Origin of the sequence: Mycobacterium paraffinicum (genome assembly GCF_025822865.1) — a bacterium.
Taxonomy (GTDB): domain Bacteria; phylum Actinomycetota; class Actinomycetes; order Mycobacteriales; family Mycobacteriaceae; genus Mycobacterium; species Mycobacterium paraffinicum.
In genome coordinates this window covers 457,681-515,351 of sequence record NZ_JACKUR010000021.1, presented here as the reverse complement: position 1 = coordinate 515,351, position 57,671 = coordinate 457,681, and the positions used below count along the sequence as shown (strand labels likewise).

At 68.5% G+C, this 57,671-nt stretch carries 31 protein-coding genes (2 of these 31 only partly in view); 13 read left to right on the top strand and 18 right to left on the bottom strand.

What is annotated here, in order from left to right:
* Positions 1-150 carry the beginning of a glycerol kinase GlpK gene (gene glpK / locus H7J89_RS10925; RefSeq protein WP_264043323.1) on the bottom strand. The gene continues 1,371 nt to the left of window position 1, outside the view, so the window shows 150 of its 1,521 coding nt (coding positions 1-150); the start codon lies at positions 148-150; its stop codon lies beyond the left edge, outside the window.
* 84 nt (positions 151-234) lie between these two features.
* On the opposite strand from glpK, the gene H7J89_RS10920 reads away from it, so the two are divergent.
* A complete protein-coding gene (locus tag H7J89_RS10920; RefSeq protein ID WP_264043321.1) occupies positions 235-1,707 on the top strand; it encodes a glutamate-cysteine ligase family protein in 1,473 nt (490 codons plus the stop codon).
* A 20-nt stretch (positions 1,708-1,727) separates the two neighbouring features.
* Positions 1,728-2,408: a class I SAM-dependent methyltransferase gene (locus H7J89_RS10915; protein WP_264043319.1), complete on the top strand. Its 681-nt coding sequence runs from the start codon at positions 1,728-1,730 to the stop codon at positions 2,406-2,408.
* Here H7J89_RS10915 and egtE read toward each other — a convergent pair.
* From egtE to H7J89_RS10870, 9 genes are all read right to left on the bottom strand, one after another.
* Positions 2,405-3,550 carry an ergothioneine biosynthesis PLP-dependent enzyme EgtE gene (egtE, locus tag H7J89_RS10910; protein WP_264043317.1) on the bottom strand — a complete coding sequence of 382 codons (1,146 nt, stop codon included), beginning with the start codon at positions 3,548-3,550 and terminating at the stop codon, positions 2,405-2,407. The two genes, H7J89_RS10915 and egtE, sit on opposite strands and share 4 nt — an antisense overlap.
* Entirely contained in the window at positions 3,547-4,512 is a 966-nt protein-coding gene (gene egtD, locus H7J89_RS10905) for an L-histidine N(alpha)-methyltransferase (RefSeq protein ID WP_264043316.1), read from the bottom strand. The genes egtE and egtD overlap by 4 nt, the downstream gene beginning before the upstream one ends.
* Positions 4,509-5,222: an ergothioneine biosynthesis protein EgtC gene (gene egtC, locus H7J89_RS10900; RefSeq protein ID WP_264043314.1), complete on the bottom strand. Its 714-nt coding sequence runs from the start codon at positions 5,220-5,222 to the stop codon at positions 4,509-4,511. The genes egtD and egtC overlap by 4 nt, the downstream gene beginning before the upstream one ends.
* Positions 5,222-6,529, bottom strand: a complete 1,308-nt coding sequence (egtB, locus tag H7J89_RS10895; RefSeq protein WP_264043312.1) for an ergothioneine biosynthesis protein EgtB — start codon at positions 6,527-6,529, stop codon at positions 5,222-5,224. Before egtB ends, egtC begins: the two co-directional genes overlap by 1 nt.
* Positions 6,508-7,791: an ergothioneine biosynthesis glutamate--cysteine ligase EgtA gene (gene egtA / locus H7J89_RS10890; RefSeq protein ID WP_264043310.1), complete on the bottom strand. Its 1,284-nt coding sequence runs from the start codon at positions 7,789-7,791 to the stop codon at positions 6,508-6,510. The genes egtB and egtA overlap by 22 nt, the downstream gene beginning before the upstream one ends.
* Positions 7,792-7,955: 164 nt before the next feature.
* The gene (locus H7J89_RS10885) at positions 7,956-8,600 is read right to left on the bottom strand and encodes a sensor domain-containing protein (RefSeq protein ID WP_264043818.1); all 645 of its coding nucleotides are present in this window, start codon (positions 8,598-8,600) and stop codon (positions 7,956-7,958) included.
* A 39-nt stretch (positions 8,601-8,639) separates the two neighbouring features.
* On the bottom strand, positions 8,640-10,088 hold the full coding sequence (locus tag H7J89_RS10880; RefSeq protein WP_264043308.1) for a catalase: 1,449 nt from the start codon (positions 10,086-10,088) through the stop codon (positions 8,640-8,642).
* Between the two features lie 120 nt (positions 10,089-10,208).
* On the bottom strand, positions 10,209-10,697 hold the full coding sequence (locus H7J89_RS10875; RefSeq protein ID WP_264043305.1) for a hypothetical protein: 489 nt from the start codon (positions 10,695-10,697) through the stop codon (positions 10,209-10,211).
* A 156-nt stretch (positions 10,698-10,853) separates the two neighbouring features.
* Positions 10,854-11,231: a hypothetical protein gene (locus tag H7J89_RS10870; protein WP_264043303.1), complete on the bottom strand. Its 378-nt coding sequence runs from the start codon at positions 11,229-11,231 to the stop codon at positions 10,854-10,856.
* Positions 11,232-11,489: 258 nt separating this feature from the next.
* Here H7J89_RS10870 and H7J89_RS10865 point away from each other — a divergent pair, with 258 nt between their 5' ends.
* Positions 11,490-12,995, top strand: a complete 1,506-nt coding sequence (locus H7J89_RS10865) for a sensor domain-containing protein (RefSeq protein ID WP_264043301.1) — start codon at positions 11,490-11,492, stop codon at positions 12,993-12,995.
* 15 nt (positions 12,996-13,010) lie between these two features.
* On the opposite strand, the gene H7J89_RS10860 is transcribed toward H7J89_RS10865, so the two are convergent.
* The 4 genes from H7J89_RS10860 to H7J89_RS10845 form a co-directional block, all read right to left on the bottom strand.
* Positions 13,011-14,711 carry an NAD-binding protein gene (locus H7J89_RS10860; RefSeq protein ID WP_264043299.1) on the bottom strand — a complete coding sequence of 567 codons (1,701 nt, stop codon included), beginning with the start codon at positions 14,709-14,711 and terminating at the stop codon, positions 13,011-13,013.
* A gap of 99 nt (positions 14,712-14,810) precedes the next feature.
* Positions 14,811-15,953 carry a DUF4185 domain-containing protein gene (locus H7J89_RS10855; protein ID WP_264043297.1) on the bottom strand — a complete coding sequence of 381 codons (1,143 nt, stop codon included), beginning with the start codon at positions 15,951-15,953 and terminating at the stop codon, positions 14,811-14,813.
* Positions 15,954-15,960: 7 nt separating this feature from the next.
* Positions 15,961-17,007 carry an aspartate-semialdehyde dehydrogenase gene (locus H7J89_RS10850; RefSeq protein ID WP_264043295.1) on the bottom strand — a complete coding sequence of 349 codons (1,047 nt, stop codon included), beginning with the start codon at positions 17,005-17,007 and terminating at the stop codon, positions 15,961-15,963.
* On the bottom strand, positions 17,008-18,273 hold the full coding sequence (locus tag H7J89_RS10845) for an aspartate kinase (protein WP_264043292.1): 1,266 nt from the start codon (positions 18,271-18,273) through the stop codon (positions 17,008-17,010).
* Positions 18,274-18,502: 229 nt separating this feature from the next.
* On the opposite strand from H7J89_RS10845, the gene leuA reads away from it, so the two are divergent.
* Entirely contained in the window at positions 18,503-20,344 is a 1,842-nt protein-coding gene (gene leuA, locus H7J89_RS10840; RefSeq protein ID WP_264043291.1) for a 2-isopropylmalate synthase, read from the top strand.
* Positions 20,345-20,619: 275 nt separating this feature from the next.
* Here the strand turns inward: leuA and H7J89_RS10835 are convergent, their stop codons facing one another.
* The gene (locus H7J89_RS10835) at positions 20,620-20,775 is read right to left on the bottom strand and encodes a DUF6131 family protein (protein ID WP_197503757.1); all 156 of its coding nucleotides are present in this window, start codon (positions 20,773-20,775) and stop codon (positions 20,620-20,622) included.
* Between the two features lie 119 nt (positions 20,776-20,894).
* Here H7J89_RS10835 and H7J89_RS10830 point away from each other — a divergent pair, with 119 nt between their 5' ends.
* Positions 20,895-21,569: a LuxR C-terminal-related transcriptional regulator gene (locus H7J89_RS10830; RefSeq protein WP_264043288.1), complete on the top strand. Its 675-nt coding sequence runs from the start codon at positions 20,895-20,897 to the stop codon at positions 21,567-21,569.
* Between the two features lie 6 nt (positions 21,570-21,575).
* On the opposite strand, the gene H7J89_RS10825 is transcribed toward H7J89_RS10830, so the two are convergent.
* Positions 21,576-22,568 carry a DEDDh family exonuclease gene (locus tag H7J89_RS10825; protein WP_264043286.1) on the bottom strand — a complete coding sequence of 331 codons (993 nt, stop codon included), beginning with the start codon at positions 22,566-22,568 and terminating at the stop codon, positions 21,576-21,578.
* A 189-nt stretch (positions 22,569-22,757) separates the two neighbouring features.
* Here H7J89_RS10825 and H7J89_RS10820 point away from each other — a divergent pair, with 189 nt between their 5' ends.
* From H7J89_RS10820 to H7J89_RS10810, 3 genes are read left to right on the top strand one after another with little or no spacing between them, the layout of a single operon-like run.
* Positions 22,758-23,987 (top strand): Mur ligase family protein, encoded by a 1,230-nt coding sequence (locus H7J89_RS10820; RefSeq protein WP_264043284.1) that lies wholly within the window; start codon positions 22,758-22,760, stop codon positions 23,985-23,987.
* The gene (locus tag H7J89_RS10815) at positions 23,980-24,687 is read left to right on the top strand and encodes a type 1 glutamine amidotransferase (protein ID WP_264043282.1); all 708 of its coding nucleotides are present in this window, start codon (positions 23,980-23,982) and stop codon (positions 24,685-24,687) included. The genes H7J89_RS10820 and H7J89_RS10815 overlap by 8 nt, the downstream gene beginning before the upstream one ends.
* 1 nt (position 24,688) lies before the next feature.
* Positions 24,689-25,126 carry a hypothetical protein gene (locus H7J89_RS10810; protein ID WP_264043280.1) on the top strand — a complete coding sequence of 146 codons (438 nt, stop codon included), beginning with the start codon at positions 24,689-24,691 and terminating at the stop codon, positions 25,124-25,126.
* A 6-nt stretch (positions 25,127-25,132) separates the two neighbouring features.
* Here H7J89_RS10810 and recR read toward each other — a convergent pair whose 3' ends face one another.
* Positions 25,133-25,744 (bottom strand): recombination mediator RecR, encoded by a 612-nt coding sequence (recR, locus tag H7J89_RS10805; protein ID WP_264043278.1) that lies wholly within the window; start codon positions 25,742-25,744, stop codon positions 25,133-25,135.
* 10 nt (positions 25,745-25,754) lie between these two features.
* Positions 25,755-26,093: a YbaB/EbfC family nucleoid-associated protein gene (locus H7J89_RS10800; protein WP_264043276.1), complete on the bottom strand. Its 339-nt coding sequence runs from the start codon at positions 26,091-26,093 to the stop codon at positions 25,755-25,757.
* Positions 26,094-26,191: 98 nt separating this feature from the next.
* Here H7J89_RS10800 and H7J89_RS10795 point away from each other — a divergent pair, with 98 nt between their 5' ends.
* From H7J89_RS10795 to H7J89_RS10775, 5 genes are all read left to right on the top strand, one after another.
* Positions 26,192-26,965: an Rv3717 family N-acetylmuramoyl-L-alanine amidase gene (locus tag H7J89_RS10795; protein WP_264043274.1), complete on the top strand. Its 774-nt coding sequence runs from the start codon at positions 26,192-26,194 to the stop codon at positions 26,963-26,965.
* 512 nt (positions 26,966-27,477) lie between these two features.
* Positions 27,478-27,810 (top strand): hypothetical protein, encoded by a 333-nt coding sequence (locus tag H7J89_RS10790; RefSeq protein ID WP_264043272.1) that lies wholly within the window; start codon positions 27,478-27,480, stop codon positions 27,808-27,810.
* 55 nt (positions 27,811-27,865) lie between these two features.
* A complete protein-coding gene (gene pks2 / locus H7J89_RS10785) occupies positions 27,866-34,072 on the top strand; it encodes a sulfolipid-1 biosynthesis phthioceranic/hydroxyphthioceranic acid synthase (protein WP_372513767.1) in 6,207 nt (2,068 codons plus the stop codon).
* Positions 34,073-34,088: 16 nt separating this feature from the next.
* Positions 34,089-50,645, top strand: coding sequence for a non-ribosomal peptide synthetase (locus H7J89_RS10780; RefSeq protein ID WP_264043268.1), 16,557 nt, complete (start codon positions 34,089-34,091; stop codon positions 50,643-50,645).
* Positions 50,642-57,671, top strand: partial view of a non-ribosomal peptide synthetase gene (locus tag H7J89_RS10775; protein WP_372513759.1) — the 5' end (the start) only. It continues 9,581 nt past the right edge of the window; the window shows 7,030 of its 16,611 coding nt (coding positions 1-7,030); its start codon is at positions 50,642-50,644; the stop codon falls past the right edge of the window. Before H7J89_RS10780 ends, H7J89_RS10775 begins: the two co-directional genes overlap by 4 nt.

The following is a 57,671-nucleotide window of genomic DNA, read 5'->3' as shown; positions in this document are numbered from 1 at the left end:
GACCGGGTCGTGTTCCACCCAGCCGGCGCGGGGCAGGATTTGTTCGTGCTCGAGTTGATGGCGGGCCACTTCGGCCCCGTCATGATCGAAGATCATGCAGCGAGTGCTGGTGGTTCCCTGATCGATGGCGGCGACGAACTCAGCGGACACGTCAGGAGTCCATCATGTCCGGGTGAACTCGACAAGCGGCCGCGTAGCTTGCGTTACCGCCGGTAACCCTGTTCCATCGGCGGTGTGGGCGAAGAGGTCAAGCGCACCACGTACACCAGCGCACATCGGCGGGAATACGGGCGCAAGCTCCAGGTGTGCCTGGACGTGTTCGCGGCGATGCTGGAACAGTCGCGCTTTGACTCGGCCAAGCCGCTGACGGGCATGGAGATCGAGTGCAACCTCGTCGACGCCGACTACCAGCCCGCGATGTCGAATCGCGACGTGCTAAACGCCATCGGGGATCCGGCGTTCCAGCCGGAATTGGGCGCCTACAACATCGAATTCAACGTGCCACCCCACGCCCTGCCCGGCCGCACCGCGCTCGACCTGGAAGGCGAGGTGCGGGCCAGTCTGAACGACGCCGAGATCAAGGCCGGCGTGGGCGGCGCGCACATCGTGATGATCGGCATCCTGCCCACGCTGATGCCCGAGCATCTGACCACCGGCTGGATGAGCGACTCGAGGCGGTACGCGGCGCTCAACGACTCGATCTTCACCGCCCGCGGCGAGGACATCCCGATCAACATCTCCGGCCCCGAGCCGCTGAGCTGGCAGGCCGTGTCGATTGCGCCCGAATCCGCTTGCACCAGCATCCAATTGCACCTGCAGGTGGCTCCGGAAACGTTCGCCGCCAACTGGAACGCGGCCCAGGTGGTGGCGGGCCCGCAGCTGGCGCTGGGCGCCAACTCGCCGTACTTCTTCGGCCACCAGTTGTGGGCCGAGACCCGCATCGAGCTGTTCACCCAGTCCACCGACACCCGGCCCGAGGAGCTCAAGTCCCAGGGCGTGCGGCCGCGGGTGTGGTTCGGCGAACGGTGGATCAGCTCGGTGCTCGACTTGTATCAAGAGAACATCCGCTACTTCCCGTCCCTGCTGCCCGAGGTGTCCGACGAGGATCCGACCGCCGAGCTGGCCGCCGGGCGCGCACCGAAACTGTCCGAGCTGCGGCTGCACAGCGGCACCGTGTACCGGTGGAACCGGCCGGTGTATGACGTCGTCGACGGGCGCCCACACCTGCGGCTGGAGAACCGGGTGCTGCCGGCCGGGCCGACCGTCGTGGACATGCTGGCCAATTCGGCCTTCTTCTACGGCGTGCTGCGGAGCCTGTCCGAGGACGACCATCCCGTGTGGTCCCGCATGGAATTCGCTGCGGCACAAGGGAATTTCCTGGCGGCGGCGCGACACGGCATCGACGCCCGGCTGCATTGGCCGGGTCTGGGTGACGTGGCCGCGACCGCGTTGGTGCTGGACAGGTTGCTGCCGATCGCCGACGAGGGACTGCGCCGGTGGGGGATGGACGCCGAGGTGCGGGACCGCTTTCTCGGCGTCATCGAGGGCCGCGCCAGGTCGGGACGCAACGGTGCCAGCTGGCAGGTATCCACCGTCCGCGCTCTGGAAGATGGCGGAATGACCAGGCCGGCCGCGCTGGCCGAGATGCTGCGCCGGTACTGCGAGCACATGCACGCCAATGAGCCGGTGCACACCTGGGAGTCCTGACCGCGGGTACGTTGAAAACCATGACGGGCGATCACGTTATGGACTGGGACAGCGCATACCGCGAACGAGCGCACTTCGCGGGTCCGCCGCCGTGGAACATCGGTGAGCCGCAACCCGAACTGGCCGCACTGGTCGCAGCCGGGAAATTCCGCAGCGACGTGCTCGACGCCGGCTGCGGGGTCGCCGAACTGTCGTTGGCGCTGGCAGCCCAGGGCTACACGGTTGTCGGTGTCGACCTCACGCCGACGGCCGTCGCGGCGGCCACCAAGGCGGCTGAGGATCGCGGCTTGACCACGGCCAGCTTCGTGCAGGCCGACATCACGTCGTTGAGTGGTTATGACGGGCGGTTCTCCACCGTCGTCGATTCCACGCTGTTTCACTCACTGCCGGTCGAGGGCCGCGACGGCTACCTGAGCTCCATCCACCGCGCGGCGGCGCCGGGGGCCACCCTGTTCGTGCTGGTGTTCGCCAAGGGCGCCTTCCCCGCCGCGATGGAACCGAAGCCCAACGAGGTCGACGAGGACGAACTGCGCGCCGCGGTGAGCAAGTACTGGGAGATCGACGAGATCCGGCCGGCGTTCATCCTGTCGAACGCCGTCGATGTTTCTAACGCGCCCTTCGAATTTCCGCCGCACGACCGCGATGAGAGGGGCCGGATGAAGATGCCGGCCTACCTGCTGACGGCGCACAAAGCGGGCTAGGACGTCGCCGCCGTCGCGGCGATCAGCGCCTCGGCGAGGGTCTGCAGATCCTCGGCCGTGGTGTCCACGTGCGGCGAGACGCGCAGCACCGGACCGGCCAGCCGCAGGGGAGCCCGCTGCACGCCGACGAAAGTGGTCAGGATCCGCCGCTCGGCGAGCAGCCACGCCCGCACCACTTGGGGATCGGCGCCGTCGACCGGGGCCAGGGTGGTGATGGCGCTGAGCTCGTCGACCTCCTCGACCACCGCCCAGCCGGCTACGTCGGCCAGCACCCGGCGGCTGGTGCCGCCCAACTCGACCAGCCGCGCGCGCACTGCCTGTGGCCCGTACGCCAAGTGCTCCCCCAGCGCCAGCGAAAATCCAACGCGCGCAGCGATATTGGCTTCACCGAATTCGAGCTGCTGGGCGACCGTGAACGAGCCCGCGAGCCAGTCCGGCGGCGCCAGTCGCGGACGCAAGCCCTCCATCAGCTCACGTCGCACCGCGAGCGCGCCGACACCGCGCGGCCCCGCGATCCACTTGCGCGACGACGCGTACGTCACGTCGGCGCCGACCGCGCAGTCCACCTGGCCCAGCGCCTGGGCGGCGTCGACGACGAGCGGCAGCCTCAACTCGCGGCAGAGCTGCGCGATCATCGACAGCGGTTGCACCACACCGCTGTGGCTGCCGACCGCGGTGAGGTGGACCAGATCGGGCGGGTCGGCCTCGAGCGCCAGCGCCGCGTCGTCGAGCGCGAGCCGGCCATCCTCGAGCGTCGGCAGCAGTTGACGGTCGAAACCGTGGGCGGCGAAGAGCGCCAAATTGGGGCCGTATTCACCGGGCAGGCACGCCACCATGCGGCGGTCGGCAGGCCAGCCGCCGAGCAGCAGATCCAGCGCGTTCAGGGAGCCGGTGGTGAACACCACCTCGGCGTCGGGCATGCCGGCCAGCGCGGCGAACGCGACCCGCCCGGCGTCCAGCGCGGGTGCGGCCGCCTCGGCCGCAACATAGCCGCCGATTTCGGACTCGTTGCGCGCGTGCAGGGCGGCGGCCTCGATCACCGCAAGGCTCTGCCGCGAACACGCCGCGCTGTCCAGGTGCAGCCCGGCCACGGGCGGGCGTGCCGCCCGCCAGCGGTCCGCAAGCGAAGCGCCGGCCGTCACTTCACGGCCAGCGACAATCCGAAATCACCCGCGGCGTCCGTCCAGAACCGGGTGCGGCGCAGCCCCACGCGGGCCAATTCGGCGCTCACCCCCTCCGGGCGGAACTTGCACGACACCTCGGTGAGCATCTCCTCGTCGGCCGCGAAATCGACGGTCAGGTCGAGCGCGTCGACGCGGACCCGCTGCGGACGGCTGGCGCGCAACCACATTTCGATCCGTTCCTCCTCGGCGTTCCAGCGCGCCACGTGCTGGAAGGCCTCGACGTCGAAATCGGCGTCGAGTTGCCGGTTGATCACCGCCAGCACATTGCGATTGAAGGCCGCCGTCACCCCGGCCGAATCGTCGTAGGCGCGCACCAGCCGGCCGGTGTCCTTGATCAGGTCCGTGCCCAGCAGCAGGCTGTCGCCCGGACGCATCTGGGCGGACAGGCTCGACAGGAACGCCGTGCGCGGTCCGGGTGTCAGGTTGCCGATAGTCGACCCCAGGAACACGAACAGGCGCCGCCCGCCGGTTGGGATCTCGGTCAGGTGTTCCTCGAAATCGCCGCAGACGGCGTTGATTTCGACGCCGGTGTACTCCTGCTGGATCGCCGCCGCGGCCGTCGACAGTATGCCGGCGTCGACGTCGAACGGGACGAATCTGCGCAGCGATCCGCGTTCACGCAGCGCGTCGAGCAGCAGCCGGGTCTTCTCCGACGTCCCGCTGCCCAACTCCACCAGGGTGTCGGCCTCGCTGGCCGCCGCCACCTCGGCCGACCGCGCGCGCAGGATCTCGGCCTCCGCGCGGGTCGGATAATACTCGGGCAACCGGGTGATCTGATCGAATAGGTGACTGCCCAGCGAATCGTAGAACCACTTGGGCGGCAATGACTTCGGCGTCTGCTGTAGGCCGTTGAAGACATCCCGGCGCAACGCCTGATCCGCAGAGTCGGCGGCCAGGTGATTGGACAAAGTCAGCGTCATCGATAGCCTTCCGAGTGATCCAGCGGGGTCAGTGCGACGCCCGTCGCGGTGACCTCGACGAGGTGGCGGTCCGGCACGTCCTCCCAGCCGGGGTCGTTGTCGTAGGGCTCGCTGGCCAGCACAACGCCGTCGGCGCGGCGCAGGATGGACAACGTGTCGCCCCAGGTGGTGGCGAGCAGACGAGAACCGTTGGCCGCCAATATGTTCAGCCGGGCGTCCGGGTCGGCCGCCGCGATCTCGGTGATGGTGTCGCCGAGCGCGTCGAGGCCCCGCTCAAAGATTGCAGACGCGAGTAAAGCACTGTCGCAGACGGATTCGGCCTGCGAGCTCATGGGCAACACGGCGCGGTCCACCACGCCGTTGTGCGACAACATCCATTGACCGTCGGTGAACGGCGCCGTCGCGCTGACATCGATCGGCATGCCGGCCGTGGCGGAGCGTACCGCGGCAACCACGCATCGGCTACGCAGCGCCGGTGCGACGGAGTCGAACGACGTGTCGCCCCACAGCGGCGCCTGGCTCCGCCAGCGGCGCGGCACTTGGCCTCCCGAAGAGTCGTCGAAAAACCCGACACCCCAACCGTCGGCGTTGAGCAGGCCGTGCTTCTGCCGGCGCGGGGCGTACGACTGCACCCGCAGGCCGTACAGCGGGTCCAGCACCAGGGAGGAGACTGTGACGCCGGCCCCGAGCCAGCCGAGGTGACGGCACATCAGCTGAAATCCTCGACGTCCCAAGCCAACCGGACGCCGGAGAAGATCTGGCGCCGGATCGGGTGGTCCCAGTTGCGGAAGCTCGGCCGCATGATGGCGGACTCCACGGCCCACGAGCCGCCACGCAGCACCCGGTAGTCGCCGTCAAAGAAGGGCTGCGAGTAGCGCTCGTAGATCATCGGAACGAATCCCGGCCAGGGCCGCAGCGGCGACGCGGTCCACTCCCACACGTCGCCGAGCATCTGTTCCGCCCCGTACGCCGAGGCGCCGGCGGGGTAGGCCCCGACGGGTGCCGGGCGCAACGACGTTCCGCCCAGGTTGGCGAGGACATCGGAGGGCGGCTGCGCTCCCCACGGGTAGCGGCGGCGGCTGTCGGTGGCCGGATCCCACGCGCAGGCCTTCTCCCATTCCACCTCGGTGGGCAGCCGCGCGCCGGCCCAGGCCGCGTAGGCCTCGGCCTCGAAGTAGCAAACGTGCTGCACCGGTTCGTCGGCGGGGATGTCTTCGATGTGGCCGAACCGGGTGCGCGTTCGTGCGTCGGGGCTCCAGAACTGTGGCGCGGTCAGGTCCGCGCGCTGGCGATGCTCCCAACCGCGCTCGGACCACCAGCGCGGCTGCAGGTAGCCGCCGTCTTCCAGGAACTGCCGCCATTCGCCGTTGGTGACCGGTACCCGGCCGATCCGGAACGCGGGCACCTCGACGACGTGGGCGGGACGCTCGTTGTCCAACGAATACGGTTCGCTCGCGGCGTCCACGCCCAGCACGAACGGGCCGGCGGGCACCAGCACGGAGGTGCCGGCCAGCCCGGGCCGACCGCCCGGCAACGCCGCCCGGTCCCGCAGCAGCGGAGCGCCGGTGCGCAGGTTCAGCGCCTGCAGCATGGTTTCGTCGTGCTGGTTTTCGTGGCTGATCACCAACGCGAACGCGAAATCGTCACTCTCCTCCGGCAGGGCATCGAGGGCGTCGAGAGCGGCGGACCGCACCGTGCGGCAATACGCCCGCGCGCGGTCCGGCGACAGCAGCGGCAACTCGACCCGGCTCGCGCGGGAGTGAACGAAGGCGTCGTAGAGGCCCTCGACCGCCGGCGGCAACATGCCGGGCCGGCCGGGGTCACCGCCGCGCAGCAGCCAGAACTCCTCCTGCTGACCGATGTGCGCCAGGTCCCACACCAGTGGGCTCATCAGGGGGTCGTACTGCCGGTACAGCTCGGCGTCGTCGAACTCGACCAGCCGCAACGTCCGCGTCCGCGCCCGCGCCAAATCCTCGGCAAGACTTGCCCGGAAAATCACAGCCCCCCTTGCGAGCATCGCGCCGCCTCGGCGACCGTGGCCGCGATGCCCTGTTCAATCACCTGGTCGGAGAAGTCGTCGCCGGGACATCGGCCCCGCTCGACGGCGTCGACCAGCCGCTGCATCGAATCACCGAGTTCGGGCGGGGCCAACTGAGCGGCGACGGCCACGCACCTGTTGGCCGCGGCGTACAGCCGCCGGTCACGCAGTCCCGCCTGGGCCGCCGTGTCCCAGGCGGTGGCCACCGGCTCGACCGCCTCGGCCGCGGTGTCCGCCGCGACCGGGTCGTCGAGCAGGGCCACCAGAGTGAACACGATCGCCGGCCAGAAGTCGTCCGGCACGCTGTCGAGATAGCGGATTTCCAGCCACTGCCTCGGGCGCACCGGCGGGAACAGCGTGGTCAGGTGGTATTCCAGGTCGGTGAGGGTGGGGCGGCGACCGCCGAGCAGCACCCGGCCGTCCACCCAGTCGGCGAATGGCACCCAATGCGTGACCGCCGTTGCGTCCGGGGCGTGCACCAGCATCACCGGCGCCTTGAGCGCGTAGCGCGCCCAGTCGGTGCCCGGGTCGTCGCCGCTGGCGCCCAGGATGGGTCCGCACCGCGCCGAGTCCATCTGGCCCCACACCCACTGCCGGGTGGAGGCCCACCCGGTGAACTCGCCGCGCAGCATCGGGGAGTTCGCCGCCATCGCGATCATGGTGGGCCCGAGTGCGTGCGCCAGCCGCACCCGATCCGCCCAGCCGGCCCGCGGCCCCGCGTCCAGGTTGACCTGAATGGACGCGGTGGACGTCATCATCGCCGCGCCCGCCTCACCCGAGCGGCTGGACGCGAAGAACTGCTCCATGGCGCGGTAACGCGCACCCGGGTTGATGCGCTTGGGCGGCCGCAGCGGATCCGCCCCGAGGAACACCAGGCCCAGCCCGGCATCGGCGAACGCCGACCGCAGCACGGCCTGGTCGCGCCGCATCGCGTCGATGGCGGCCGCCACCCCTTCGGCCGGCGGGCCGGACAACTCCACCGCGCCGCCGGGTTCCACCGTGACCCGGCTGCCGCCCGGCGGCTCGGCCAGCGGGCCCAGAATGTCGGCGATTTCCTGCCAACCGGGCCGGCGATGCGGGTCGGTCGGGTCGTGGCAGTGGGCCTCCAGTTCCAGACCCACCCGCCCCAGCTTGGCGTCCACCAGGCAACCGTCTGCGATGTAGCGCGCGGCGGTCTTGGAATCGACCATCTCGGGACTGGCCAGCTCGGAGCCGGCGGTAGTGATAGCGGCAAACGTCATATCACTATCCCTTCGGGCCTGAGCAAGCTCGAACACGCGCCTGCGGACCGCTTCCCGGCACAGCCGACGGAACGGTAACCGCCACTACTTCATCTAACAGATGGCTCCGACATATTCCCGTTCGCGCTGAATCTCAAGCATCCCGCCCGGCCCCGAAACCCGGCTCACTGACCGAGCGCGTTCTGCATCGCGCCGGCCAGCACGTTGACCGCCGGCCCGGCGTTGCCAGACTGGCAGACCTTGGCCTGCAGCAACACGTTTTCGCGCAGCCTGGTTTGATTGAAACACCGCCGATCGGTGCCGGCCTCCTGCTTGGTCCAGTTCGCGTCGGCGGCGCCGGGTGGCCCGCCATCGAACGACCACACCTGTGTGATGCCGTTGTCCAGGTGCATCGCGGTGGTCTGGCCCGAGCAGCCAACCGTCCGGTCCACCACGCGGTGGAACGCGCGGTCGGCGGCCTCGTTGGTGGCAAACACCCCGACGGCCTGCTTGACGAAGTGGGTCTGGTCGCTGGCCGACGTCTGGGTGACGGCGCCGTTGAACGACGCCAGGTCCGGGTCCCCGTACACCTCGGGCAATCCGATGTCGGCCCAGTTGTTGCACGCCGGAACGTCCACCCAGTCGCCCTGCACCGGTTGGGTGAACACCGACTCCCAGCCCATGGGGCCCCCCACGATGTTGCCGACCGACCCTTTTCCCAGGACCGCGTAGTTCGCCACCCCGGGTTCCGACGGGTGCGCGGCCGCAACCGGAAGTGCGCCCGCGCACATCACCAGGCCGATGGTGATCGCGACGGCGCGGACCCGCATGGTCATTCCAGCGATCATGCCAGGCAGGTGGCCGCGAGGTCAGCCCCCGTTGCCCCGGACGCCCTCTTCGACCTTCTTGCCGAGCTCGGGGTCGACGTTGCGCCAGTATTCGAACACCCGCGACAGCACCGGCTCCTTCACGCCCTTGGAGACGTGCCCAATGATGTTGTGCGCCAGCCGGTCACGAGCATCGTCGTCGAGGACGTCGCGGACCATGGTGCCGGCCTGTCCCCAGTCGTCGTCCTCGGCGTGCAGCGTGTAGGCGGCGCGGACCATGTCGCCGTCGGCGTGCCAGCGCACCTCGGCTGCGCGGGCCGGGTCGGCGTGCGGGCCGCCGTAGGAGTTGGGCGCATACACGGGGTCGGAGACGTTCTTCATCCGCATCGCACCGTCCTTGGAATAGCTGTTCACCTCGACCTTCGGCGTGTTGACGGGGATCTGCCGATAGTTGGTCCCCAGCCTGGCGCGGTGCGCGTCGGAGTAGGAGAACCCGCGGGCCTGCAGCATCTTGTCGGGACTCAGCCCGGTGCCGGGCACGGTGTTGTTCGGCTCGAAGGCCGCCTGCTCGATCTCGGTGTGGTAGTCGGTGACGTTGCGGTTCAGCGTCATCTTGCCGACGTCGATCAGCGGGTAGTCGCCGTGCGGCCACACCTTGGTCAGGTCGAACGGGTTGAACCGGTAGTTGCGTGCCTCCTCGTAGGGCATGATCTGCATCTTCAGCGTCCAGCTCGGGTGATCCCCGCGCTCGATCGCCTCGTAGAGGTCGCGCTGGTGGTAGTCGCCGTCCTCGCCGGCCAGCCGGTCGGCGTCCTCCTGGGTCAGGAAGTCGACGCCCTGGTCGGTTTTGAAGTGGTATTTCACCCAGAAGATTTCGCCGGCGGCGTTGATCCAGCTGTAGGTGTGGCTGCTGTAGCCGTTCATGTGCCGCCACGTCTTGGGGATGCCGCGATCGCCCATCAGCCAGGTGACCTGATGCGCGGACTCCGGCGAGAGCGTCCAGAAGTCCCACTGCATGTTGTGGTCACGCAGGTTCGTAGCCTGCATGCGCTTTTGCGACCGAATGAAGTGCTGGAACTTCAGCGGGTCGCGCATGAAGAAGACCGGCGTGTTGTTGCCGACCAAGTCGAAATTGCCTTCGCTGGTGTAGAACTTCAGCGCGAAGCCACGCGGGTCGCGCCAGGTGTCTGGGCTGCCGCGCTCGCCGGCGACAGTGGAGAACCGGGCGAGCATGTCCGTCTTGGTGCCGGGCTGGAACACCGCGGCCCGGGTGTATTTGCTGACGTCGTTGGTGACCTCGAAGGTGCCGAAGGCGCCGCCGCCCTTCGCGTGCGGCTGACGCTCCGGGATGCGCTCCCGGTTGAACTGGGCCATCTGCTCGATCAGGTAGTGGTCCTGCAGCAGAATCGGGCCGTCGGGACCGATGGTCAACGACTGGTCGTCGCTGGGCGCAGCGATGCCGGCGTCATTGGTGGTGAAACGCTCCGTCATGTCGCTATCTCCTCGTTTGCTGGGCTGACTCCAGGCTCTGGCGACGAAAATTCCTGCGCGCCAATAACTATGCTCCTGTTCTGGACCAAGTCCAAGAAAAACCTCGGCTTGGGCCAACCACTACGGACGCGGCGCCGGCGGGTTGGGTGTGGCGCTGGCGGGCGGCGGGCCGCCGGGACCGCTCAGGCCCGGTCCGCCGGCCGGGCCCCCGGGCCCGCCCGGACCGCCGGGGGGCATGGGCACGATCAACCCCGGCCCGCCAACACCCCACGGGCCGCCTGCGGGTCCGGGCGGACCGGACCCCCACGGTCCGGGGCCGTATCCCGGTCCCCACGGCCCGTTGCCCGGCCCGGGGCCACCCGGGCCTCCGCCAGGTTTGAACATCTGGCCGTGGTGGTGCTGGCAGTGGTGGTAATGCCCGAAGACGAAGGCACCGGCGAAGAACACGGTGGAGATGATGAAGACGATCCCGGCGACGATGATCACCCACGCCGCGGCCGTATAGAGCCGCGGCGGCTTCACCCGCTCCGGGGCGTGCGGTGGCGGTGGAGGTGCAGCTGCGGGGGCGGGCGTCGGCGGGGTCGGCGACGGTTCGGGTGTCTCGCTCATTCCTGAATCATGCCCAGCGTCGCGACGGGCATAACAGGTTCGTCCCACAAACTTGCTGTGAATCGAGATTCGGCGGTTAGTTGCCGGTGAGGAAACGACACGCAGCCCGGTGCTCTGGCGAGCACCGGGCTGCTGCTTGGTCAGGAACGGGTTGGACTACGGCGTCCGGGTCGGGGCGACCGACGACGGGATCTGGCTGGGCCCGGGGGCGCCGGGGGTCGCCGACGCGGGTCCGCCCTGCTGGACGCCGGCGGGCCCACCCTGCTGGGCACCCGGGCCACCCGGACCGCCCATGCGGTGCGGATGCATCCACGCCGCGTGGTGCTTGTGGTGGTGGTGATGACCGCCGTGGTGTCCCAGCGCCATTCCGGTGAAGAAGATGACGGAGACGATGAACACTATTCCGGCGACAATGGCGACCCATGCCGCGGCGATGAAGACCCTCGGGGTCTTGTACAGCGCGGCTGCGGTTGCAGGTGCCGGGGCGGTTGCGGTGGAGGTCCGCGCGGTGGGGGTTTCAGATGTTTCACTCATGAGACAAATGATGAAGGTGTTAACACCAGTCGCGGCTATGCATCACTTAAGTAGCAGCTGTGAGATGAACAGGCATCTTGCCTGGTAGAAGGGTCAGCTTGCTCCAACGCAATTGCAGGCGACACCGAACGCATCGGTTCGCGGCCTCCCAATCAGCCACCTGCTCCACCACCGAAGATTTACGCTGCCTGAAACGCCTCAACAGTGACGCAGCCGCCCGCAGACCGACAAACCGCCGACCCTGTATCAGGAGAAAGCATGACGCTATTTGTCAGTCACTCCAGCCAGGACAAGGCGGCGATCCAGAATCTCCTGAAGGCGTTGCGGGACGCGCGTCAGCCCGTGTGGGTGGACGAGACGTTGGGCGGCGGTGACACATGGTGGCGCACCATCCTCGAGCAAATCCGGGGCTGCGACGTCTTCGTCTTTGCGCTGTCGAACAACTCGATGGCGTCGAAACCCTGCCAAGCCGAGTTGCGCTACGCCGAGGCGCTGCGCCGTCCGATCCTTCCCGTCCAGGTGGGCCCGGTCGATTCCATGCGGCTCACTCCGCTGGCGGAGACGCAGGTCATCGACTACCGAAATCCGACCGTGGACAGCGGTATTCAGCTGATCGAAGCGGTGCATGAGCTGAAGGAAAAGCTTGAGCCGCTGCCGTCACCTCTGCCCGAGGAACCGCCGGTGCCCTTCGCCTACCTGATGCGGCTGGGCACCACCCTTTCCGACCCGGAGCTCAGCGCCCGCCAGCAGGCCGAGTTGGTGTCGGAGCTGAAGGCGGGGCTGCACGAGGACGGGGCCGATCCGGCTGCGCGCCGCGACATCGCCCGATTGCTGGCCAAGCTGCGCGACCGTCCCGATGTCACCTATCAGGCGCGAAACAGCATCGACGCGCTGCTGAAGTCGGTCGACGAGGAACCTGCAACCGCGGCCGCGCCCGCTACGACGCCAAGCGCGCCCGCGGAACCCGAATCGGGAGCGGTCCCGGCGGAGGGCTCCGACGCCGCGCCGCCGCACGCTCCCAAGATCGGCAAGAGTCACCGGCCGCGCGCCAGGTGGCTCGTCGCCGGCGGCGCGGGTTTGGCCGTTCTGATCGCGATCATCGTCGCCGCGGTGCTGCTCCTTAGGCCGAAGCCGGCTCCCGCCCCCCTGTCCCTGGACTCCATCCTGCTGAACGACGCGGAGATCAACTCCATCACGGGAACCTCCAATATGGCGAAAACCCCGGACAACCAAGGCACGACGTTCAAGGACGTCAGCAAGGCGGTTGACGTGTCGCCACGGTGGTGCATGGGTGTGCTCTACCCCGGTGCGGACCTGACGTATGAAGACAGCGGCGAAAAGCAGCTCGACTGGGCGGCGTTGGAGGACTCGGGTGGCTGGGTGCGGGCAGGCGAGGGCAATCATCACTTCGTCGACCAAGCCGTGGCTGCCTTTTCGAGCAGAGATCAAGCCCTGGACTTCGTGAGGCGCTCGGCCAATGAGTGGGCGGCTTGCGACGGGAAGACGGTGACCGCGACCTACCTCGACAACGGCCGCGCTTACACGTGGATCGTGGAGAACCTCACCGGGCACGCCCCGCAGATCACGCAGATGTACAGACAACAGGGTGGCGGTCCCAGCTACGCGTGCCAGCGGGTGTTGCAGTCGGCGTCCGCTTATGTGATCGACGTCAAGGTGTGCGGAGACCACATCACCGATCAGGCCAGCGTGATCGCCGGGAAAATGGCCGTCAAGGTGCCGAAGTCCGCGGGACCGAAGTTCTGAGGGTTGCGGCCGTTCTCACTTCCGCTGTGTGCGGATCACCTGCAGACCGGCCGAGGCGAGAAGGGCGGGGATCTCCCGCACAAACACGCGGTCGTAGTCGGCGACGTCGTCGGGCAGGTCGGAGAAGGGCACCAGATACGGGGTCTTCTTGTTTTCGATGTCCTTCTCACCCAGGGACCATCCGTCGGCGAGGCGCTCGGCCATCCAGCGGTCGTGCTCGCCGACCGCGAGCGTGTCGACCTCATCGGTGCTGAACACGAATTCCGAAGCGTCCCAGTCACGCAAGGGCGCAAGGTCACAACCGATGCTTCGCAGCTTGACCCCAATGTGGCGCGCCTGCGAGCGGCTGGAATCTTTGCGTGATTCGTCGAGCTCTGACCACGGCGGCGCAGGCTTGCCGGACGCGAGTTGTTCGGCGCACCAGCGACGGTGGATGGCATGGGCGATGGCCTCATACGAACCGCCGCGGGTGAGTTCGACCGTGCAGGTTCGTTCGAGAGTCGGGAAGACGTCGATGTCGGGTCCGCCGGCGCTGCCGGCCTCGTCGAGGAGGCGGGCAACCCCGCGCGACCGGGCCAGCGCGACGACCAACGGGACGGCCGCATCGAGTTCATGCCTCAACTGCAATGCCAGCTCAACGGATTGCTCGTCGTTGTCGGCGGTCACGTAGGCGCGGGCCAGTGGTGGCGCTCCCGCATCGGCGTGGTAGGCGCGCAGCCGGTGGATGTTGCTGACGGCCGCGGGCAGCGTGATGAAGCTGCAGACCTGCTCGAGGGCGGGATAGTGGCCGAGGAGCAACTGCACCCGGCGGTCGGCCTGGCTGTCGACGACGGTGACCACCAGCGCCGCAGTGTCGTCGCGGCGGTGGTCATACCAATCCCGGGCCGCGTGGTACACGACCCAGGCGCCCAGCGCATCGAGGCCGGCGATGAGGATGTGCGGGCGATCGCGCTCGGTGTCGACGGGAAACTCGTCGAGCAGCAACCGCGCGCCGATCTCGTCGGTGTTGAAGAAGTCCAGCGCCGACGCCGCATCGGCGCGCTCGGCCTCCCGGATCCTGAGCAGCGCGCACAGCTCCGGGTCTCCGATCTGGGCCAGACAGGTCAGCACATTGCCGGAACGACCACCCGCAAGCAGGCTGGCAACGGCGACGATCTCGGTGTTGACCGCGTCGTTCGGACACAGCGCGAGCAGCCGCGATGCGCGGCGGACACCAGCCGCCTGCAGGGTTCGTTCCTGCTGCGCATCGCCGACGATCACCGGCACACCCCAGCCGTGGCACAGCTGCATGTTCGGATTCGCCGCGTCCGAGTCGATGACAACCACCCGATCCCCGGCCTCGCGGAGGTGGTGCAGAAACGCGCTGCCCACATCTCCGAGCCCGCAGACGACCACGTGGCCGGTCATCAGCGGTATCCGCATCTGCTGCACCCGGTCGCGGAACAGCGACGCCAAGCCACTGAGCCCCGCGAAGCCGGCGACGAGCGGGGCCAGGAAGCGGGCGATATCCAGCGTGACGGGCAGGTGATCGTCGACCGGGGTCGACGCCGTGAACAGCTTGAAGCTCCAGAAGACGATGTCGCTCGGTTCAGGATGATGCTTCCACAACTGCCAGAACCCGATATTGCCCAGAACGAGCGCCGCGACGCCCACCCCGGCGAGCACGTGCCAGCGATAGTCGGCCAATAACAATGCGAACGACCGCAGAGAAGTCATCACAGAGCGCCGAGCGCCGCGACTGCCGTTCACGCCAATATCGTTTCACCGCTGGTCAGCGATGTCTGGCATATCGCCGCGGCGGGAGGCGACTTCTCGCTACTCCGGCTTGAACGGGTTGACGGCGAACTGGATCACCCGATACGGGGCGGCCACGCGCGCGCGAGTGTCCCACTGGCTGACGAAGATTCGCAGCTCGTCGAGCGTGGAGCCGGGCGAGATGTATCCGCCGTACGGTTGCGCGAGCCGGTTGTCGTAGGGCGGCGGCAGACTTTCCGCCGGCTCCGGCCACTCGTCGTGCTGCACCACCGTGGTCACCGGCGCGTCGCCCAGCACCGTCGGATCGTCGGCCACGCGGACCTCCATGTTGCCGGTGACCGCGTTGAAGTACGACAGCACGGCCTTCCCGTCGATTTGCCGCACGCACATCTCGCCCACCGCGTCCGGCCACAGCGGGGTGGGGGGCTTGCCCCAGCCGCCGTTGGGTCCCCCCGCCCAGCCCTGCCAACGGGACCGGTCGGTAAACGTTTGCGGCGTGGCCCGATACAGCACGACGGGATCCCTGCGGGTGAAGCTGTCGGCCACGATGTACACCCAGCCGGTGGGCGAGTCCGGCGTCGGGATCGGGTCGTAGTAGCCGCTGATCTGTGTCTGCGAGCCGCCCTGGTACGACGCGGGTCGGCGCGACCCGGCGATGGTCTGCCAGCCCGCCCGCGCGGGCTCGGCCGTGACGAGCCGGGAGCTCTGCGGCTCCAGGTTCTTCGTCGTCGTCACCATCATGTAGTTGCGCCGATTGACCTGCACGACGCCCGCGGGCAGCTGCGAGGTATCCGGCGGGGCGGGATCGGCCAGCAGCGGTTTGCTGACCCCCGTCACACCGGTGTAGCGCACGCCGGCGGGGTCGTCGACGGAAGCGGTGTCCACGTGCAGCGCCACCGGCGCGTACCAGCCACCGAAACCGACGCCTTGGCCGGCGAAGCTGTCGCCGCAGACCTGCAGCAGTTCGGTGGGGAACTCGACGAACTCACAGAGGTCGGTCGCGCCGATGCCGTAGTCGCCGGTCGGGGTGCCGGTGCCGGCCGTGGGGCCGATCCGCAGCACCTGGCCGGGCGCCAGCGGCTGCACGATTGGTTCGGGAACCGGCGCGGGCGGGTCGGCGTGCGCCACCCAAAACCATTGCGGGACAAACAGAATCAGAGCAAGCGAGCACCGTGCGACCAGTCGGGTGTGGGCGGTGCTCACCCGCCTATTACAGCTGGGCGGCCAGCAGCTCGGCAATCTGGATGGTGTTCAGCGCGGCGCCCTTGCGCAAGTTGTCTCCCGAAACGAACAGGGCGAGGCCCCGCCCGTCGGGGACACCCGGGTCCTGCCGGATGCGACCGACCAGCGATTCGTCGACGCCCGCGGCCGCCAACGGGGTCGGCACGTCGACGACCTTGACGCCGGGCGCGCCGTCGAGCAGCGCCCGGGCACGCTCGGGTGACAGCGGCCGGGCGAACTCGGCGTTGATCGACAATGAGTGCCCCGTGAAGACCGGCACCCGCACGCAGGTCCCGCTGACCGCCAGGTCGGGAATGCCGAGGATCTTGCGGCTCTCGTGCCGAAGCTTCTGGTCTTCGTCGGTCTCCCCGGAGCCGTCGTCGACCAGGGACCCGGCCAACGGCACCACGTTGAAGGCGATCGGTGCGACGTAGGTCTTGGGCGCCGGAAACTCGACCGCGGAGCCGTCGTGCACCAACTGCTCGGCGTCGTCGATGACCGCGCGCGCCTGCGTCGCCAGCTCCTCGACGCCGACCAGCCCGCTGCCCGACACCGCCTGATAGCTCGAGACCACCAGGCGGGTCAGCCCGGCCTCGTCGTGCAGCACCTTGAGCACCGGCATCGCGGCCATCGTGGTGCAGTTCGGATTGGCGATGATGCCTTTGGGTCTGCGGTGCGCGTCCCGCTCGAAGTTCACCTCGGACACCACCAGCGGCACGTCGGGGTCCTTGCGCCACGCCGACGAGTTGTCGATCACCGTCACCCCGGCAGCGGCGAACCGCGGCGCCTGCACCAGCGACATCGTCTTGCCGGCGGAGAACAGCGCGATGTCCAGCCCGGTCGGGTCGGCGGTCGCGGCGTCCTCGACCTCGATCTCCTGGCCGCGAAATTCCAGCTTGCGCCCCTGTGAGCGGGACGAGGCGAAAAACCGCACCGACCCCCCAGCGTTCGACGCCGGGAAGTCCCGCTCGTCGAGCAACCTGCGCATCACCTGGCCCACCTGGCCGGTGGCGCCTACCACCCCAATCGCAACCATCTATCTACCCGTTCCCGCATACACCGTCGCCGACTCGTCGCCGCCGAGCCCGAACGCTTCGTGCAACGCCACGACGGCCTTATCTAGTTCGGTGTCGCGGCACAGCACCGAGATGCGGATCTCGGAGGTGGAGATCAGCTCGATGTTGACGCCCACCTCCGCCAGGGCCTCACAGAAGGTCGCGGTGACGCCGGGGTGGCTGCGCATGCCCGCGCCGATCAGCGACACCTTGCCGATGTGGTCGTCGTAGAGCAGTGAAGTGAAGCCGATCTCGTCCTTGAGCGCGTCCAGCTTGGCCACCGCCGTCGGCCCGCTGTCCCGCGAGCAGGTGAAGGTGATGTCGGTCTTGCCGTCTTCGACCTTGGAGACGTTCTGCAACACCATGTCGATGTTCACGTCGGCGTCCGCGACGGCCCGGAACACCCGGGACGCATACCCGGGGATATCGGGGATGCCGACGATGGTCACCTTGGCCTCGCTGCGATCGTGCGCGACTCCGGTCAGGATGGGGTCTTCCATGGCTATGTCCTTGATCGATCCGACGACGACGGTGCCTGGCTTGTCCGAATACGACGAGCGGACGTGCACCGGAATGTTGTAGCGGCGGGCGTATTCCACACAGCGCAGCATCAGCACCTTCGCGCCGCAGGCCGCCATTTCGAGCATCTCCTCGAAGGTCACCTTGTCCAGCCGGCGCGCGTTGTGCACGATGCGCGGGTCGGCGGTGAAGATGCCGTCCACGTCGGTGTAGATCTCGCAGACATCCGCGTGCAGCGCGGCGGCCAGGGCCACCGCGGTGGTGTCCGAGCCGCCGCGGCCCAGCGTCGTGACGTCGCGGGTGTCCTGGCTGACGCCCTGGAACCCCGCGACCAGCACGATGCGCCCCTCATCGAGCGCGGCTTGCAGCCGCCCCGGGGTGACCTCGATGATCTTCGCGTTGCCGTGGGTGCCGGTGGTGATGACGCCGGCCTGCGAACCGGTGAACGAGCGCGCCTGCGCTCCCAGGGACTCGATCGCCATGGCCACCAGCGCGTTGGAGATGCGCTCGCCGGCGGTCAGCAACATGTCGAGCTCGCGCGGCGGTGGGGCCGGGCACACCTGCTGGGCCAGGTCCATCAGGTCGTCGGTGGTGTCGCCCATGGCCGAGACCACCACGACGACGTCGTTCCCCTGCTTCTTGGTCGCGACGATGCGCTCGGCGACACGACGGATCCGATCGGCGTCGGCCACCGAGGATCCGCCGTACTTTTGCACGACGAGCGCCACTACTTTTCCGCCCTTCCGGCACGTTTTAAACCCACAACAGAATACGTGGCTGCGCATAACGGTTTACGCAGCGTTGCTAAGCACCACAGCCTGCGGTTTTGAGCGAGTTTTAGCGCAATTTTCTCCGTGACGCCAATCGCGGTAGAGTTCTCCTCGTGCAGCGGGTGCTCCTCCTCGGACGCCGCGACGGGGTCTGATCCAGACCGGCTTCCCGTCGCGGGTGTTCGCGATGCGCCGGTCTGAGGTTCCTTCTGACACCCCCGGAGCAACTACCGTGACTTCCAATCCCGACGCCTATACGTCAACACGTTCGATCGTCAAACCCGCGGGCCCGCCGGGACCCGGCCAGCCCGCATGGAACCCCCAGCGCGGTTCGGCGATGCGGGTCAACCGGTACCGGTCCTTCGCCGAGGAAGTCGAGCCGATCCGGCTTCCCGACCGCACCTGGCCCGACCGAGTCGTCGACCGCGCCCCGCTGTGGTGCGCGGTGGACCTGCGCGACGGCAATCAGGCGCTGATCGACCCGATGAGCCCCACCCGCAAGCGCCGCATGTTCGATCTGCTGGTCCGCATGGGTTACAAGGAGATCGAGGTCGGCTTCCCGTCGGCCAGTCAAACCGACTTCGACTTCGTTCGCGAGATCATCACCGACGGCGCCATTCCCGACGACGTCACCATTCAGGTGCTGACCCAGTGCCGCCCCGAACTCATCGAGCGCACGTTCCTGGCCTGCGAGGGCGCGCCGCGGGCCATCGTGCACTTCTACAACTCGACGTCAATCCTGCAGCGCCGCGTGGTTTTTCGCGCCGACCGGGCCGCTGTGCAGGCCATCGCCACCGACGGCGCGCGCAAGTGCGTCGAGGAGGCGGCCAAATACCCTGGTACACAATGGCGTTTCGAATACTCGCCGGAGTCCTACACCGGAACCGAGCTGGAGTACGCGAGGCAGGTGTGTGACGCCGTCGGCGAGATCATCGCGCCGACGCCGGACAACCCGATCATCTTCAACCTGCCGGCCACGGTGGAGATGGCCACTCCCAACGTCTACGCCGACTCGATCGAGTGGATGAGCCGCAACCTGGCCAACCGGGAATCCGTCATCCTGAGCCTGCACCCACACAACGATCGCGGAACAGCCGTCGCCGCAGCCGAATTGGGCTTCGCCGCCGGTGCCGACCGGATCGAGGGCTGCCTGTTCGGCAACGGCGAGCGCACCGGCAACGTGTGCCTGGTGACGCTGGGGCTGAACCTGTTCTCCCGCGGCGTGGACCCCCAGATCGATTTCTCCAACATCGACGAGATCCGTCGCACGGTGGAGTACTGCAACCAGCTGCCGGTGCCCGAGCGTCACCCCTACGGCGGGGACCTGGTCTACACCGCGTTCTCCGGCAGCCATCAGGACGCGATCAACAAGGGCCTGGATCAGATGAAGATCGATGCGGACGCCGCGGACGCCGACGTCGAGGACATGCTCTGGCAGGTGCCGTACCTGCCGATCGACCCCAAGGACGTCGGTCGCACCTACGAGGCGGTGATCCGGGTCAACTCGCAGTCCGGCAAGGGCGGCGTGGCCTACATCATGAAGTCCGACCACGGCCTGGCGCTGCCGCGGCGGCTGCAGATCGAATTCTCCCAGGCAATCCAGAAGATCACCGAAGGTGAGGGCGGCGAGGTCTCCCCGAAGGAAATGTGGGACGCGTTCTACGAGGAGTACCTGGCGCCGGTGTGGCCGCTGGAGCGGATGAAGCAGCGCGTCGAGGCGTCGGAGGAAGACAGCGGCACCACCACGATCGCCGCGACCGTAAAGGTCAACGGGACCGAGACTGAGATCAGCGGCGCCGGCAACGGCCCCCTGGCGGCGTTCGTGCACGCGCTGGGCGGCGTGGGATTCGACGTCGCGGTCCTCGACTATTCCGAGCACGCGATGAGCGCCGGTGACGACGCGCAGGCCGCCGCGTACGTGGAGGCGTCGGTCAACGGCCGCACGGTGTGGGGCGTCGGCATCGCGCCGTCGATCACCACCGCGTCGCTGCGCGCCGTCGTGTCGGCGGTCAACCGCGCGTCGCGCTAGGGCCGATCGCAAGCGCGGCGCTGACGCCGGGCGCCGCGGGTCGCCCCAAAACGCTAGGGCCGATCGCAAGCGCGGCGCTGACGCCGGGCGCCGCGGGTCGGCCCCAAAACGCTAGGGCCGATCGCAAGCGCGGCGCTGACGCCGGGCGCCGCGGGTCGCGCCCCAAAGCGCTAGGCGGGCCCCGCCGCCACAGCGCTGTGGCGGAAGGGCCCGTCGATGGCCTCGCGTGTCGCCGCCGCCCCAAGGGTCGCGAAGCCGGCTAACGCTTGCGCCGTTCAGAAATAGTGTCGGCGGCCGGCGACGGGGCGTCCGACGTTGCCCAGGACCGCGAGGATCGCGCCGATGACCAACAGGATGATCCCGATCGTCCACAGGATCGAGATCTTGAGCAGAAATCCTGCGACCAGCAGGACGATGCCGAGAATGATCATGATGAGTCTTCCCCTCCGGATGCGTGACTACCTCGTGCGGCCGGTTGCCCGGCACCGACTTCAGTCGACCACCCCTAAGGGGGGTACCAATACACCCCTAGGTAGGTAATCTTCCCGCCATGACGCGACCGTCACGCGCCAGCGCGCCGATCACCGTCGCGCTCGTCGACGACTACGACATCGTCGTGAAGGGCGTCGCCAACATGTTGGACCCCTACCGGGACCGCGTCGTCATAGCGGAACTGGACTCCACCATGCCCGTCGACGACGTCGTCGACATCGTGCTCTACGACTCATTCGCCCAACCCGAATCCGATCAAGAGGAGATCGGAGTTTTGACGGCGAACCCCCGAGCACACCGGGTTGTCGTCTACACCTGGAACTTTCACCCCGACCTCGTCGAGAGCGCACGGCGCCATGGCGCTCACGGATATCTGTCCAAGACCCTGCCGGCCCGCGAACTGGTCGCCGCTTTGGAGGCGGTGCATTCGGGCGAGGTGGTCATCAGCCCGGTGACCGGGCGGCCGCGCAGCGCGCCCGGGCTGGACTGGCCCGGCCGTAACGAAGGGCTCAGCGACCGGGAAGCGGAGATCCTGGCGCTGATCACCCAGGGTAAGAGCAATGCCGACGTGGCACGGTTGACCTACCTGAGCCCCAACACGGTGAAGTCGTACATCCGCACGATCTATCGCAAAATCGGCGTGGGCAGTCGGACTCAGGCCGTGCTGTGGGGCGTAGATCACGGGTTCACACCTGACCATCACCGCATCGAGCACTGGCGCGGTGGGCCCTGACCGAGCTCAGAACAGCGCGAGCTGCTGGTCGACCGCGGTGGTGTCGGTGAATTCCTCCATGCTGGTGCCCCCGACGACCGCGCGGATGGAATCCATGAATTGCGTGTCGGAGATCACCGGGATGCCCAGCTGGCGGGCCAGGTAGCCCTTGCCCTGGTCCGGGGCCGGGTCGTTGCAGATCACTAGCGACGTCTCCCCGTCGACGGTGTCGCTGTAGGCCAGTCCGACGTGCAGGATCCGCTCGACGAGTTCCTCGTGGGTGCGGCCGACCTCGGCCGCCAGGGCCACCCGCATGCCCTGCACCAGCGGCCGGCCGGTCACGTAATGGCCGGGGTTGAGATACGGGCAGGGCATCCGCGAGGCCAGCACCTTCAACGGGCGCAGCTCGTCGTGGGTGACGCGCCCGTTCGGCCATCGCCGCCGCGTCACCGGATGCACCGGTAGCCAGATGTCGCGCTCGCGCGCCCGCTTCAGCGCCGACGCCAGCACACCGGTCAAGACCATCGCGTCGTCGAAGGCGTCGTGCGGCCGTTCCTGGGTCACGCCCCAGTGCGCCGCGAGGGTCTCCAGCCGCAGGTTGTCGATGCCGAGGTTCAACCGCCGGGCCAGCTCGACGGTGCACATGACGGACTCGATGGGCAGTTCGGCCTCGGCGAGTTCGGCCTCGGCGGCCAGGAAGGAGTAGTCGAAAGCGACGTTGTGGGCCACCAGCGTGCGGCCGTCCAACACCTTGACCACGTCGTCGACGACGTCGGCGAACTGCGGTTGGTCTTCCAGCATGGCGGGGGTCAGGCCGTGCACGTGGGTGGGACCGGGATCGACCCCGGGGTTGAGCAGGCTGACCACCGATTGCTCGACGCGCCCGTCGTCGTCGAGGCCCAGCACCGCCAGGCTGATGACCCGTGCCTGACCCGGGCGAAAGCCCGAGGTCTCGACATCGATGACAGCCCAGCCCCCGTCCGGCTCGCTGGCCGGTCGCCCCCAGGACACCCGGTTCATGAGTTGAGGATGGCACGTCCGACCGACATCGCCTGGTCGTCGCGCATCGTGTCGGCCGCTGAATTCGATGAGGGCGACCCGCAGCGCCCGGCGCTCTGCGCCGCGCTTGCGGTCGCCCTTATTCGATGAGGGCGACCCGCAGCGCCCGGCGCTCTGCGCCGCGCTTGCGGTCGCCCTTAAACTGCGCGGGTGATCACCACCCGTGCGCGCCTGGCCCTCGCCGCGGGAGCGAGCGCGCGCTGGGCTTCGCGGGTGACCGGACGCGGGGCCGGCGCCATGATCGGCGGGCTGATCGCGATGACCCTGGACCGCTCGGTCCTCCGTCAGCTGGCGGCCGGCCGGCGCACCGTCGTCGTCACCGGGACCAACGGCAAGTCGACCACCACCCGGATGACCGCCGCCGCGCTGGGCACGCTGGGTTCGGTGGCCACCAATGCCGAGGGCGCCAACATGGACGCCGGCCTGGTGGCCGCGCTGGCCGCGCACCGCGAGGCGCCGCTGGCGGCCCTGGAAGTCGACGAGATGCACGTGCCGCACGTGTCGGACGCCGTGGATCCCGCCGTCGTCGTGCTGCTCAACCTGTCGCGCGACCAGCTGGACCGGGTCGGCGAGATCAACGTCATCGAACGCACCCTGCGCGCCGGGCTGGCCCGGCACCCGAACGCCGTTGTCGTCGCCAACTGCGACGACGTGTTGATGACGTCGGCGGCCTACGACAGCCCGAACGTGGCGTGGGTGGCAGCGGGGGGCTCATGGGCGAACGACTCGGTCAGCTGCCCGCGCAGCGGCGAGGTCATCGTGCGCGAGAAGGGCCACTGGTATTCCACCGGCGCCGACTTCAAACGGCCCAGCCCGCAGTGGTGGTTCGACGACGAGACACTGTACGGGCCCGACGGACTGGCGCTGCCGATGCGGTTGGCGCTGCCGGGGGCGGTCAATCGCGGCAACGCCGCCCAGGCCGTGGCCGCCGCGGTCGCTCTGGGCGCGGATCCTTCGAAGGCGGTGGCGGCCGTGTCGGGCGTCGACGAGGTCGCCGGCCGCTACCGGACCGTCCGCGTCGGCGATCACGAGGCGCGAATCCTGCTGGCCAAGAACCCGGCCGGCTGGCAGGAGGCGCTGTCCATGGTGGACAAGCTGGCGGCCGGGGTGGTCATCGCGGTCAATGGGCAGGTGCCCGACGGCGAAGACCTGTCCTGGCTGTGGGACGTGCGCTTCGAGCATTTCGAGCACACCGCCGTGGTGGCCGCCGGGGAACGCGGCACCGACCTCGCGGTGCGCCTGGGCTACGCCGGCGTCGACCACACGCTGGTGCACGACACCGTGGCGGCCATCGCGTCCTGCCCGCCGGGGCGGGTCGAGGTCGTCGCCAACTACACCGCGTTCCTCCAGCTGCAACGGGCGTTGGCGCGCCATGGCTGACTCGACCGTGCGGATCGGGCTGGTGCTGCCCGACGTGATGGGCACCTACGGCGACGGCGGCAACGCGCTGGTGCTGCGCCAGCGGCTGCGACTGCGGGGCATCGCCGCGGAGATCGTCGAGATCACGCTCGCGGACCCGGTGCCGGACTCGCTGGACCTCTACACCCTGGGCGGCGCCGAGGATTACGCGCAGCGGCTGGCCACCAGGCACCTGATCAAGCATCCCGGGCTGCAGCGGGCCGCGGAACGGGGAGCGCCCGTGCTGGCGATCTGCGCCGCCGTCCAGGTGCTGGGGCGCTGGTATGAGACGTCGGCGGGGGAACGGGTCGACGGCGTGGGCCTGCTCGACGCGACCACCTCACCGCAGGACGCCCGCACCATCGGCGAACTGATCACCAAGCCGCTGCTGCCCGGGCTGACCCACCGGCTCACCGGTTTCGAGAACCATCGGGGCGGCACCGTCCTGGGCCCCGCCGCGTCGCCGCTGGGCGCGGTGGTCAAGGGCGCCGGCAACCGGGCGGGCGACGGCTTCGACGGCGCGGTGCAGGGCAGCGTCGTGGCCACCTATATGCACGGGCCGTGCCTGGCCCGCAATCCCGAGCTGGCCGACCTGCTGCTGGGCAAGGTCGTGGGTGAGCTGGCACCGCTTGACCTGCCCGAGGTGGACTTGCTGCGCCGGGAACGGTTAGGGGCGCGCTGACGTGCGGAATGACATCGCGAGAAGCGGCCGGCCGGGGTTGGCGGGCGGCGGCGCCCTGCTGGTCGCGGCCGCATTGATTACGCCGGTGCCGGCGCACGCCACCCCGGAGGTGCCGAGCGGTCGTTACACCGTGCTCTATACCGACAGCGACAAGTCGACCACGTGGCTTTTCGCCCCGTGCGGGTCGGACTGCACGCTGGCGACCTCGCAGGACGGCGGGACGTTCGTCATCAGCTGGGAGTTCGACCTCGCGAACGGACGCTGGACCCACAGCGGCGCGACGCAGGCGCCGTGCGCGAACGGAACATCGGTCCCGGCGACCGTCGACTACAGCTTCGACGCCGTGTCGCTTGCCGGTGAGGGCCGGACGACCACATCCGACGGGTGTGGCGGTCCAGGCTCGACGGTCACGCGGCCGTTCCGATTGACCAAAGCCTGAGCGACCTCAGACCATCGCCCGGCGGCCGGCGAGCGCGCGGCCCAGCGTCAGTTCGTCGGCGAACTCCAGGTCGCCGCCCATCGGCAGCCCCGACGCGATCCGTGTCACGGTCAGCCCCGGGATGTCGCGCAGCATCCGGACCAGGTAGGTGGCGGTCGCCTCACCCTCGGTGTTCGGGTCGGTGGCGATGATCACCTCGCTGATGTCGACGTCGTCGACCCGCTCCCCGATCCGGGTCAGCAGCTCGCGGATCCGCAGCTGGTCGGGCCCCACCCCGGACAGCGGATCCAGCGCGCCGCCCAGCACGTGGTAGCGGCCGCGGAACTCGCGGGTGCGCTCGACGGCCTGGACGTCCTTCGGCTCCTCGACGACGCACACCAGCGAGCCGTCCCGGCGTGGGTCCGAGCAGATCCGGCAGCGCTCGTTGTCGGAGACGTTGCCGCACACCGCGCAGAACCGCACGCCGTCGCGGACCTTCCCCAGCGCCGCGGTCAGCCGGTCGATGTCCGGCGGTTCGACCGACAACAGGTGGAAGGCGATGCGCTGGGCGCTCTTTGGCCCGATGCCCGGCAGCTTGCCGAGCTCGTCGATCAGATCCTGGACGGGTCCTTCAAACATGTTCGAGGATCTACAGCTCCGGCGCCGGCGGCTGTCCTGGCGGCCCACCGAAACCGCCGGCCAGTGCGCCCAGCCGCTCCTGCGCCATGCGGGTGACCTGCTTCGACGCGTCGCCCATGGCCCCGACGATCAAGTCCTGCAGCGTCTCGATGTCCCCGGGGTCGACGACCTTGGGATCGATCTGCACCGCGACCACCTCGCCGCTGCCCTTCACGGTCACCCTGACCAAGCCTCCGCCGGCCTGGCCGTGCACCTCGGCATTGGCCAGCTGCTGCTGGGCTTCCATCAACTTCTGCTGCATCTCCTGCGCCTGGGCCAGCAGCGCCGACATGTCGCCTCCGGGTTGCATGACAGTCCCCTCGCATCTTGATCTCGAGTTGGTTTCGCCTGCGGGTGTCCGGCGATTCGAAACACCCAGCGTAGACCGCGCGACGCTACCTTTGCGCCGTGGACCTACGAGTGAGCAGGCGTGTCGGCATCAGGTTGGTCATCGGCGTGCTGGTGGCCGCTTCGGCCGCGATCACCCCGACCGCCGTCCCGCCGGCATGGGGGGTCCCCTCCAACATCGCCGGCATGGTGGTGTTCATCGATCCCGGTCACAACGGTTCCAACGACGCGTCCATCGGCCGCCAGGTGCCGACCGGCCGCGGGGGCACCAAGGATTGCCAGGCGAGCGGGACGTCGACCAACAGCGGCTACCAGGAACACACCTTCACCTGGGACACCGCGCTGCGTGTCCGCGCGGAATTGAACGCCCTCGGCGTCCGGACCGCCATGGCGCGCGGCAACGACACCGGGCTGGGGCCGTGCGTCGACGAGCGCGCCAACATGGCCAACGCGTTGCACCCCAATGCGGTCCTGAGCATCCACGCCGACGGCGGCCCGGCATCGGGCCGGGGATTCCACGTCAACTATTCGGCCCCGCCGCTCAACCAGGTCCAGGCCGGACCGTCGGTGCAGTACGCCCGGATCATGCGCGACCAGATGCAGGCCTCCGGGATTCCGCCGGCCAATTACATCGGCCAGAACGGGCTGTACGGACGCTCGGACCTCGCCGGGCTGAACCTGGCGCAGTACCCGTCGATCCTGGTCGAGTGCGGCAACATGAAGAACCCCGCGGACTCGGCGCTGATGGAGTCGGCCGAGGGTAGGCAGAAGTACGCCGACGCGATGGTCCGCGGCGTCGCGGGTTTCCTCGCCTCGCAGGGCCAGGCGCGCTAGGCGCTCGCCGCCCGCTCAGCGCCTCCCCGCCGGCCGCGTGACCAATCGCGGCTGAACGCACAGCTAACACCTAGGTCGCTTCGAAGAATTTGCCTCAACCCGGCGCGCTCCGGGGTGACCTTCTGTATGGTTTGTTGCACGCATGTCGACTTGCGGTGTGGGAGAGCCGATGATGAACCCGTCGACAACGACAACGACAACTAGTTCGCCTCGGCCGGCGACACCCGGCGCGGGACAACTTCTTGCGGGGCTCCGCCCGAGTCGCAGCCGATTGCCGGATGGTCTGGATCGCAGCCATTCGCGCTGCATCTTCGCGGCGCGCGACGACGGAGCGACGGCGGCCGGGCCAGCCCGGTCGTCCATTCCCATGCCTTCAAGCCGGGCGAAGTCGGATGGTGTTTGAGGACCCCGCCCTTCCACCGACGAGGCGACAACCAAATGTCCGGCCTCCGCGAAACTCTGGTCACTCCGGCCCCAAATGCCGAGCGAGCCTATTGCCGAATACCGGGGCTTTGGGCAATCAAGATTTGCTTAGTCGGGTAATCAGCAAAGTGCAGCGAGGACCGGAACGACGCCGCGCCGATTTCTTCGAGGTGGGCGGCCGAATTTTTCAGGGGACCGCCGATTATTCGGTCGTCGAAGCGAACTTCGGTTATGCCTTTGCGCTGGTAGAACCGGTTTTTCCGGCCCGTCGGCCCGACAGTCGATCAATTGGAATGCGCACCGGTATGGCGTCCGGCATCGGGCGTGTCGCGCCGCAACCAATTGGCGAAGATGCGTCGACTCGACCAGGCGGTCCCATCGACAAATACGAATTCGACCGCGGTTACCGCCCCGCCGGATAAGAAGAGGTGAACGGCCGTGGAGAAAGCAACTTTCACTCCCACTGCGGTCATCGGCATGGCCTGTCGACTGCCTGGCGGCATCGACTCCCCCGAGCGGCTGTGGGAGGCGTTGCAACGTGGGGACGACCTGATCACGGAAGTTCCGCCGGACCGGTGGGACGCCGACGAGTATTACGACCCTCAGCCGGGGGTTCCGGGTCGGTCGGTGACGAAGTGGGGCGGGTTCCTCGATGACGTCGCCGGCTTCGATTGCGAGTTCTTCGGGATCAACGAGCGCGAGGCTACCGCGATCGACCCCCAGCACCGGTTGCTGCTGGAAACCTCCTGGGAGGCCATGGAGCATGCCGGCCTGACGCGCGAGACCATGGCCGACTCGCTAACCGGCGTGTTCGTCGGTCTGACGCATGGCGACTATCAACTGTTGGCCGCCGACGCGAACGCGGTGGAGGCGCCGTACGGGTTCACCGGCAGCAGCTTCAGTCTGGCGTCGGGACGGATCGCGTACGCCATGGGCATTCACGGCCCCGCGATGACGGTGGACACCGCATGTTCGTCGGGTCTGACCGCGGTGCACCTGGCCTGCCACAGCCTGAGCGACGGTGAAAGCGACCTTGCCCTGGCGGGTGGCGCGGCGGTGATCCTGGATCCGCGGAAGTTCGTCGCAGGTTCCGCGGAAGGCATGCTTTCTCCCACCGGTCGGTGTCACGCGTTCGACGTCGCGGCTGACGGGTTCGCGTCTGCTGAAGGCTGCGTCGTCGTATTACTCAAACGGTTGCCCGACGCGCTGCGTGACGGTGATCGGATCCTGGCGGTAATCCGCGGCACTGCTGCCAACCAAGACGGCCACACCGTCAACATCGCCACACCGTCGCTCGCGGCGCAGACCGCGGTGTACCGGGCGGCGCTGGCCGCCGCCGGTGTTGACCCCCGCAGCGTAGGCATGGTCGAGGCGCACGGGACCGGCACGCCCGTCGGTGATCCGGTCGAATACGCCAGCCTGGCAGCCGTTTACGGCACCGACGTCCCCTGCGCGCTGGCGACGGTGAAGACCAACCTGGGTCATGCGCAGTCGGCCGCCGGAACGCTCGGGCTGATGAAGACGATCCTGGCGTTGCAGCACGGCATGATCCCCCAGAATCTGCACTTCGCGCGGCTGCCCGATGAAATGGCCGCAATCGACACCAAACTGTTTGTGCCGCAGACGATCACACCATGGCCGACGAATGGTCATCATCCCCGGCGAGCGGCCGTGTCCTCGTACGGGCTTTCGGGAACGAACGCACACGCCATAGTGGAGCAAGCCCCGGCGCAGGTTCCGGAAGCCGCTGTGCCCGAAGCTGAGTCGGCCTTACCCCTGCTCTTCCCGCTGTCGTCCACCTCGGCCGACGAATTGCGTCGCACCGCCGGCCGCCTTGGCGATTGGGTCGCAGCGCATGAGGACGTGGCCCTGACGGACCTGGCCTACACCCTGGCGCGTCGGCGCGCGCACCGCCCGGTACGCACCGCCGTCATTGCGAGTGACCGGCCGGAGCTGGTCAAGGCTTTGCGCGAGGTCGCCGACGGCGACACTCCGCATCAGGCTGCGGTCGGGCAGGATGACCGCGGACCGGTCTGGGTCTTCTCGGGGCAAGGTTCGCAGTGGGCGCAAATGGGAGCCCAGTTGCTGGCGACCGAACCGGTGTTCGCGGCGACCGTCGCGGCGGCCGAGCCACTGATCGCCGGCGAGGCCGGGTTCTCGGTGACCCAGGCGCTGACCGCCTCGGAGACCGTGGCCGGTATCGACCGGATTCAACCGACCCTGTTCACCATGCAGGTCGCGCTGGCCGCCACCATGCGCTCCTACGGGGTGCATCCCGGCGCGGTCATCGGGCATTCCCTGGGTGAAGTCGCAGCGGCGGTCGTCGCGGGAGCGCTGTCGCTGGAAGACGGGTTGCGCGTCATCTGCCGGCGCTCCCGCCTGATGTCGCGCATCGCCGGCGCGGGTGCGATGGCTTCGGTGGAACTGCCTGCGCAGCAGGTGCTTTCGGAATTGGTGACCCGCGGCGTCGACGATGCCGTGGTGGCGGTGGTGGCGTCGCCGCAATCCACCGTGATCGGCGGCGCCACCCAGACGGTGCGCGACCTGGTCGCGGCCTGGGAGTCGCGCGACGTGATGGCCCGCGAGATTGCCGTCGACGTCGCCTCGCACTCCCCCCAGGTGGATCCGATCCTCGACGATCTAACCGACGCGCTCGCCGGGCTACATCCGATGCCGCCGGAAATCCCGTTCTACTCGGCGACCCTCTACGACCCGCGCGAGCGGCCGGTCTGCGATGCCGGGTATTGGGTGCAGAACCTGCGCCAGATGGTGCGATTCGCGCCGGCGGTACGGGCCGCTCTGGAGGAGGGCTACCGCGTCTTCGCGGAGCTGGCGCCGCACCCGCTACTCACCCATGCGGTCGAGCAGACCGCCCGCAGTCTCGACATGCCGCTGGCCGCCCTGGCTGCGATGCGTCGCGAGCAAGCACAGCCCCACGGCTTGCGCGGGTTTGTCGCGGATCTGTACAGCGCGGGCGCCGCGATCGACTTCTCCGTGCTCTACCCGAACGGGCGACTGGTTGACGCGCCGCTGCCGACCTGGACGCACCGCCGGCTGTTGTTGAGCCGCGGTGGTCGACCCTCAACGCACGGCGGCTGCACCGTCGCGGTGCATCCGCTGCTGGGCGCCCATGTGCGCTTGCAGGAGCAACCGGAACGCCACGTCTGGCAGGCGGAGATCGGCACCGCCGCCCAGCCCTGGCTGGGCGATCACCAGATTCGCGATGTGACCGTATTCCCGGGCGCCGCTTACTGCGAAATGGCGCTGACGGCCGCGCGCACCGTTTTCGGCGAAGCTTCCGAGGTCCGTGACTTGCACTTCGAGCGGGCACTGCTGCTGGACGAACAGACCACCATCGGGGCCTCGGCAGCGTTGTCGTCAACGGGCGTCGCCGATTTCGTGGTGGAGTCCGATGACGGGGGCGAACAAGCGCAGTTGATCACCGCTGGTCTCTATGCCGCCGCGGCGGATCCCCCGCCCGCACATGACATCTCCGCGCTGCTCGCCGCGCACCCAGACCCTGAGGACGGCGCCGAGGTGCGCCGGCGCCTGGACGAGCGTGGTGTTCGATACGGTCAGGCATTCAGCGGACTCACCGCGCTGCACATCGGCGCGGCGGCAACCCGCACCGTGCTGGCCGAGGTCGCGCTACCCGGTCAGATCCGCTCGCAACAAGATGCCTACGGGGTGCACCCGGCGCTGCTGGATGCCTGCTTCCAGTCCGTCGCGGCCCACCCCGAGTTGCAAACCCTGGGCGAAGACGTGCTGGCATTGCCGCTCAGTCTCCGGCGGCTCCACTCCTACGGCCCCGCCCGCGGTGCCCGCTATTGCTACACACGGGTGACGAAAGCCGATGCTTCCGGAGTTGAGGCGGACCTCGAAATGCTCGATGAGCACGGGGTTGTCCTGCTCGCCGTGCAGGGGCTGCGATTGGGTGCCGGGGCAGCCGAGAACGACCGCGACGAACGGCTGCTGGCCAAGCGATTGCTGACGATCGAATGGCGGCAGCGAGAACTGCCGGAGGGCGAACACCGCAACCCCGGAGCCTGGCTGGTCATCGGCACCGCCGCAGACACTGTTGCCCCGTTGACGGAGGCGCTGAAACAGCTTGGCGCACAATGCACCACGATGTGCTGGCCGCGGCACGCCGATCACACCTCGAACTCCGAACAGCTTCGAGATCGTCTGCGCGCCGGCGGATTCAGCGGTTTGGTGATCGCGGCGGGGCCCGGGGAGGGCGACGCCGATGACCGGTCGCCGGCGCTGGGCCACGAGTCCGTGCAACAACTGGTGCATGTCATCCGCGAACTGCCCGACACACCCGGCCAACTCCCGCGCCTCTACGTCGTCACGCACAACGCCCAGACCGTGGTGGCCAGCGACGTGCCCAATTTGGAGCAGGCCGGGCTGCGGGGCTTGCTGCGGGCGATCGGGGCCGAGCATCCGCACCTGGGGGTCACCCAGATAGACATGGACGACGACACCGAGGCCGAGCAGCTCGCCCGCCAACTGCTCGCCGGGACGGAGGAAGACGAGACCGCCTGGCGACACGGCGCTTGGTACACGGCGCGATTGGCCCTCAGCCCGCTGCGGCCCGAGGAGCGGCGAACCACCATCGCCAACCTCGAGCGCGACGGCGTCCGCCTGCAGATCCGCACGCCGGGCGATCTGGAGTCGGTGGAATTCATTGCCCGGGAACGGGTTACACCGGCAGCCGGCCAGATCGAGGTGGAAATCAGCGCCTCCAATATCAACTTCGCCGACGTGCTGGTCGCGTTCGACCGCTATCCCGCCTTCGAGGGCCGGAGACAGCAGCTGGGCACCGATTTCGCCGGCGTGGTGACCGCCGTCGGACCGGGGGTGACCGACCACAAGGTGGGCGATCATGTCGGGGGTCTGTGTGGCGACGGATGCTGGGGCACGTTCATCACCTGCGACGCTCGCCTGGCGGTGAGGCTGCCCGCCGGACTCTCCGATGGGCAGGCGGCGGCCGTGCCAACCGCGCACGCCACCGCGTATTACGGCCTGCACGACCTGGCCCATATCAAAGCCGGTGATCGCGTGTTGATCCACTCCGGGACGGGCGGCGTCGGACAGGCGGCGATCGCGATGGCCCGGGCCGCAGGTGCCGAGATATTCGCCACCGCGGGCAGCGAGGAACGCCGACAACTGCTGCGCGACATGGGCATTGAGCATGTCTACGATTCGCGCGGCACCGAGTTCGCCGAGCTGATCAGGCGCCAGACCGACGGGTACGGCGTAGACATCGTGCTCAACTCGGTCCCCGGCGCCGCCCAGCTCGCGGGGCTCAAATTGCTGGCTCTCGGTGGCCGATTCATCGAAATCGGCAAGCGGGACATCCGGTTGGGCCTCTTCTCGTTCCGGCCCAACCTCGCGTTCCACGGCGTCGACCTGGCGCTGCTGTCGTACAGCGAACCGGGCCGGGTTCACGACTTGTTGGCCACCGTGTACCAGCTCATCGCGGACGGTGTGCTCCCAATTCCGGAGACCACGCACTACCCGCTTGCGGAAGCCGGCAACGCCATTCGAACGATGGCCGGCGCCGGGCACACCGGCAAGATCGTGCTCGACGTCCCGCACACCGGCCGCCACCGGGTGACGGTACCGCCGGCGCAGGCCCCGGTCTTCCGCCCCGACGGCGCCTACCTCGTCACTGGCGGCCTTGGGGGTCTTGGGCTGTTCTTGGCGGAGAAGATGGCCGCCGCGGGATGTGGGCGCATCGTGCTGTCCGCACGCTCAGAGCCGACGCACACCGCGCTGGCGACGATCGAGCGGATCCGCGCGACCGGCGCCGACATCGTGGTGGAGTGCGGGGACATCGCGCAACCCGACACCGCGCGCCGTTTGGTGGCCACGGCGACCGCTACCGGGCTGGCGGTGCGCGGCGTCCTGCACGCGGCCGCGGTGGTGGAGGACGCCACATTGACCAACATCACCGATGAACTGATCGAACGCGATTGGGCGGCAAAGGTTCACGGCGCGTGGAACTTACACACCGCCACCGCGGGCCAGCCGCTGGACTGGTTCTGCTCGTTCTCCTCGGCGGCGGCGCTGGTCGGCTCCCCGGGGCAGGGCGCCTACGCGTCCGCCAACAGTTGGGTCGATGGCTTCACCCACTGGCGGCGGGCTCGCGGCCTGCCGGCGACCGCGATCGCCTGGGGACCCTGGGCAGAGATCGGGCGTGCGGCCACACTGGCGGAGAATTCCAACATTGCGATCGCCCCCGACGAGGGCGCTTACGCATTCGAAGCGATACTGCGCCACGACCGGGCCTATACCGGCTATGCGCCGATCACCGGTACCTCCTGGCTGGCGCTGTTGGCCGAGCGCAGCCCGTTTGCGCAGGCGTTCCGCTCTCTCGGGCAAAACCAAACGGGCACAAGCAAACTGCGGGCGGAACTCGATGACCTCCCGATGGACGAGTGGCCCACCTGGCTGCGCAGGATGATCTCCGACCAGGTCAGCCTGATCTTGCGTCGCAGCGTCGATCCCGACCGGCCGCTCTCGGGGTACGGCTTGGACTCACTCGGCGCCCTCGAACTACGAACCCGCATCGAGACCGAAACGGGGGTGCGCATCCCGTCGGCTGACATCTCCACCATAACGATCCGCGGTCTGGCGGGTCTGCTGTGCGAGAAGCTGGCGCCCGCAAGTGCGGCCTGAGACCGAGGGGGGTCGGATGGAACGTGACGACCGGGCGCTCCCGCTGACGCCCGGGCAGTTGGACATTTGGCTCGCGCAGGAGACGGGCCGCTTCACTGCGGAGTGGCAGCTTGGACTCTTCGCGAAAATCGAGGGCCGGCTACAGCGAGAGCCCTTCGAGTGGGCGATCCGCCGGGCGCTGCAGGAGGCCGAACCGGTCCGGGCGACGTTTTTTCAAGACCAGGGCCAGGTCTTCCAGACCACGATCGATGATCCGAAACTCGACCTGATTTTCCACGACCTGACCGGGTCGCATCGTCCCCTGCACCAGGCCTACGAGATGGCCGCGTCCATTCAACGCACGCCGATGCCGCTCACGGGACCGCTGTTCAGGTTCGCGCTATTTCAGACACGGCCCGACGAATGCTATTGGTTCACGTGCTGCCACCACATCGTCGTGGACGCATCGGGCATTGCGCTGATCGGCCACCGGATCGCCACCCTCTACTCGGCCGTTGTCGCGGGCGCGTCCATGCCACCTCCGTTCTTCGGCTCGCTCGCGGACTTGGTCAGGTGCGAGGCAGCGTACGAAGCGTCGGCCGATTATCAAGAGGATCAGGCGTATTGGGCGCAGAACCTGCCGCTGGAAAACGGATCCGAGCACTGGCCGCAGTGCGATGCGAGCGAGCCTGGCCCTTGTCGTTCCTCCGCGCCGGTTCGCCTGGACCCGGTGGTCCTGCGCCGGATCCAAGAGTCGGCACAGGTGCGCGAAATGCCTCGATCGTCGGTCATCACCGCGGCATGCGCGCTGCTGGTACACGGCTGGTGTGCCCAGGGCCCTGAGGTGGCACTCGACTTCCCGGTCAGCAGGCGAGTGGATCCGGAGTCGAAGACCCTCCCCGGGGTTTTGTCCGGGGTCGTGCCGCTGGTCGTGACGGTATCACCGGACGCTACGGTTGCCGATTTCTGTCGGCACGTTGACCGCCGGATTCGGGAAGCCCTGCAACACCAGCGGTTTCCGGTGCAAGGCCTGGAACGCAAGTCCCGTTTCCCCGCCCGGAGCCAGCGGGCCCGCAGGGTGAGCCTCAATTTCCTTCCGTCCGCATTCACCTTGGACTTCGGTGGCCTGCCGGCCTCGGCGTCATTCACCAATTCTGGCCTGACGGACGGCTTCGGGTTGTTCTTCTCCGCCGCCGGTGACGAACTTCTGTTCGGCACGGAGGGCACCGGCCGACCATTTCCGACCCTCGGCGTCACGGACCTGGCGGAGCGGCTGCAAGACGTCTTGCTGGCGATGACGGCCGACCCGGGCCGGCGGCTCTCCTCGATCGATCCGTTCAGCGCCGACGAGTGCGGCCGACTCGACGAGTGGGGCAACCGCGCGATGCTCACGCAGGCGTCCGCCCCACCGGTCTCGATTCCCGAGTCATTCACCGCGCAGGTAAAGAGCGCACCCGGGGCGGTGGCCGTGCGGTCCGCGGGCCGGTCGATGACCTACGAGCAGCTCGATCAGGCCGCGAACCGACTGGCGCACCTGCTGACTGAACATGGCGCGGGCCCGGGCGGGTGTGTCGCGTTGCTGTTCAACCGTTCCCCTGAGGCCGTCGTCGCGATGCTGGCGGTACTCAAGACCGGTGCGGCATACCTGCCGATCGATCCGCAACATCCACGTTCCCGCATCGAGTTCATGCTGAACGACGCCACCCCGATCGCCGTCTTGACCACCGCGGAACTCCGGTCGCGGCTGGACCGGTGCAACCAGGTGGTCATCGACGTCACGGACCCCGCCGTCGACGCGCGACCCAACACCGCGTTGCCGCTGCCCTCACCCGATGACATCGCCTACATCATCTACACCTCGGGCACCACCGGCGTGCCGAAAGGTGTTGCCATCAGCCACCACAACGTGACCCAGCTGCTGGCGTCGCTCAACTCGCAGCGCCAAGTGTGGGCGCAGTGGCATTCGTTGGCCTTCGACGCGTCGGTTGAAGAAATCTGGAGCGCCCTGTTGTTCGGCGGCCGGTTGGTGATCGTGCCCGAGTTGATGGCGGGCTCACCGGAAGACCTGCACACACTGCTGCTCACCGAACAGGTCAGCGTCCTGAGCCAAACCCCCTCAGCGGTCGAAGGATTGGCCCCCGAACGGTTAGGGTCTGCGGCGCTACTGGTCGCCGGTGAGGCTTGCCCCGCCGCGACCGTCGATCGTTGGGCGCCTGGGCGGGTCATGGTCAACGGCTACGGCCCCACCGAGACCACAGTGTGCGCGTCGAGGAGTGCACCGCTGACCGCCGGAACGGGCGCGCCGCCGATCGGCGCGCCGGTGCCCGGAGCGGCGTTGTTCGTCCTCGATGCGTGGCTACGTCCGGTCCCGGCGGACGTGGTCGGCGAGTTGTACATCGCCGGGCGCGGTGTGGGGCTGGGGTACTGGCGCCGGGCCGGGCTGAGCGCGTCGCGATACGTGGCCTGCCCGTTCGGGCCGCCGGGAACGCGGATGTATCGGACCGGGGATCTGGTGCGCTGGCGCCGCGACGGCCAGCTCGATTACCTCGGGCGCGCTGACGAGCAGGTCAAGCTGCGCGGCTACCGCATCGAACTCGGCGAGATTCAGGCCGCCCTGGCGGCACTGGATGGCGTCCATCGGGCCGCGGTGATCGTGCGCGAGGACCGTCCAGGCGACCAGCGGTTGATCGGCTACCTCACCGAAACCGACGCTGGGGCTGTCGATCCCGCTGCCGCCCGGGCGGCGTTGGGCGAGCGGCTACCCGGATATATGGTGCCCGCGGCCCTCGTCGTGTTGCAGTCAATGCCGTTGACGATCAATGGCAAGCTCGACACCCGCGCCCTGCCGGCACCCGAATACGGCGACGCCGATCGGTATCGGGCCCCCACCAACCCCACCGAGGAGATCCTGACCGACATCTACGCCCAAGTGCTCGGGGCGGAGCGGGTCGGCGTGGACGAGTCGTTCTTCGACCTGGGCGGGGATTCACTGTCGGCGATGCGCCTGGTCGCCGCGATCAACAAGTCGATGGATGCCGGGCTCTCGCTGCGCACGTTCTTCGACGCGCCCACGGTCGCGCTGCTGGCGCCCCGGCTCAGTGGAGATGCGGACAAGCGCGAGCCATTGACGACCGCCGAGCGTCCCGCCAGGGTTCCGTTGTCGTTCGCCCAGCGGCGACTGTGGTTCCTCGAACAATTGCAGGGTGGCACAACCACATACAACATGCCGACCGCTTTCCGAATCAGCGGCCCACTGAACTTCGAGGCTCTTTGCGCGGCGCTCGACGACGTCGTCGCCCGGCACGAACCCCTGCGCACCGTCTTTCCCGACCTCGACGGCGTGCCCTTCCAGCGGGTGCTGGCGCCCCAGAGCCGGATGTGGCAACGCGGCGATTCCGCGATGGTGCCGTTGGCTGAGCAGGAGGTGGCCGGCGAGTTGAGGTCGCTGGCCGGTCATCGATTCGACCTGTCGACCGAGATCCCGATCCGTGTGCAGATCTATTCGCTCGGCCCCGAGCTGTATGTGGTGGGAATCGTGGTGCACCATATCGCCTTTGACGGGTGGTCACTGGCTCCGATGGTGCGCGACATCACCGCGGCGTACGAGGCGCGGCAGCGGGGCCTTGCTCCGGGCTGGGCTGGGCTGCCGGTGCAATACGTGGATTACACGTTGTGGCAGCGGGCCCACTTCGGCGACCTCGATGACGCCGATAGCCCGATCGCCACACAGCTGGCGTATTGGAAGGATGCGCTGGCCGGGATGCCCGAGCGCGTGGAGTTGCCCACGGATCGGGCGTATCCGCCGGTGGCCGATCAGCGTGGGGCCACTGTGGCGGTGGATTGGCCCGCGGAGTTGCAGCAGCACGTGCGGGCTGTCGCCCGCGAATGCAACGCGACAAGTTTCATGGTGATGCAGGCCGGATTGGCCGTCTTGTTGTCGCGCCTCGGCTCGACTTCGGATGTGGCGCTCGGTTTTCCGATCGCCGGCCGTGACGATCCCGCACTCGACGATTTGGTCGGATTCTTCGTCAACACCCTGGCGCTGCGGGTGGACCTGACCGGCGACCCCACGGTGGCCGAGCTGCTGGCCCAGGTCCGGCTGAAAGGGCTTGCCGCTCTCGAGCATCGGGATGTGCCTTTCGAGGTGCTCGTCGAGCGGCTGAATCCGGCGCGGTCGTTGACCCATCACCCGTTGGTGCAGGTGATGCTGGCCTGGCAGAACCTGCCGGGAAGCACAGGTGACCCGGGGGCCGGGTTGGCGTTGGGTGATCTGGAGGTCGCGCAGCTGCCGATCGCCACGCACACCGCCCGCATGGATTTGACGTTCAACTTGGCCGAGCGCTTCACCGACGCCGGTGACCCGGCGGGGATTTCGGGAGCCGTGGAGTTCCGCACCGACGTCTTCGAGCCCGGCACCGTCATCGCCTTGGTCGGCCGGTTGCAGCGGGTGCTGGCTGCCATGACCGCCGACCCGCGGGCGGCGTTGTCGTCGATCGATGTGCTCGACTCCGATGAGGCCGCGCGGCTCGACGTGCTCGGCCGCCGCGCGGTGTTGGCCCGGCCGGCGGAGGCGGTCTCGATCCCGGCGTTGTTCACAGAGCAGGTGGCGCGCGCCCCGGAGGCGGTGGCGCTGCGCTGCGGTCCGCACTCCCGGACCTACCGCGAACTCGACGAGGCCTCAAACCGGTTGGCGCACCTGCTCGTCGAATACGGTGCTGGTCGGGGTGAGAATGTAGCGCTGCTGTTCACCCGCTCGGCCGAGGCCATCGTCGCGATCCTGGCCGTGCTCAAGACCGGGGCGGCCTACCTGCCGATCGACCCAGCGGTGCCCGATGAGCGGATTGCCTTCCTGCGCAAGGACGCCGCACCGGTCGTGACGATGACCACCGCGGCACTGCGCCCCCGCTTGGGCGAGTGCGACCCGGGGGTCCTCGAGGTCGACGATCCCCGCATTGACGGCCAACCCAGCACCGGTCTACCAAGCCCGACGGGGGCAGATGTCGCGCACATCATTTACACCTCGGGCACCACCGGAGTACCCAAAGGCGTTGCGGTGAGCCACCACAACGTCACCCGGCTGTTCGACGCCCTGCAGGTCGGAATCAGGCTGGGGCCCGAGCAGGTGTGGACCCAATGCCACTCCTACGCCTTCGACTTCTCGGTGTGGGAGATCTGGGGCGCCCTGCTGTTCGGCGGTCGGCTGGTGGTGGTGCCGGACGAGGTGACCCGCTCCCCCGACGACCTGCACGCGCTGCTGATCGCCGAACAGGTCACCGTGCTCAGTCAAACCCCCTCTGCCCTCGCGGCGCTGTCACCGCACGGGCTGGAGGCGGTCGCGCTGATGGCCGCCGGGGAGGCGTGCCCACCGGAGGTGGTGGACCGATGGGCCCCGGGGCGGCTGATGCTCAACGGGTACGGCCCCACCGAGACCACCGTCTACGCCACCATCAGCGCCCCACTGACTCCCGACCGTGCGGCCGTTCCCATCGGCGTGCCGGTGCCCGGGGCGGCGCTGTTCGTGCTCGATCCATGGCTGCACCCGGTGCCGCCCGGGGTCGCCGGCGAACTGTATGTGGCCGGCCGCGGTGTCGGCATCGGCTATATCAACCGGGCGGGATTGACGGCGTCGCGATTTCTGGCCTGCCCCTTCGGGCCGCCGGGCACGCGAATGTATCGCAGCGGGGATCTGGTCCGGTGGGCCCCCGATGGACAACTCGACTACCTCGGCCGTGCCGACCAGCAGGTGAAAATCCGCGGCTACCGCATCGAACTCGGCGAAATCCAGGCCGCGCTCGCCGCGCTCGAGGGCGTTGAGCACGCCGCGGTCATCACCCGCGAAGATCGCCAGGGCGACAGGCGGCTGGTCGGCTATATCACCGAAACTCGCCCCGGCACAGTCGATCCTGCCGCCGCCCGCACCACATTGGCCGACCGGCTCCCCGGTTTCATGGTGCCCGCGGCGATCGTCGCGGTGGACGCGCTGCCCATGACGGTCAACGGCAAGCTCGACGCCCGCGCCCTACCCGCGCCCGGCTACACCACCGAGCACTACCGCGCTCCGACCACACCGGTCGAAGAAATCCTGGCCGCCATCTACGCCCAGGTGCTCGGCATCGACCGGGTCGGCATCGACGACTCCTTCTTCGACCTCGGCGGCGACAGCATCTTGTCGATGCAAGTGGTGGCCCGCGCCCGTGCGGCCGGACTGAGCTGTCGCCCCCGCGACATCTTCGTCGAACAAACCGTGGCCCGGTTGGCCCGCATCGCCGGAATCACCGACGGGCACGACACGGTCATCGATGAGGGCGTCGGGCCGATCCGGCCCACCCCGATCATGCGCTGGCTGTTCGACATCGACGGCCCCGTCGACCAGTTCAACCAAACCATGGTGCTCCAAGCGCCGCCCGGCGTCACGCCCACCGACGTGCTCGCCGTCCTGCAAGCCTTGATCGACTACCACCCCGCCCTGCGGCTCCGAGTCGGCGGGGACGGCACCGGGGGACGCACGCTGACCGTCCCCGAGATCGGTGTCGTGGACGCGGGTGAGTGCCTGCGCACGGTCGACGTGTTGAGCGACGAGGAGCTCGCCCGGGCCCGCTCGGGGCTCAGCCCCGCCGCCGGAGCCATGCTCGGCGCGCTGTGGGTGCCCAGCACCGGTCAACTGGTGCTGATCATCCACCACCTGGCCGTCGACGCGGTGTCGTGGCGGATTTTGTTGGAGGACTTCAACATTGCCTGGGCCCAACGCCACAGCGGCCAACCCATCAGCCTGCCCGCAGGCGGCACCTCATACCGGCGTTGGGCCGAAATCCTCGAGCAACATGCCCACACCCCGGCGGTCAGCGAGCAGGCCGACACGTGGAAGCACATCACCAGCGCCGCCGCCGGCCTCCCCCGCCCCGAACCGCAGGACACCCATACCAGCGCCGGGCACCTGACGGTCTCACTGGACACCGACGCCACCCGCCGACTGCTCACCGACGTTCCCGCGGCGTTTCACACGGGCATCCACGAGATCTTGCTGATCGCCTACGCACTGGCCTGGGCCGAATTCCTCGGCACCGGCGACTGCCCGCTTGGCATCGACGTCGAAGGGCACGGCCGTCACGACGACCTGGTCGACGACCTCGACCTGTCCCGCACGGTTGGCTGGTTCACCACCAAATACCCCGTGGCACTGAGCGTCGGAGACCTGCGGTGGCAGCACGTCACATCCGGCGACACAGCGCTGGGCTCAATCGTCAAGCGCATCAAGGAACAACTGCGTGCCATACCCCATCCCCTGAGCTATGGACTGCTGCGATACCTCAGCACCGACACCGATCTGGCCGGGCCCGACCCCACCATCGGATTCAACTACCTCGGACGTCTGGGCGGCCCACCCAACGCCCACACCTCTGGCGCCCAGTGGCGGGTCGACCATGGCAGCCTGGCGGTCGCCGGCGCTGCCGCCGAGGTGCCGATGCCCCTGTCCCACACCGCCGAACTCAACGCCGCCACCATCGACACCGACACCGGCCCACAACTCAACGCCACTTGGACCTGGGCGCCCTCGGCGCTCGATGACACCCAGGTCGACCGGCTCGGCCGGCTCTGGTTTGACGCCCTCGCCGGCATCTGCGCCCACGTCCAGAATGGCGGCGGCGGGCTGACCCCCTCCGACATCGCTCCCGCCCGGCTGACCCAACGCCAAATCGACGAGCTCCAAGCACAATACGACATCGCCGACATCTTGCCGCTCACCCCCTTGCAGGAGGGACTGCTGTTCCACTCCGCTCCCGATCGCGGTGACCTGTATGCGATGCAGCTCGACATCACCGTCGCCGGGCCACTGGACCCCTACCGGCTGCAGGACGCCGTGCAAACCGTGCTCAGGCGGCACCCCAACCTGGCCGCCCGCTACTGCCCGCAATTCGACGAACCCGTGCAGATCATTCCCGCCGCCCCTCAAATACCCTGGCAGTACCTCGAATACGGCTCCGAAGTCGACGAGGGCGCCGGGCGACTGCGCGCCGTCGAACGCGCCGCGGTCTGCGACCTCACCGGGGGCGCGTCGACCTTCCGGGTGGCGTTGATCCGCACCGCCGAAGACGAGCACCGCATAGTGTTGACTTTCCACCACATCGTGCTCGACGGCTGGTCGCTACCAATACTGTTGCAAGAGATCTTCGCCAGCTACCAGGGCCGGCAGCTGCCGCCGGCCACGCCCTACCGCCGGTTCGTCACCTGGCTGGCCGAGCGAGACCTCGACGCCGCCAGGGCGGCCTGGCACAACACACTGGCGGGCTTCGACACTCCCACGCTCGTCGGCCCGCCGGCCCGAATCAAGCCCGTCACCAAGGCCACTAGCGCGTTTGCGATGACCGGGTCCACCACGTCGGCGTTGAACGAGCTGGCGCGTTCCCAGCACACCACCGTCAACACCGTCCTGCAGGCGGCATGGGCGCAACTGCTGATGGGCATGACCGGCCAGCGCGACATCGTCTTCGGCACCGCCGTTTCCGGGCGGCCCGTCGAGCTGGCCGGCGCCGACACCATGGTGGGGCTGCTGATCAACACCGTTCCGGTGCGGGCCACCCTCACGCCGGCCACCACCACCGCCGGCCTGCTCGGCCAACTCCATGCCGCGCACAACCACACCCTCGACCACCAACACCTGGCGCTCAACGAGATTCACCGCACGACCGGTCACGACCAACTCTTCGACACCCTGTTCGTCTACGAGAACTACCCGATCGGCGCCACCACGCTGGCGGGCGCGGGCGGGCTGACCATCACCGAGTTCACCGGCCACGAGGCCAACCACTACCCACTGACCATGCAGGCCACCCCCGGCCCCGAACTGAGCTTCCGGATCGAGTACGACACCGGTGTGTTCGACGCCGAAACCATTGACACGCTCATCGACCGGCTGCGGCGGATCATCGCGGCGATGATCGCCGATCCGCAACTCCCATTGTCGGTGATCGACCTGCTCGGCGCCGACGAGCGCAACCGCCTCGACAACATGGGCAACCGGGCGGCTCTGGCCGGACCCGCGCCGGCGCAGGTGTCGATCCCGGAGCTGTTCGCCGGCCAGGTGGCCCGCTCGCCGCAGGCGGTGGCCATCAGTTGCGCGGGCCGGTCGTTGACCTATCGGGACCTCGGCGAGGCGTCGAATCATTTGGCGCATTCGCTGTCTGGCCTCGGCGCCGGCCCCGGCGCGCGGGTGGCGCTGCTGTTGGAACGCTCGGCCGAAGCTGTCATCGCCATGCTCGCGGTCCTCAAGACCGGGGCGGCGTACCTGGCGATCGATCCGGCCCTGCCCGACGAGCGGATCGGATTCATGCTGGGTGACGCCGCGCCCATCATCGCGGTCACCACCACCGCCCTGCGCCCACGGTTGGCCGGTCACGCCCTCGCCGTCATCGATATCACCGACGACCGCAGGACCGCTCAACCCCGCTCCACCCTTCGGGCGCCCGCCGCGGACGATATCGCCTACCTCATTTACACGTCGGGCACCACGGGCGTGCCCAAAGGGGTTGCGATCAGCCATCGCAACCTGGCGCACCTGGTGGAGTCAGCGTCGGCCCACCTGCCCGCGGAGCAGGTGTGGACGCAGTGTCACTCCTATGCGTTCGACTTCTCCGTATGGGAGATCTGGGCCGCCCTGCTCGGGGGCGGGCGCCTGGTAGTGGTGCCCGACCAGGTGACGAGATCACCGGACGACTTGCGCGCCCTGCTCATCGCCGAGCGCGTCACCGTGCTCACCCAAACGCCGTCGGCGGCCGCGGCGCTCCCCCCGCAGGGGCTGGAGTCGGTGGCGCTGCTGCTCGGCGGCGAGGCCTGCCCGCCCGAGCTGGTGGACAGGTGGGCCCCGGGGCGGGTGGTGATCAACGCCTACGGCCCCACCGAAACCACCGTCTACGCAACGCTCACCGCCCCGCTGACGGCCGGATCGGGGACCGTCCCCATCGGGGCGCCGGTATCCACAGCGGCATTGTTCGTCCTCGACGAATGGCTGCACCCGGTGCCGCCCGGAGTGGTCGGCGAACTCTATGTGGCCGGACGCGGCGTCGGCGTCGGTTATATCGGCCGGCCCGGCCTGACCGCGGCGCGGTTCGTGCCATGCCCCTACGGCGGGCCCGGCGCGCGGATGTACCGCAGCGGTGACCTGGTGCGCTGGGGACCCGACGGGCAACTGTGTTACCTCGGCCGCGCCGACGAACAGGTCAAAATCCGCGGCTACCGAATCGAACTGGGCGAAATCCAGGCCGCGCTGGCCGAACTCGACGGCGTCGAACAGGCCGCGGTCATCACCCGCGAGGACCGCCCCGGCGACAAACGACTGGTCGGATACGTAGTCGAAACCGCTTCCCTCACCGTCGATCCCGTCGCGGCGCGGGCCGCGCTGGCGGAGCGGCTGCCCGGTCACATGGTTCCCCAGGCGATCGTGACGCTCAACGCGCTGCCGCTGACGGTCAACGGCAAGCTCGACACCCGGGCCCTGCCCCCGCCCGACTACGCCCCCGAGCGCTACCGGGCCCCCGCCACCGCCGCTGAGGAGATCCTGGCCGGCATCTACGTCCAGGTGCTGGGCGTCGAACGCGTCGGTGCCGACGACTCGTTCTTCGACCTGGGCGGGGACTCGCTGTCGGCGATGCGTTTGATCGCCGCCGTCAACACCGGGCTGGACGCCGACCTCGCAGTGCACGAATTGTTCGACGCGCCAACGGTCGCGCAGCTGGCGTCGCGCCTCGATGGCGAGGCCCGTCGCCGTGAGCCGTTGCGGGCATGCCGGCGCCCGGCCATTATCCCGCTCTCGTTCACCCAGAACCGGCTGTGGGTTCTCGACCAGCTACAGGGGTCCTCCGCGGTTTACAACATTCCGGTGGCCCTCGAGCTGCGCGGCCCGCTCGACGCCGAAGCGCTCGGCGCGGCGCTGGCCGACGTGGTCGCCCGGCACGAAACCTTGCGCACGATATTTCCCGCACTGGATGGGATACCGCAGCAACTCGTTATCTCCGCTGAGCGGGCGGACTTCGGTTGGGAAATCATCGATGCCACCGGATGGCCGTCGGCCCGACTCGACGAGGCACTCGACGAAGCGGCGCGTCATCCCTTTGCCTTGGAGACCGACATCCCCCTGCGGGCGAAGCTTTTCCGTGTCGCCGACGAGGTGCACGTGCTGGTGTGCGCGGTGCACCACATCGCCTTCGACGGGTGGTCGGTGGTGCCGATGATCCGCGACATCGGCGAGGCCTATGCCAGCCGATGCGACGGGCGAGCCCCCGGCTGGCCTGAATTGCCACTGCAATACGTGGATTACACGCTGTGGCAGCGGGCGCAGTTCGGCGCGCTCGAGGACGGCCGCAGCCGGATCGCCGGCCAGCTGAAGTATTGGGAAGACGCTTTGGCCGACCTACCCGAGCGCCTGGAATTACCGACGGATCGGCCCTACCCCTCGGTCGCAGATCAGCGTGGCGCCAAAGTCGCCGTGGACTGGCCGGCCGAGCTGCAGCGACGCATACGCGAAGTGGCCCGCGACTTCAACGCGACCGGTTTCATGGTGGTGCAGTCCGCCCTGGCGGTACTGCTGTCACGGCTCAGTGCGAGTTCCGATGTGGCCGTGGGATTTCCGATCGCCGGGCGGGGTGACCCCGGCCTCGACGACCTGGTGGGATTCTTCGTCAACACGTTGGTGTTGCGGGTCGACGTGGCCGGTGACCCGACCGCCGCCGAGTTGCTGGCCCAAGTTCGCCGGCGCAGCCTGCTGGCCTTCGAGCATCAAGACGTGCCGTTCGAGGTGCTCGTCGAGCGGCTCAACCCCACCCGGTCGCTGAGCCATCATCCGCTGGTTCAGGTGGCGTTGGCGTGGCAGAACCTGCCCGGACACCCCAGCGACCCGGCCGCCGTGCCTGTGTTGGGCGATGTGCGGGTCACCGAGTTGCCCCTGGACGCGCACGGTGCCCGCATGGACCTGACCTTCTCGCTGTCCGAACACTGGACCGACGACAACGCGCCCGACGGCATCCGAGGCGCGGTTGAATTCCGCACAGACGTGTTCGACCCCGACAGCATCACCACTCTTGTCGAGCGATTCCAGCGCATCCTGGTGGCGATGACCGCCGATCCCCAGGCCCGGTTGTCGACGATCGATGTGTTGGGCGCTGACGAGCACGCCCGTCTGGACAAGACGGGCAACCGGGCAATCCTGACCCGGCCGGCGCCCGAGCCGGTCTCCATACCGGCCCTGTTTGCCGCCCACGTGACGCGCACCCCCGATGCGGTCGCGATCAGCGACGGGCAGCGCCGCTGCACTTACCGCGAATTGGATGCGGCATCAAACCGGTTGGCGCACTTCCTGACCAGGACTGGCGCAGGCGCCGGCGAGAACGTGGCGCTGCTGTTCTCCCGCTCGGCCGAGGCCGTCATCGCGATCTTGGCGGTGCTCAAGACCGGGGCAACCTATCTGCCCCTCGACCCCGCGCTACCGGCGGGCCGGATCGATTTCATGCTCGCCGATGCCGCGCCGGTGGCCGCGATCACCACCGCGGCCCTGCGCTCGCGGCTGGATGGGCACCAGTTGACCGTCCTCGACGTGGAAGACGCCGCCGTGGGCACGCAACCAGACACACCGCTGCCTGCGCCCACCCCCGACGACATCGCGTATCTCATCTACACCTCAGGGACCACCGGTGTGCCGAAAGGTGTTGCCATCACTCACCACAACGTCACACAGTTGCTGGCCTCGTTGGATGCCGGCCTGCCGCCGAGAGGCGTTTGGCCGCAGTGTCATTCCCTGGCCTTCGACGTCTCGGTGTGGGAGATTTTCGGCGCCCTTTTGCGTGGCGGGCAAGTGGTGGTGGTGAACGAGGACGTGACCACGTCACCGGCCGACTTCCACGATGCGCTGGTGACCGGGGAAGTCGATGTGCTCACCCAAACCCCTTCCGCGGTGGGTGTGTTGTCACCCGAAGGCCTGGAGTCGGCGGCCCTGGTGGTGGTCGGTGAGGCTTGCGCCCCCGAAGTGGTCGATCAGTGGGCGCCCGGGCGAGTGATGATCAATGCCTACGGCCCGACCGAGACGACGATGTGTGTCGCGATCAGTGCGCCATTGACCGCCGGATCACCGACGGTGCCCATCGGCGCCCCGGTACCCGGGGCGGCGTTGTTCGTCCTCGACGAGTCGTTGCTTCAGGTACCGCCGGGGGTGGTCGGAGAGCTGTACATCGCCGGGCGCGGCGTCGGCGTCGGCTATCTGCGCCGGGCGGGGCTGACCGCCGCCCGATTTGTGGCCTGCCCCTTCGGAGGCCCCGGGGCGCGCATGTATCGCACCGGGGATCTGGTGCGGTGGGGCCGCGACGGGCAATTGCACTACCTGGGACGCGCCGACCAACAGGTCAAGATCCGCGGTTATCGCGTCGAACTCGGCGAAATCCAGATGGCGCTGGCCGCCCTCGACGGCGTCAACCATGCGGCCGTCGTCGCCCGCGAAGATCATCCCGGCGACAAACGACTGGTCGGCTATATCACCGGCACCGCCGAGCCGGTCGCCGTCCGTACCGCCCTGGCTGAGCGGCTGCCGGGCTACATGGTGCCAGCCGCCGTTGTCGCATTGGACGCGCTGCCCTTGACGGCCAACAAGAAGCTCGACACCCGCGCCCTTCCGGCACCCGACTATTCCAATGTCGACAACTACCGTCCCCCGACAGACGCCGTCGAGGAAATACTTGCGGGCATCTACGCGCAGGTCCTCGGACTCGAGCGGGTAGGAGTCGACGACTCCTTCTTCGACCTTGGCGGCGACAGCATTTCGTCGATGCAAGTGGTCGCCCGCGCCCGCGCAGCCGGACTCGGGTGCCGCCCGCGCGACATCTTCGTCGAACAGACCGTTGCCCGACTGGCCCGCGTCGCCCACGTCACCGAGGGTCTGGAAGCCGCCGCGGATGAGGGCATCGGCCCCGTACCGGCCACCCCGATCATGCATTGGCTACACGACATCGACGGACCCGTGGATCAGTTCAACCAAACGATGGTGCTGCAGGCGCCGCCCGGGGTCACCCACGCGGACGTGGTGGTGGTCCTGCAAGCCCTCCTGGACCAGCACGCCATGCTGCGGCTGCGCGTCACCGAGGGCGATGCCGGCGAGTGGACACTGACCGCGCGCGAGGCTGGTGCGGTGGATGCCGGCGGCTGCCTGCACGCCGTCGATGTGCTGACCGACGGTGCGGTGTCGGACGCCCGGGCGCAGCTGAGCCCCGCCGGCGGGAGAATGCTCAGCGCGCTGTGGGTGGCCGGCACCGGCCAGCTGGCGCTGATCATCCACCATCTTGCCGTCGATGCGGTGTCCTGGCGAATCCTCTTGGAGGACATCAACATCGCCTGGGCTCAACACGCCGGTGGCCAGCCGGTCGCACTGCCCTCGGGCGGAACGTCCTTCCAGCGGTGGGCATCTCTGCTCGCCGAGCACGCCGACCAGCCCGCGGTTTTGGACCAGGCCGAGACCTGGCAACGGGTGGCGACGACGCAGGCCGCGCTGACACCACCCAAACCCGAGACTGATACCTACGCGAGCGCGGGGCATCTGACGGTTTCGCTGGACACCGAGACCACCCGCGTACTGCTCGGTGAGGTCCCCGCGGCCTTTCACGCCGGCATCCAGGACATCCTGTTGATCGCCTTCGGCTTGGCGTGGACCGAGTTTTCGGGCTCGGAGGGTGGCGGGCCTATCGGCATCGATGTCGAGGGCCATGGCCGTTACGATGACCTCGCCCCTGATGTCGACCTGTCCCGCACCGTGGGCTGGTTCACCACCAAGTCCCCGGTGTCGCTGGCGGTCGACGGGCTGCACTGGGCCCAGCTGATGGCCGGCGACGCTGCGGTCGGCCCAATCGTCAAGCGGGCCAAGGAACAGCTTCGCGCCCTGCCCGACGCCATAACGTACGGCCTGCTGCGCTACCTCAACCCAGATGTCGCACTCCCCGAATACGACCCGACGATCGGGTTCAACTACTTCGGGCGGCTCGGCGCGGCCGAGGACTCCGCCGCACTGTGGCGGGTCAGCCGAGACGGTCTCGAGGTCTCCACCTCCGCCGCGGCGGTGCCCATGCCGCTGGCTCACACACTGGAACTCAACGCCAGCGCAGTCGACACGGCCACCGGACCTCACCTGCATGCCGACTGGACCTGGGCCCCTTCGGCGCTCGATCACACCCAGGTCGCCCGGCTCAGCCGGCTGTGGTTCGACGCGCTGACCGGCATCTGTGCCCACGTCCAACGCGGTGGCGGCGGCATGACCCCCTCCGACGTCTTCCCCGCCCACCTCACCCAAAAGCAGATCGACGAGCTGCAGCAGCATCACCGAATCGCCGACATCCTGCCGCTCACCCCTCTCCAGCAGGGGTTGCTGTTCCACTCCGCCCGACAGAACAGCGACAACGACCTGTACGCAATGCAACTCGACATCACCGTCGCCGGCCCACTCCACCCCGATCGCCTGCACGACGCCGTGGATGCCGTCATCGCCCGTCACCCCCACCTGGCCGCCCGATTCTGCAGTCAATTCGACCAGCCGGTGCAGATCATCCCCGCCGATCCGCAATCTATCTGGCAATTCCTCGAATTCGAGACCGATGTCGACGAGCAGGTCCGGCGGATATGCGCCGCGGAGCGCGCCGCGGTCTGCGACCTCAGGGGCTCGCCGGCTTTTCGCGTTGCTCTGCTCCGTACCGGCCCGGAACGGCATCGGGTCATCCTGACCAATCACCACATTGTGCTCGACGGCTGGTCCTTGCCGATCCTGCTGCAGGAGATCTTCGCCAGTTATTACGGCCAGCGACTTCCGGCCGCCGGGTCGTATCGCCGGTTCGTCACGTGGCTCGCCGAGCGAGACCTGGCCGCCGCCCAGGCGGCCTGGCGTGACGTGCTGGCCGGTTTCGACATTCCCACACTTGTCGGACCGCCGGGCCGGTCAAAGCTGGGACCGCGAGGCGTTGCCTCGGCCCGGGTTCCGGAGGCCACCACCCAGGCCGTGAGCGAGCTGGCCCGGTCCTGTCGCACCACCGTGAACACGGTGCTTCAGGGCGCCTGGGCGCAGGTGCTGATGTCGATGACCGGCCGGCGTGACGTCGTCTTCGGCGCCGCGGTCTCGGGACGGCCCACCGAGGTGGCCGACGCGGAATCCATTGTGGGACTGATGATCAACACGGTCCCGGTGCGGGCCACGATCGGACCGGAGACCACTATCGCCGATCTGCTCGACCAGCTCCAGAGTGCCCACAACCACACCCTCGACCATCAACATCTGGCGCTCAACGAAATTCACCGAATTACCGGGCACGACCAGCTGTTCGACACGCTTTTCGTGTTTGAGAACTACCCCATCGACACCACCGCGCTGTTGAACAACAACGGATTGGCCATCACCGATTTCACCGGCACCGAATCCACCCATTACCCGCTGACAATGCAGGCCCGGCCCGACCGCGAATTGATCCTTCGCGTCGAATACGACAGCGACGTGTTCGATGCGGCCGCCGTCGAATCATTGATCGAGCGCTTCCAGCGGGCGTTGGTCGCGATGACCACCGATCTGGGCGGCCAATCGTGACCACCAATCCAACACGGCGGCTGTTGTCCATCGATCTCCTCAACGAGTCTGAGCACGCACACCTGGATGAGTGGAGCAACCGCGCGGTATTGGCCAAGCCTTCGGCGCCCGTGTCGATTCCGGCGCTGTTCGCCGCCCAGGTGGAGCGCGCGCCCGAGGCGGTGGCGGTCACCTTCGAGGGCCGCTCGATGACGTACGGCGAACTCGACCAGGCGTCGAACCGGCTGGCGCACTTGCTGGTCGGATATGGCGCCGGCCCCGGCGCGTGCGTGGCAGTGCTGTTCTCCCGGTCCGCCGAGGCGATTCTGGCGATCCTGGCGGTGCTCAAAACCGGGGCGGCGTATCTGCCGATCGATCCGGCGGTGCCCGCCTCCCGCATCGAATTCATGGTCGCCGACGCCGCGCCCATGGCCGCGGTCACCACCGCCGCGCAGTCCGGGCGGCTGCGCGGATGCGAGCTGGCCGTCGTCGAGATCGACGACCCAGGCATCGACACCCAACCTGGCACCCCGCTGCCGGCCCCGGCCCCGGACGACCTCGCCCACATCATCTACACATCGGGCACCACCGGTGTCCCGAAAGGCGTTGCCGTTACCCACCACAACGTCACCCGACTGTTCGAGTCACTCGACGTCGGGCTGGAACTGACTCCGGCACAAGTGTGGAGCCAGTGCCACTCTTACGCGTTCGACTTCTCGGTGTGGGAAATCTGGGGCGCGCTGTTGTTCGGCGGGCGGCTGGTCGTGGTGCCCGAGGCGGTGACCGGTGCACCGTCGGACTTCCACGCCCTGCTCGTCACCGAACACGTCACCGTCTTGAGCCAGACCCCCACAGCGGCAGCCGCCCTCTCCCCCAAGGGATTGGAATCGGTGGCGCTGATGGCCGCGGGTGAGGCCTGCCCAGCCGACCTGGTCGACCGCTGGGCACCCGGGCGCGTGATGATCAACGGCTACGGGCCAACCGAAACCACCGTCTACGCCACGATCAGCGCCCCGCTCAGCACCGATTCGGCGGTGGTGCCCATCGGTACACCCGTGCCGGGGGCGGCGCTGTTCGTCCTCGACGAGTTGCTGCACCCGGTACCGCCCGGAGCGGTCGGCGAACTCTACGTGGCCGGCCAGGGCGTCGGGGTTGGGTATGTGCGCCGGGCCGGGCTGACCGCGTCACGGTTCGTTCCCTGTCCCTTCGGCGGAGCGGGGACGCGGATGTATCGCACCGGGGATCTGGTGCGGTGGGGCCCCGATGGGCAACTGCACTATCTGGGTCGCGCCGACCAACAGGTCAAGATCCGTGGTTACCGCATCGAACTCGGCGAGATCCAGGCCGCCCTGACCGCACTGGACGGCGTCGACCGGGCCGCGGTCATCGCGCGCGAAGACCGCCCCGGCGACAAACGGCTGGTCGGCTACATCACCGGGACCGCCGACCCGGCCACCGTGCGTGCCGCGCTGGCCGAGCGGTTGCCGAGTTACATGGTGCCCGCGGCGATCGTGATGTTGCCGGCACTCCCCTTGACGGTCAACGGGAAACTCGATACCCGCGCCCTGCCGGTGCCGGAATACCAAGACGCCGAACACTATCGCGCCCCGACCAACGCCGTCGAAGAGATCCTGGCCGGCATCTACGCACAAGTCCTCGGGCTCGACCGGGTCGGCATCGACGACTCGTTTTTCGACCTGGGCGGGAATTCGGTGTCCGCGATGCGACTGGTCTCCGCGATCAGCACCGCGCTGGACGCCGACCTCGACGTGCATACGTTGTTCGACTTTCCCACCATCGCCGAGCTGGCACCCCGTATCGGCGATGAGGCAGGGCGGCGGAAGCCGTTGGTGGCCGTCGAGCGCCCGGCGGTGGTGCCGTTGTCTTTCGCCCAGAACCGGTTGTGGTTCCTCGACCAATTACTCGGCCCCTCAGCGGTTTACAACATGGCGGTGGCATTGCGGTTGTGCGGGCACCTCGATGTCCACGCGCTGGGTGCGGCGCTGGCCGACGTGATCGCACGCCATGAGAGCCTGCGCACGCTGATCGCCGCACCGGACGGCATACCCCAGCAGCGGGTCGTGTCCGTCGAGCGGGCCGACGTGGGCTGGGAGATCGTCGAGGCCGCCGGATGGTCGCCGGGCAGGCTGATTGAGGCCGTCGAGCAGGCGGCGCGACACACGTTTGACCTGGCAGCCGAGATACCGCTGCGGGCAAGGCTTTTCCGGGTCGCCGACGATGATCACGTGTTGGTCGGCGTGGTGCACCATATCGCCGCCGACGGCTGGTCGATCACCCCGCTGTTGCGTGATCTGGGCATGGCGTATGCCAGCCGGAGCGCAGGGCGCGCCCCGGGCTGGGCCGAATTGCCGGTGCAGTACGTGGATTACACGTTGTGGCAACGCGAACGGTTCGGCGATCTCGACGACGGCGACAGCCCCATCGCCGGGCAGCTGGCCTACTGGCAGGATGCCCTGGCCGGGATGCCCGAGTTCCTGCAGCTGCCAACCGATCGGCCCTATCCGCTGGTGGCCGATCTGCGCGGCTCCAAGGCCGACGTGGACTGGCCGGCGGAGCTCCAGCAACGAGTGCGTCGACTCGCCGGTGAGCACAACGCGACCAGCTTCATGGTGGTTCAGACCGCCTTGGCAGTGCTGCTGTCCGCGCTCAGCGCGAGTTCCGATGTGGCGGTGGGTTTCCCGATCGCCGGGCGTAGCGATCCCGCGCTCGACGAGTTGGTCGGGTTCTTCGTCAACACCCTGGTGTTGCGGGTCGATCTGGCTGGAGATCCCAGCTTCGGCGAACTCCTGGCCCAAGTGCGCCGGCGCAGCCTCGCCGCCTACGATCACCAGGACGTGCCCTTCGAGGTGCTGGTCGAGCGGCTCAACCCAACCCGGTCCTTGGCCCATCACCCCCTGGTCCAGGTGATGCTGTCCTGGCAGAACCTTTCCGGGCACGAAAACCACGACCCCGCCGCCGGATTGGCGTTAGGCGATGTGCAAGCCACCCAGATGCCGGTGAACACCCACACCGCCCGCATGGACCTGTCGTTCTCCCTTGCCGAACGCTTCACCGAGGCGGGCGAGCCCGCCGGCATCGGCGGCGCGGTCGAGTTCCGCAGCGATTTGTTCGACACGGCAACCGTCGCCGCACTCATCGAGCGGTTCGAACGCGTGTTGGACGCGATGACCGCCGACCCGGACCAGCGGTTGTCGTCGGTGGACGTGCTGGATGCCGCCGAGCATGCCCGGTTGGATGAGCTCGGCAACCGGGCGGTCTTGATCGAGCCGACGCCCGCGCCCGTGTCCGTTCCGGAACTGTTCGCCGGCCACGTGGCCGGCTCGCCGCAGGCGGTCGCGATCCGCTGCGGCGGCCGCTCACTGACCTATCGGGAACTCGACGAGGCCGCCAACCGGTTGGCGCACCGGTTGACGGCCGACGGGGTGGGGCCGGGCTCGTGTGTGGCGCTGTTGTTGGAGCGATCCGCGCAGGCGGTGGCGACGATGCTGGCCGTACTCAAGTCCGGGGCAACGTATTTGGCGATCGACCCTGCGCTGCCCGACACCCGGATCGAGTTCATGATCGCCGATGCCGCGCCGGTCGCCGCTATCACCACCGCGGGCCTGCGGTCGCGACTGGACGGGTACAGCATGTCGGTCATCGACGCGGACGACCCCGCTGTGGACGGCCAACCCCGCTCCGCGCCGCCGGCACCCGATCCGGACGACATCGCCTACCTCATCTACACCTCGGGCACCACCGGCGTCCCCAAAGGTGTTGCCATCAGCCATCGCAACCTGACCCACTTGGCACAGTCAGGACCCCCGGGCCTGCCCGGCGCCCAGGTCTGGACCCAATGCCACTCCTATGCCTTCGACTTCTCCGTGTGGGAAATCTGGGCCGCGCTGCTCGGCGGCGGGCGGCTGGTCGTCGTACCCGACGAGGTAGCCGCCTCGCCGGAGGACTTTCACGCCTTACTGGTCGACGAAGAGGTGAACGTGCTCACCCAGACCCCGTCCGCGGCGGCCGCGCTCGCACCGCAGGGGCTGGATTCGGTGGCGCTGCTGCTGGGCGGTGAGGCCGTCCCCGCCGAGGTGGTGGATCGCTGGGCACCCGGACGGGTGGTGATCAACGCCTACGGCCCGACCGAGGCGACGGTGTACGCGTCGATGAGCCGGCCGCTGGCAGCGGGGTCCGGGGCGGCGCCGATCGGCGGCCCGGTGGCCACCGCGGCGTTGTTCGTCCTCGACGAATGGCTGCGCCTCGCGCCGCCCGGGGTGGTCGGCGAGTTGTATGTGGCCGGCCGCGGCGTGGGAGTCGGGTATGCGCGCCGGGCCGGGTTGACCGCGTCACGATTCGTCCCCTGCCCCTTCGGCGAACCCGGGACGCGCATGTATCGCACCGGCGACCTCGTGCGGTGGGGTCCCGACGGGGAGCTGCGCTACCTCGGACGCGCCGACGATCAGGTGAAGATCCGCGGGTATCGCGTCGAACTCGGCGAGATCCAAACCGCCCTGGCGGGGCTGGCCGGTGTGGAGCAGGCGGTGGTGATCGCCCGCGAGGACCGTCCCGGAGACAAACGCCTGGTCGGCTACATCACCGGGACGGCGGGCCCCGCCGAGGCGCGTGCCCAGCTGGCTCAGCGGCTCCCGGCCTATATGGTTCCCGCCGCGGTGGTTCGCGTCGACGCACTGCCGTTGACGGTCAACAACAAACTCGACACTCGCGCCCTGCCGGCACCGGAGTACGGGAACGTCGATCATTACCGCGCGCCGACCAACGCGGTCGAGGAGGTCCTGGCCGGCATCTACGCCCAGGTGCTCGGGCTGAAGCGGGTGGGGGTTGACGAGTCGTTCTTCGACCTGGGCGGGGACAGCATCTTGTCGATGCAGGTGGTGGCCCAGGCGCGGGCGGCCGGGCTGACGTGTCGGCCGCGCGACATCTTCGTCGAACAGACCGTGGCCCGGCTGGCGCGCGTGGCCGCGGTGGCCGGCGTCGAAGCCGTTCCCGTCGATGCGGGTGTGGGGCCGGTGCCGGCCATCCCGATCATGCGCTGGCTTTACACCGTGGCCGGGCCGATCGACCAGTTCAACCAGGCGATGGTGGTCCAGGCACCCGCCGGGGTCACCGAGGCCGACGTGGTGATCGTTATTCAGGCGCTGCTGGACCGGCACGCCATGCTGCGGCTTCGCGCCGGCACCGACGATGCCGGCCACCTGTCGCTTCACGTGCCCGAGCCGGGTTCGGTCGACTCCCGCGCTTGCCTGCAGGTCGTCGACGCGCTCTCCGACGAGGTGCTGGCAGACACCCGGTCACGGTTGAACCCGGCTGACGGGGCAATGGTTCGCGCACTATGGGCGACCGCCACCGGCCAGTTGGCGCTGGTCATTCACCACCTTGCCATCGACGCGGTGTCCTGGCGAATCCTGTTGGAGGACTTGAACATCGCGTGGGGTCAGCATCGCGGCGGACAACCGATCGCGTTGCCGGCGGCCGGGACCTCGTTTGCCCGCTGGGCCGCATTGCTCGATGAGCACGCCCACGCCCCCGCAGTCGTCAACCAGGCCGACCGCTGGCGAAAGGTGTTGGCGCTCCCGGCCGTGCTGCCGCCGGTACAACCCGAGGTGGATACCTATGCGGGCGCCGGGCACCTGACGGCAACACTGGATACCGAGACGACCCGCCTGCTGCTGGGCGAGGTGCCCGCGGCGTTTCACACCGGCATCACCGACATCCTGCTGATCGCCTTCGGCATGGCCTGGGCCGAATACGTCGGCGCCGACGGTGGCGCACCCATCGGCATCGACGTTGAAGGCCACGGTCGCCACGACGACCTGTTCCCCGACGTCGACCTGTCGCGCACGGTGGGCTGGTTCACCACCAAATACCCGGTCTCCCTGGCGGCCGGGGGGCTGCGCTGGGCTCAGGTCGTGGGCGGTGACGCGGCCCTGGGTGCGGTGATCAAAGCCGCCAAAGAACAGCTCCGCGCGCTGCCCGACGGCCTGACCTTCGGGCTGCTGCGTCACCTCAACACCGACATCGACATGCCCGGTTCGGATCCGGCGATCGGGTTCAACTATTTGGGCCGGATGGGCGCGGGCGCCGCCGACCTCCCCGACGAGCTGTGGCGCGTCAGCCAGGACGGGCTGTCGGTCGCCGCCGCGACCACCGTGCCGATGCCCTTGGGACACACCGTGGAAGTCAACGCCGTCGCGTTGGAAAACGATGACACCGGCACCGGCCCACGCCTGCACGCGACCTGGACGTGGGCCCGTTCCGCACTCGACCACGGCCAGGTCAGCCGGCTCAGCCGGCTGTGGTTCGACGCCCTGGCCGGCATCTGCGCGCATGTCCAGCGCGGCGGCGGCGGGCTCACACCCTCCGATATCGTCCCCGCCCGGCTCAGCCAACCCCAGATCGACGAGCTGCAGCAGCGGTACCGGATCGCCGACATCTTGCCGTTGACTCCCCTGCAGCACGGACTGCACTTTCACGCCGGCGCCACCGGCGGCACCGGCGACCTGTACGCGATGCAGCTGGACATCACCGTCACCGGCCCCCTGGACCCGCATCGCCTGCACGATGCCGTACACGGGGTCATCAACCGCCATCCCAACCTGGCCGCCCGGTTCTGCGACGAATTCGACGCGCCGGTCCAAATCATTCCGGCCGACCCCACGCCGGCGTTTCAGTTCTTCGAACTGGACTCCGAGGAACAGGTCCAGCAGGTGTGTGCCGCCGAACGCGCCGCGGTCTGCGACCTCGCCCAGCCGCCGGCTTTTCGGGTGGCTTTGATCCGCACCGCCGAAGGGCGGCACCGGGTCGTCCTGACCAATCACCACATCGTGCTCGACGGTTGGTCCCTGCCGATCCTGTTGGGTGAGATCTTCGCCGGCTACTACGGACAGCGACTCCCCGCGGCCACGCCGTATCGCCGGTTCGTCGACTGGCTGGCCGATCGGGACCAGGAGGCCGCCCGCGCGGCCTGGCGCGATGTGCTGGCCGGCTTCGATACCCCCACCCTGGTGGCCCCACCCCGCCGATCGG

Excerpts from the sequence above, each read along its gene's own strand:
- H7J89_RS10915 (WP_264043319.1), top strand. The coding sequence starts at position 1,728 with ATGACGGGCGATCACGTTATGGACTGGGACAGCGCATACCGCGAACGA.
- egtD (WP_264043316.1), bottom strand. The coding sequence starts at position 4,512 with ATGACGCTGACTTTGTCCAATCACCTGGCCGCCGACTCTGCGGATCAG.
- egtC (WP_264043314.1), bottom strand. The coding sequence starts at position 5,222 with ATGTGCCGTCACCTCGGCTGGCTCGGGGCCGGCGTCACAGTCTCCTCC.
- egtB (WP_264043312.1), bottom strand. The coding sequence starts at position 6,529 with ATGCTCGCAAGGGGGGCTGTGATTTTCCGGGCAAGTCTTGCCGAGGAT.
- egtA (WP_264043310.1), bottom strand. The coding sequence starts at position 7,791 with ATGACGTTTGCCGCTATCACTACCGCCGGCTCCGAGCTGGCCAGTCCC.
- H7J89_RS10885 (WP_264043818.1), bottom strand. The coding sequence starts at position 8,600 with ATGCGGGTCCGCGCCGTCGCGATCACCATCGGCCTGGTGATGTGCGCG.
- H7J89_RS10880 (WP_264043308.1), bottom strand. The coding sequence starts at position 10,088 with ATGACGGAGCGTTTCACCACCAATGACGCCGGCATCGCTGCGCCCAGC.
- H7J89_RS10875 (WP_264043305.1), bottom strand. The coding sequence starts at position 10,697 with ATGAGCGAGACACCCGAACCGTCGCCGACCCCGCCGACGCCCGCCCCC.
- H7J89_RS10870 (WP_264043303.1), bottom strand. The coding sequence starts at position 11,231 with ATGAGTGAAACATCTGAAACCCCCACCGCGCGGACCTCCACCGCAACC.
- H7J89_RS10865 (WP_264043301.1), top strand. The coding sequence starts at position 11,490 with ATGACGCTATTTGTCAGTCACTCCAGCCAGGACAAGGCGGCGATCCAG.
- H7J89_RS10860 (WP_264043299.1), bottom strand. The coding sequence starts at position 14,711 with ATGACTTCTCTGCGGTCGTTCGCATTGTTATTGGCCGACTATCGCTGG.
- H7J89_RS10850 (WP_264043295.1), bottom strand. The coding sequence starts at position 17,007 with ATGGTTGCGATTGGGGTGGTAGGCGCCACCGGCCAGGTGGGCCAGGTG.
- leuA (WP_264043291.1), top strand. The coding sequence starts at position 18,503 with ATGCGCCGGTCTGAGGTTCCTTCTGACACCCCCGGAGCAACTACCGTG.
- H7J89_RS10835 (WP_197503757.1), bottom strand. The coding sequence starts at position 20,775 with ATGATCATTCTCGGCATCGTCCTGCTGGTCGCAGGATTTCTGCTCAAG.
- H7J89_RS10830 (WP_264043288.1), top strand. The coding sequence starts at position 20,895 with ATGACGCGACCGTCACGCGCCAGCGCGCCGATCACCGTCGCGCTCGTC.
- H7J89_RS10825 (WP_264043286.1), bottom strand. The coding sequence starts at position 22,568 with ATGAACCGGGTGTCCTGGGGGCGACCGGCCAGCGAGCCGGACGGGGGC.
- H7J89_RS10815 (WP_264043282.1), top strand. The coding sequence starts at position 23,980 with ATGGCTGACTCGACCGTGCGGATCGGGCTGGTGCTGCCCGACGTGATG.
- recR (WP_264043278.1), bottom strand. The coding sequence starts at position 25,744 with ATGTTTGAAGGACCCGTCCAGGATCTGATCGACGAGCTCGGCAAGCTG.
- H7J89_RS10800 (WP_264043276.1), bottom strand. The coding sequence starts at position 26,093 with ATGCAACCCGGAGGCGACATGTCGGCGCTGCTGGCCCAGGCGCAGGAG.
- pks2 (WP_372513767.1), top strand. The coding sequence starts at position 27,866 with ATGGCCTGTCGACTGCCTGGCGGCATCGACTCCCCCGAGCGGCTGTGG.
- H7J89_RS10780 (WP_264043268.1), top strand. The coding sequence starts at position 34,089 with ATGGAACGTGACGACCGGGCGCTCCCGCTGACGCCCGGGCAGTTGGAC.